The 54,005-nt window shown below is 74.0% G+C and carries 59 protein-coding genes and 1 pseudogene (1 of these 60 running past the window's edge); 20 read left to right on the top strand and 40 right to left on the bottom strand.

Annotated features, from left to right (window positions below; genetic code table 11):
• From cysS to ACIF8T_RS12470, 4 genes are all read right to left on the bottom strand, one after another.
• Positions 1-229 carry the 5' portion of a cysteine--tRNA ligase gene (gene cysS / locus ACIF8T_RS12485; RefSeq protein ID WP_400034047.1) on the bottom strand. The gene continues 1,169 nt to the left of window position 1, outside the view, so 229 of the gene's 1,398 nt are visible here — the first part of the coding sequence; the start codon lies at positions 227-229; the stop codon falls past the left edge of the window.
• A gap of 213 nt (positions 230-442) precedes the next feature.
• Positions 443-946, bottom strand: coding sequence for a 2-C-methyl-D-erythritol 2,4-cyclodiphosphate synthase (gene ispF, locus ACIF8T_RS12480; RefSeq protein WP_400034045.1), 504 nt, complete (start codon positions 944-946; stop codon positions 443-445).
• Positions 936-1,700 (bottom strand): 2-C-methyl-D-erythritol 4-phosphate cytidylyltransferase, encoded by a 765-nt coding sequence (ispD, locus tag ACIF8T_RS12475; RefSeq protein WP_400034043.1) that lies wholly within the window; start codon positions 1,698-1,700, stop codon positions 936-938. Before ispD ends, ispF begins: the two co-directional genes overlap by 11 nt.
• 307 nt (positions 1,701-2,007) lie before the next feature.
• Positions 2,008-2,490, bottom strand: coding sequence for a CarD family transcriptional regulator (locus ACIF8T_RS12470; RefSeq protein ID WP_003953493.1), 483 nt, complete (start codon positions 2,488-2,490; stop codon positions 2,008-2,010).
• A gap of 588 nt (positions 2,491-3,078) precedes the next feature.
• Here ACIF8T_RS12470 and ACIF8T_RS12465 point away from each other — a divergent pair.
• The gene (locus ACIF8T_RS12465) at positions 3,079-3,777 is read left to right on the top strand and encodes a DUF461 domain-containing protein (RefSeq protein ID WP_400034041.1); all 699 of its coding nucleotides are present in this window, start codon (positions 3,079-3,081) and stop codon (positions 3,775-3,777) included.
• Between the two features lie 146 nt (positions 3,778-3,923).
• On the opposite strand, the gene ACIF8T_RS12460 is transcribed toward ACIF8T_RS12465, so the two are convergent.
• Together ACIF8T_RS12460 and ACIF8T_RS12455 are read right to left on the bottom strand one after the other, a co-directional pair.
• Positions 3,924-4,604, bottom strand: coding sequence for a response regulator transcription factor (locus ACIF8T_RS12460; RefSeq protein WP_019326704.1), 681 nt, complete (start codon positions 4,602-4,604; stop codon positions 3,924-3,926).
• Positions 4,601-5,893 carry a sensor histidine kinase gene (locus ACIF8T_RS12455; RefSeq protein ID WP_400034038.1) on the bottom strand — a complete coding sequence of 431 codons (1,293 nt, stop codon included), beginning with the start codon at positions 5,891-5,893 and terminating at the stop codon, positions 4,601-4,603. Before ACIF8T_RS12455 ends, ACIF8T_RS12460 begins: the two co-directional genes overlap by 4 nt.
• Positions 5,894-6,083: 190 nt before the next feature.
• Between ACIF8T_RS12455 and phoU the strand changes: the two genes are divergently transcribed.
• From phoU to ACIF8T_RS12440, 3 genes are all read left to right on the top strand, one after another.
• Positions 6,084-6,773 (top strand): phosphate signaling complex protein PhoU, encoded by a 690-nt coding sequence (gene phoU, locus ACIF8T_RS12450; RefSeq protein ID WP_400034036.1) that lies wholly within the window; start codon positions 6,084-6,086, stop codon positions 6,771-6,773.
• A 134-nt stretch (positions 6,774-6,907) separates the two neighbouring features.
• Entirely contained in the window at positions 6,908-7,063 is a 156-nt protein-coding gene (locus ACIF8T_RS12445; protein WP_400034034.1) for a hypothetical protein, read from the top strand.
• A gap of 233 nt (positions 7,064-7,296) precedes the next feature.
• Positions 7,297-7,548 (top strand): SCO4226 family nickel-binding protein, encoded by a 252-nt coding sequence (locus ACIF8T_RS12440; RefSeq protein WP_400034032.1) that lies wholly within the window; start codon positions 7,297-7,299, stop codon positions 7,546-7,548.
• 64 nt (positions 7,549-7,612) lie between these two features.
• Here ACIF8T_RS12440 and ACIF8T_RS12435 read toward each other — a convergent pair whose 3' ends face one another.
• Positions 7,613-8,908 carry an MDR family MFS transporter gene (locus tag ACIF8T_RS12435; protein ID WP_400034030.1) on the bottom strand — a complete coding sequence of 432 codons (1,296 nt, stop codon included), beginning with the start codon at positions 8,906-8,908 and terminating at the stop codon, positions 7,613-7,615.
• 152 nt (positions 8,909-9,060) lie between these two features.
• On the opposite strand from ACIF8T_RS12435, the gene ACIF8T_RS12430 reads away from it, so the two are divergent.
• A complete protein-coding gene (locus ACIF8T_RS12430; protein WP_400034028.1) occupies positions 9,061-9,822 on the top strand; it encodes a phosphoglyceromutase in 762 nt (253 codons plus the stop codon).
• 97 nt (positions 9,823-9,919) lie between these two features.
• On the opposite strand, the gene ACIF8T_RS12425 is transcribed toward ACIF8T_RS12430, so the two are convergent.
• The 3 genes from ACIF8T_RS12425 to ACIF8T_RS12415 all read right to left on the bottom strand — a co-directional run bounded on the left by ACIF8T_RS12425 (position 9,920) and on the right by ACIF8T_RS12415 (position 11,185).
• Positions 9,920-10,081: a hypothetical protein gene (locus ACIF8T_RS12425; RefSeq protein ID WP_400034026.1), complete on the bottom strand. Its 162-nt coding sequence runs from the start codon at positions 10,079-10,081 to the stop codon at positions 9,920-9,922.
• Between the two features lie 72 nt (positions 10,082-10,153).
• A complete protein-coding gene (locus ACIF8T_RS12420) occupies positions 10,154-10,669 on the bottom strand; it encodes a DUF5959 family protein (protein ID WP_400034024.1) in 516 nt (171 codons plus the stop codon).
• 87 nt (positions 10,670-10,756) lie between these two features.
• Positions 10,757-11,185 (bottom strand): DUF2000 family protein, encoded by a 429-nt coding sequence (locus ACIF8T_RS12415; protein ID WP_400034022.1) that lies wholly within the window; start codon positions 11,183-11,185, stop codon positions 10,757-10,759.
• A gap of 49 nt (positions 11,186-11,234) precedes the next feature.
• On the opposite strand from ACIF8T_RS12415, the gene ACIF8T_RS12410 reads away from it, so the two are divergent.
• Positions 11,235-12,047: an AraC family transcriptional regulator gene (locus ACIF8T_RS12410; RefSeq protein ID WP_400034021.1), complete on the top strand. Its 813-nt coding sequence runs from the start codon at positions 11,235-11,237 to the stop codon at positions 12,045-12,047.
• 19 nt (positions 12,048-12,066) lie between these two features.
• Here ACIF8T_RS12410 and ACIF8T_RS12405 read toward each other — a convergent pair whose 3' ends face one another.
• Both ACIF8T_RS12405 and mshA read right to left on the bottom strand, forming a co-directional pair.
• Positions 12,067-12,570, bottom strand: a complete 504-nt coding sequence (locus ACIF8T_RS12405; RefSeq protein ID WP_400034019.1) for a YbjN domain-containing protein — start codon at positions 12,568-12,570, stop codon at positions 12,067-12,069.
• The gene (gene mshA / locus ACIF8T_RS12400) at positions 12,563-13,900 is read right to left on the bottom strand and encodes a D-inositol-3-phosphate glycosyltransferase (protein ID WP_400034017.1); all 1,338 of its coding nucleotides are present in this window, start codon (positions 13,898-13,900) and stop codon (positions 12,563-12,565) included. Before mshA ends, ACIF8T_RS12405 begins: the two co-directional genes overlap by 8 nt.
• Positions 13,901-14,170: 270 nt before the next feature.
• Between mshA and ACIF8T_RS12395 the strand changes: the two genes are divergently transcribed.
• The 3 genes from ACIF8T_RS12395 to ACIF8T_RS12385 all read left to right on the top strand — a co-directional run bounded on the left by ACIF8T_RS12395 (position 14,171) and on the right by ACIF8T_RS12385 (position 17,969).
• A complete protein-coding gene (locus ACIF8T_RS12395) occupies positions 14,171-14,965 on the top strand; it encodes a class I SAM-dependent methyltransferase (protein ID WP_400034015.1) in 795 nt (264 codons plus the stop codon).
• A gap of 236 nt (positions 14,966-15,201) precedes the next feature.
• Positions 15,202-16,281 (top strand): NlpC/P60 family protein, encoded by a 1,080-nt coding sequence (locus ACIF8T_RS12390; RefSeq protein ID WP_400034013.1) that lies wholly within the window; start codon positions 15,202-15,204, stop codon positions 16,279-16,281.
• A 362-nt stretch (positions 16,282-16,643) separates the two neighbouring features.
• Positions 16,644-17,969, top strand: a complete 1,326-nt coding sequence (locus tag ACIF8T_RS12385; protein WP_400034011.1) for a PP2C family protein-serine/threonine phosphatase — start codon at positions 16,644-16,646, stop codon at positions 17,967-17,969.
• A 188-nt stretch (positions 17,970-18,157) separates the two neighbouring features.
• Here ACIF8T_RS12385 and ACIF8T_RS12380 read toward each other — a convergent pair whose 3' ends face one another.
• The 4 genes and pseudogenes from ACIF8T_RS12380 to ACIF8T_RS12365 all read right to left on the bottom strand — a co-directional run.
• Positions 18,158-18,490: a DUF2516 family protein gene (locus ACIF8T_RS12380; RefSeq protein WP_400034707.1), complete on the bottom strand. Its 333-nt coding sequence runs from the start codon at positions 18,488-18,490 to the stop codon at positions 18,158-18,160.
• Between the two features lie 147 nt (positions 18,491-18,637).
• On the bottom strand, positions 18,638-19,279 hold the full coding sequence (locus tag ACIF8T_RS12375; RefSeq protein WP_400034009.1) for a hypothetical protein: 642 nt from the start codon (positions 19,277-19,279) through the stop codon (positions 18,638-18,640).
• Positions 19,280-19,356: 77 nt separating this feature from the next.
• Entirely contained in the window at positions 19,357-19,917 is a 561-nt protein-coding gene (locus tag ACIF8T_RS12370; protein WP_400034007.1) for a helix-turn-helix domain-containing protein, read from the bottom strand.
• Positions 19,918-20,240: 323 nt separating this feature from the next.
• Positions 20,241-20,579 (bottom strand): annotated as a pseudogene (locus tag ACIF8T_RS12365) (winged helix-turn-helix transcriptional regulator); the annotation flags it as partial.
• 37 nt (positions 20,580-20,616) lie between these two features.
• Between ACIF8T_RS12365 and ACIF8T_RS12360 the strand changes: the two are divergent.
• Positions 20,617-21,525: an NAD(P)-dependent oxidoreductase gene (locus tag ACIF8T_RS12360; protein WP_400034005.1), complete on the top strand. Its 909-nt coding sequence runs from the start codon at positions 20,617-20,619 to the stop codon at positions 21,523-21,525.
• A 56-nt stretch (positions 21,526-21,581) separates the two neighbouring features.
• Here ACIF8T_RS12360 and ACIF8T_RS12355 read toward each other — a convergent pair whose 3' ends face one another.
• From ACIF8T_RS12355 to ACIF8T_RS12330, 6 genes are all read right to left on the bottom strand, one after another.
• Complete coding sequence (locus ACIF8T_RS12355) at positions 21,582-23,618, bottom strand: HelD family protein (RefSeq protein WP_400034004.1); 2,037 nt, start codon at positions 23,616-23,618, stop codon at positions 21,582-21,584.
• Between the two features lie 51 nt (positions 23,619-23,669).
• Entirely contained in the window at positions 23,670-24,302 is a 633-nt protein-coding gene (locus ACIF8T_RS12350; RefSeq protein WP_400034002.1) for a TetR family transcriptional regulator, read from the bottom strand.
• Positions 24,303-24,355: 53 nt separating this feature from the next.
• Positions 24,356-25,246, bottom strand: coding sequence for an ATP/GTP-binding protein (locus tag ACIF8T_RS12345; protein WP_400034000.1), 891 nt, complete (start codon positions 25,244-25,246; stop codon positions 24,356-24,358).
• A 67-nt stretch (positions 25,247-25,313) separates the two neighbouring features.
• Entirely contained in the window at positions 25,314-26,351 is a 1,038-nt protein-coding gene (locus tag ACIF8T_RS12340) for an aminoglycoside phosphotransferase family protein (RefSeq protein ID WP_400033998.1), read from the bottom strand.
• Positions 26,352-26,661: 310 nt separating this feature from the next.
• Positions 26,662-27,423 (bottom strand): HAD family hydrolase, encoded by a 762-nt coding sequence (locus ACIF8T_RS12335; protein WP_400033996.1) that lies wholly within the window; start codon positions 27,421-27,423, stop codon positions 26,662-26,664.
• Positions 27,420-28,301: a GntR family transcriptional regulator gene (locus ACIF8T_RS12330; protein WP_400033994.1), complete on the bottom strand. Its 882-nt coding sequence runs from the start codon at positions 28,299-28,301 to the stop codon at positions 27,420-27,422. The genes ACIF8T_RS12335 and ACIF8T_RS12330 overlap by 4 nt, the downstream gene beginning before the upstream one ends.
• A gap of 222 nt (positions 28,302-28,523) precedes the next feature.
• Between ACIF8T_RS12330 and ACIF8T_RS12325 the strand changes: the two genes are divergently transcribed.
• Entirely contained in the window at positions 28,524-28,712 is a 189-nt protein-coding gene (locus ACIF8T_RS12325; protein ID WP_400033992.1) for a hypothetical protein, read from the top strand.
• Between the two features lie 16 nt (positions 28,713-28,728).
• Here the strand turns inward: ACIF8T_RS12325 and ACIF8T_RS12320 are convergent, their stop codons facing one another.
• The 3 genes from ACIF8T_RS12320 to ACIF8T_RS12310 all read right to left on the bottom strand — a co-directional run bounded on the left by ACIF8T_RS12320 (position 28,729) and on the right by ACIF8T_RS12310 (position 31,914).
• Positions 28,729-29,637: a winged helix-turn-helix domain-containing protein gene (locus ACIF8T_RS12320; RefSeq protein ID WP_400033990.1), complete on the bottom strand. Its 909-nt coding sequence runs from the start codon at positions 29,635-29,637 to the stop codon at positions 28,729-28,731.
• Between the two features lie 255 nt (positions 29,638-29,892).
• Positions 29,893-31,149 carry a GNAT family N-acetyltransferase gene (locus tag ACIF8T_RS12315; protein WP_400033988.1) on the bottom strand — a complete coding sequence of 419 codons (1,257 nt, stop codon included), beginning with the start codon at positions 31,147-31,149 and terminating at the stop codon, positions 29,893-29,895.
• Positions 31,150-31,281: 132 nt separating this feature from the next.
• A complete protein-coding gene (locus ACIF8T_RS12310; RefSeq protein ID WP_400033986.1) occupies positions 31,282-31,914 on the bottom strand; it encodes an aerial mycelium formation protein in 633 nt (210 codons plus the stop codon).
• A gap of 182 nt (positions 31,915-32,096) precedes the next feature.
• Between ACIF8T_RS12310 and dtd the strand changes: the two genes are divergently transcribed.
• A complete protein-coding gene (gene dtd, locus ACIF8T_RS12305) occupies positions 32,097-32,522 on the top strand; it encodes a D-aminoacyl-tRNA deacylase (protein ID WP_400033984.1) in 426 nt (141 codons plus the stop codon).
• Between the two features lie 4 nt (positions 32,523-32,526).
• Here dtd and ACIF8T_RS12300 read toward each other — a convergent pair whose 3' ends face one another.
• From ACIF8T_RS12300 to ACIF8T_RS12275, 6 genes are all read right to left on the bottom strand, one after another.
• Positions 32,527-33,492, bottom strand: coding sequence for a YgfZ/GcvT domain-containing protein (locus ACIF8T_RS12300; protein ID WP_400033982.1), 966 nt, complete (start codon positions 33,490-33,492; stop codon positions 32,527-32,529).
• Between the two features lie 10 nt (positions 33,493-33,502).
• The gene (locus tag ACIF8T_RS12295; protein ID WP_400033980.1) at positions 33,503-33,952 is read right to left on the bottom strand and encodes a Fur family transcriptional regulator; all 450 of its coding nucleotides are present in this window, start codon (positions 33,950-33,952) and stop codon (positions 33,503-33,505) included.
• A gap of 30 nt (positions 33,953-33,982) precedes the next feature.
• The gene (locus ACIF8T_RS12290) at positions 33,983-34,558 is read right to left on the bottom strand and encodes an FABP family protein (protein ID WP_400033978.1); all 576 of its coding nucleotides are present in this window, start codon (positions 34,556-34,558) and stop codon (positions 33,983-33,985) included.
• A 211-nt stretch (positions 34,559-34,769) separates the two neighbouring features.
• Positions 34,770-35,651, bottom strand: coding sequence for a hypothetical protein (locus ACIF8T_RS12285; RefSeq protein WP_400033976.1), 882 nt, complete (start codon positions 35,649-35,651; stop codon positions 34,770-34,772).
• Positions 35,648-36,487, bottom strand: a complete 840-nt coding sequence (locus ACIF8T_RS12280) for a hypothetical protein (RefSeq protein ID WP_400033974.1) — start codon at positions 36,485-36,487, stop codon at positions 35,648-35,650. The genes ACIF8T_RS12285 and ACIF8T_RS12280 overlap by 4 nt, the downstream gene beginning before the upstream one ends.
• Positions 36,488-36,771: 284 nt before the next feature.
• Entirely contained in the window at positions 36,772-37,566 is a 795-nt protein-coding gene (locus ACIF8T_RS12275; RefSeq protein WP_400033972.1) for a hypothetical protein, read from the bottom strand.
• A gap of 102 nt (positions 37,567-37,668) precedes the next feature.
• Here ACIF8T_RS12275 and ACIF8T_RS12270 point away from each other — a divergent pair, with 102 nt between their 5' ends.
• Entirely contained in the window at positions 37,669-38,031 is a 363-nt protein-coding gene (locus tag ACIF8T_RS12270) for a DsrE family protein (protein WP_400033970.1), read from the top strand.
• Between the two features lie 45 nt (positions 38,032-38,076).
• Here the strand turns inward: ACIF8T_RS12270 and ACIF8T_RS12265 are convergent, their stop codons facing one another.
• The 8 genes from ACIF8T_RS12265 to ACIF8T_RS12230 form a co-directional block, all read right to left on the bottom strand.
• The gene (locus ACIF8T_RS12265; RefSeq protein WP_400033968.1) at positions 38,077-38,337 is read right to left on the bottom strand and encodes a DUF3099 domain-containing protein; all 261 of its coding nucleotides are present in this window, start codon (positions 38,335-38,337) and stop codon (positions 38,077-38,079) included.
• A gap of 107 nt (positions 38,338-38,444) precedes the next feature.
• Positions 38,445-38,732 carry a DUF1416 domain-containing protein gene (locus ACIF8T_RS12260; protein WP_010351646.1) on the bottom strand — a complete coding sequence of 96 codons (288 nt, stop codon included), beginning with the start codon at positions 38,730-38,732 and terminating at the stop codon, positions 38,445-38,447.
• 42 nt (positions 38,733-38,774) lie between these two features.
• On the bottom strand, positions 38,775-39,620 hold the full coding sequence (locus ACIF8T_RS12255) for a sulfurtransferase (RefSeq protein WP_400033966.1): 846 nt from the start codon (positions 39,618-39,620) through the stop codon (positions 38,775-38,777).
• 135 nt (positions 39,621-39,755) lie between these two features.
• A complete protein-coding gene (locus ACIF8T_RS12250; RefSeq protein ID WP_350310325.1) occupies positions 39,756-39,836 on the bottom strand; it encodes a putative leader peptide in 81 nt (26 codons plus the stop codon).
• A 211-nt stretch (positions 39,837-40,047) separates the two neighbouring features.
• Positions 40,048-40,785: a DUF2993 domain-containing protein gene (locus ACIF8T_RS12245; RefSeq protein ID WP_400033965.1), complete on the bottom strand. Its 738-nt coding sequence runs from the start codon at positions 40,783-40,785 to the stop codon at positions 40,048-40,050.
• Positions 40,786-40,995: 210 nt separating this feature from the next.
• Positions 40,996-42,213 carry a hypothetical protein gene (locus ACIF8T_RS12240; RefSeq protein WP_400033963.1) on the bottom strand — a complete coding sequence of 406 codons (1,218 nt, stop codon included), beginning with the start codon at positions 42,211-42,213 and terminating at the stop codon, positions 40,996-40,998.
• A gap of 3 nt (positions 42,214-42,216) precedes the next feature.
• The gene (locus tag ACIF8T_RS12235; RefSeq protein WP_400033961.1) at positions 42,217-42,471 is read right to left on the bottom strand and encodes a MoaD/ThiS family protein; all 255 of its coding nucleotides are present in this window, start codon (positions 42,469-42,471) and stop codon (positions 42,217-42,219) included.
• Positions 42,472-42,516: 45 nt separating this feature from the next.
• On the bottom strand, positions 42,517-43,359 hold the full coding sequence (locus ACIF8T_RS12230) for an alpha/beta hydrolase (RefSeq protein WP_400033959.1): 843 nt from the start codon (positions 43,357-43,359) through the stop codon (positions 42,517-42,519).
• Positions 43,360-43,578: 219 nt separating this feature from the next.
• Between ACIF8T_RS12230 and ACIF8T_RS12225 the strand changes: the two genes are divergently transcribed.
• The 7 genes from ACIF8T_RS12225 (at position 43,579) to ACIF8T_RS12195 (ending at position 52,002) form a co-directional block, all read left to right on the top strand.
• Positions 43,579-44,358, top strand: coding sequence for a response regulator transcription factor (locus ACIF8T_RS12225; protein ID WP_400033957.1), 780 nt, complete (start codon positions 43,579-43,581; stop codon positions 44,356-44,358).
• 72 nt (positions 44,359-44,430) lie between these two features.
• A complete protein-coding gene (locus ACIF8T_RS12220) occupies positions 44,431-45,453 on the top strand; it encodes a LacI family DNA-binding transcriptional regulator (protein WP_400033955.1) in 1,023 nt (340 codons plus the stop codon).
• 113 nt (positions 45,454-45,566) lie between these two features.
• Positions 45,567-46,595: a S1C family serine protease gene (locus tag ACIF8T_RS12215; RefSeq protein ID WP_400033954.1), complete on the top strand. Its 1,029-nt coding sequence runs from the start codon at positions 45,567-45,569 to the stop codon at positions 46,593-46,595.
• A 111-nt stretch (positions 46,596-46,706) separates the two neighbouring features.
• Positions 46,707-47,444 (top strand): response regulator transcription factor, encoded by a 738-nt coding sequence (locus tag ACIF8T_RS12210; protein WP_400033953.1) that lies wholly within the window; start codon positions 46,707-46,709, stop codon positions 47,442-47,444.
• Positions 47,441-48,877: a sensor histidine kinase gene (locus tag ACIF8T_RS12205; protein WP_400033952.1), complete on the top strand. Its 1,437-nt coding sequence runs from the start codon at positions 47,441-47,443 to the stop codon at positions 48,875-48,877. The genes ACIF8T_RS12210 and ACIF8T_RS12205 overlap by 4 nt, the downstream gene beginning before the upstream one ends.
• A 91-nt stretch (positions 48,878-48,968) precedes the next feature.
• Positions 48,969-51,047, top strand: coding sequence for a pectinesterase family protein (locus ACIF8T_RS12200; RefSeq protein WP_400033950.1), 2,079 nt, complete (start codon positions 48,969-48,971; stop codon positions 51,045-51,047).
• Between the two features lie 172 nt (positions 51,048-51,219).
• Positions 51,220-52,002, top strand: a complete 783-nt coding sequence (locus ACIF8T_RS12195) for a carbonic anhydrase (protein WP_400033948.1) — start codon at positions 51,220-51,222, stop codon at positions 52,000-52,002.
• 119 nt (positions 52,003-52,121) lie between these two features.
• On the opposite strand, the gene ACIF8T_RS12190 is transcribed toward ACIF8T_RS12195, so the two are convergent.
• A complete protein-coding gene (locus tag ACIF8T_RS12190; RefSeq protein ID WP_400033946.1) occupies positions 52,122-53,903 on the bottom strand; it encodes an ABC transporter ATP-binding protein in 1,782 nt (593 codons plus the stop codon).
• Between the last annotated feature and the right edge of the window lie 102 nt (positions 53,904-54,005).

Raw genomic sequence — 54,005 nt, 5'->3', positions numbered from 1 at the left:
TGATGATCTTGTCGTCGATGTCGGTGACGTTGCGGACGAACGTCACCTCGTAGCCGCGGTACTCGAACCAGCGGCGCATGATGTCGAAGTTCAGCCCCGACCGGATGTGCCCGATGTGCGGAGCGGCCTGCACGGTGGCGCCACAGAGGTAGATCGAGACACAACCCGGCTGGAGCGGGGTGAAATCACGGATCTGCCGGGCGCTGGTGTCGTACAGGCGAATAGTCACCACTCCAGGGTAGTGGGCGGAGGGGTGTGCCTCGGGACTTCCCCCACGAAGCGGCATGTATTCGTGACGCCGTGCGCGGCGGGGGGTGGCGGGGTCAGCCGCTCGGCCGGCCGGGCCGGGCGGGCCCGGGGCCGCAAGGGGCGGAGCCCCCGCCGGGTCCGGGGCGGGGGCGGCCTCCCGGCCCACCGCGGCGGGCGGGTGGGCCGGGAGGGCTCAGGTGCGGACGACCAGGGCCGTGGCGATCGCCATCAGCCCCTCGCCCCGTCCGGGGAACCCCAGCCCGTCCGTCGTCGCCCCGGACACCGACACCGGCGCCCCGACCGCCTCGGACAGCACCTTCTCCGCTTCCGCCCGCCGCTTCCCGATCTTCGGCCGCGGCCCGACCACCTGCACGGCGACGTTCCCGATCCGGAACCCGGCCTCCCGCACGATCCGCGCCGCCTCCGTCAGCAGCACCACCCCGGACGCCCCCGACCACTCGGGCCGCCCGGTGCCGAAGTGCTGCCCCAGGTCCCCCGTCCCGGCGGCGGAGAACAGCGCGTTGCAGGCCGCGTGCGCGACGACGTCCGCGTCGGAGTGCCCGGCCAGCCCGGACCCCTCCCCCTCCCACTTCAGCCCCGCGCACCACAGCTCCCGCCCCTCCTCGAAGGCGTGGATGTCGGTCCCGATGCCGACCTGCGGCAGCACGACCCCGCCGGAAGCGGTCTCAGAAGCCATCGTTCAGCCTCCTGCGCGCCAGCACCGCCTCCGCGAGCACCAGGTCCAGGGGACGCGTCACCTTGAACGCCTCCTCGTGCCCCGGCACCGCCACCACCGTCAGCCCGAGCCGCTCGACCATCCCGGCGTCGTCGGTGACGTCCCCGCCGACCTCCGCGTGCGCCCGCACGAGCGTCGCCCGGTCGAACCCCTGCGGCGTCTGCACCGCCCGCAGCCGCGCCCGCTCCGGCGTCGCCACCACCGGCTCGGGGTCGCCGGGCGTCTGCGCCGGCTCGACCTCCTTGACGGTGTCCGCGAGCGGCAGCGCGGGCACCACGGCCGGCGCCCCCTCGCGCACCGCCTCGATCACGGCGTCCACCGTGTCGACCGGCACCAGCGGCCGGGCCGCGTCGTGCACCAGCACGATGTCGTGGCCGGCCGGCAGCGCGTCCAGGCCGAGCCTCACCGACTCCTGCCGGGACCGGCCGCCCGGGACGACGAGGAAGTCCGTCCGCTCGGGCAGGGCGTGCGAGTCGAGCAGCGACCGCACCTCCCCGGCGCCGTCCGGCGGGGCCACGACGACCACGAGGGAGACGTGGCGGGACGCGGCCATCGCGCGCACCGCGTGGATGAGCATGGGCGTGCCGCCCAGCGCGCGCAGCGCCTTGGGGGCACCCGGACCGAGGCGTACACCTCGGCCGGCGGCCGGGATCACGGCTGCCGTACGGAGGGCCGTACGGGCCGCCGACGGCGTAGAACGCGAATCGTCAGACATCGGTTCCTGTCAGGTTTGTGCGCTTGGCCTACGTGGGTATGGCCCTGTGGGTACCCCCTGCTCGGCAACGGCCGGGCGCTCGGGGGAGTGCCGGGCGCGACGCCTTGACCAGCCCCTTCCGTGACACTGGTCGAGCCGCTCGCCCCGGCCCGGCACGTCAGGTGGCGGGGGCCTGCGCCGGCCCGTCCCCTGTCGTACGGCGTCTGGGTACGAACATGCCGCAGCGCCCGGCGACAACGGATACGTCATCGGGCACCGCGGCATTTCGATGTGCTGCGAAGTGCTGAACGAACGAGCCTCACCCCGGTTAGGAGGCGAGCACCTCGTCGAGCAGGGCCTCGGCCTTGTCCTCGTTGGTGTTCTCCGCGAGGGCCAGCTCGCTCACCAGGATCTGGCGCGCCTTGGCGAGCATGCGCTTCTCACCGGCGGAGAGTCCGCGCTCGCGCTCACGACGCCACAGGTCACGCACGACTTCCGCGACCTTGATGACGTCGCCCGAGGCGAGCTTCTCCAGGTTTGCCTTGTAGCGACGGGACCAGTTCGTGGGCTCCTCGGCGTACGGCGCGCGCAGCACCTCGAAGACCCGGTCCAGCCCGTCCTGACCGACCACATCACGCACGCCGACGAACTCCGCATTGTCCGCTGGCACACGTACCGTCAGGTCACCCTGGGCGACCTTCAGCACCAAGTAGGTCTTGTCCACGCCTTTGATCTGGCGAGTTTCGATAGCCTCGATCAGCGCGGCCCCGTGATGGGGATAGACCACGGTGTCGCCAACCTTGAACGTCATGTGACAGGTACCCCTTCCGTGGCTATCCAGGGTAACACGGATACGGCGTCTTCTGAATGACGTTTTCGCAGGTCAGGGCATATCTCGGGGCTTGACAACAGCGACAGGAACGTGCTGCGCCCGGTGAACGGAAGAAGGTATTCGCAGGTCGGAGCCACTCTCCGGGTCAAGTGAAACGCGTACGTTACACGCATCCCGGCCCCCCTCCGAACGGCCGAACATCCCGATATGTCCGGTTCCGCGTGTTCGACTTCCGCTACTCCGTTCGGTGGCCCGAGCCGGGTTCCGGACGATTCCGAAATTGATCACGAGACGGCCGGCCGGGCACCGGGTGATCAATTCCACGGCGCCGCCCGCGCATTCCCGCGGGGAATTTTCGCGGTACTCGCGGGGGTGCTTATGTGAATGGCGGACGCGGGCGGGCCAATGTGACGGGAGGGGCGCTCGTGACCCGGCCGGCCCCGGGGTGTCGGGGGGTCGGGTGCGGCCGCGCGGCCCCGGCTCGGTAACCTAAGGCCGCTGACAGACACTTAGGGCGGCTTCACCCCTCGGCCGCCGCCTCGCTCAAGTCAAGGAGTTGCCGCCGCCGTGAGCAGCAGCCTTCGACGCGGCGCCCTCGCCGCCGCCGCCATCGCAGTCTCGATCGCCTCGCTCGCCGCGTGCGGCGCCGGCCACAACGCCCAGTCCCTGCAGATCAAGCCGGACAACGCGGCGACGACCGTCGGCGAGATCAAGGTGCAGAACGCCGTCGTCATCACGCAGCCCGACCTCGAGTCGACCGGCCCGGCCGTGGTGTCCGCCACCCTGTTCAACGGGGGCGACACCGACCAGAAGCTGGAGTCGATCACCCTTCCGGGCCTCGACCAGACCGCCGAGCTCAAGCCCGCCCAGGGCAGCGGGGACCTCGTCGTCCCGGCCGGCGGCTCGCTGATCCTCGGCGGCAAGGACAACGCCACCGCGACCCTGCCCAGCAGCCGCGAGGCCACCGAGGACGGCAACCTGCAGAAGGTCACCTTCACGCTCAGCGAGACCGGTGACGTGAGCCTGGACGCCTTCGTCGTCCCGGCCGAGGGCTACTTCTCCGAGTGGGGCCCGGCCGAGGTGCCGGCCGCGCCGGGCGCCTCCGCCGAGCCGTCGGGCACCCCGTCCGAGGGCGCGTCGGCCTCGCCGGGCGCGTCGCAGTCCCCCGGCGCGTCGGGCGCCCCGGCCGACCCGGCGTCGGCGAGCGCGTCGGCCACCGAGTCGGCCGCCGGCACCGCCGGGCACGAGTCGGCCGCCGGTCACTGAGCGGACGTACGAGAAGGGCGGGACCTCCCCGGGAGGTCCCGCCCTTTCGTCGTCGTACGGGAATCTCGTCGTCGTACGGGCACAGCGGCGTACGGGCCGGCCCGCCGCGGGTCGTCACGACCCGGCGGGCCGTCGTACGGGCCGGTCTACGGCTCGAACTTGTAGCCGAGGCCGCGGACCGTCACCAGGTAGCGCGGCGCGCCCGGGTCCGGCTCGATCTTGGCGCGCAGGCGCTTGACGTGGACGTCGAGGGTCTTGGTGTCGCCGACGTAGTCGGCGCCCCAGACGCGGTCGATGAGCTGCATGCGGGTCAGCACGCGGCCGGCGTTGCGCAGCAGCATCTCCAGGAGGTCGAACTCCTTGAGCGGCAGGTCGATCTTGGTGCCGCCCACGGTGACGACGTGCCGGTCGACGTCCATGCGGACCGGTCCGGCCTCCAGCGCGGCCGGGGCGACCTCCTCCGGCTCGCCGCGGCGGCGCAGCACCGCGCGGATGCGGGCGACGAGCTCCCGCGAGGAGAACGGCTTGGTGACGTAGTCGTCGGCCCCTATCTCCAGGCCGACGACCTTGTCGATCTCGCTGTCCTTGGCGGTCACCATGATGACGGGGACGTTGGAGCGGCCGCGCAGCTGGCGGCACACCTCGGTGCCCGGCAGCCCGGGCAGCATCAGGTCGAGGAGGACGAGGTCGGCGCCGTTGCGCTCGAACTCGTCGAGTCCGTCGGGCCCGGTGGTCGCGACGGCGACCTCGAAGCCCTCCTTGCGGAGCATGTACGACAGGGCGTCGGAGAAGGACTCCTCGTCCTCGACGACGAGCACACGGGTCACGGAAGGACCTCCGGAGCAGGAAGCGTTGCGTACGCGGTGGAATCGGGGGATGAAGGGGTGGACCGCCCGGCCTCTGCGGTGAGGCCCGCGCCTCCTGCGCGTTCGTCACGGGCGGGCTGCTGATGTGCGCGGTCGCGGGCCGCACCGGCCTCCGGCAGCCGCAGGGTGAAGGTGGAGCCCTGTCCCTCGGCGCTCCACACCGTGACCTCCCCGCCGTGCGAGGCGGCCACGTGCTTCACGATCGCGAGGCCCAGGCCCGTGCCGCCGGTGGCCCGGGAGCGGGCCGGGTCGACGCGGTAGAAGCGCTCGAAGATGCGCTCCTTGTCCTTGTCGGAGATGCCGATGCCCTGGTCGGTGACGGCGATCTCGATCATGTCACCGCCGGGCGCGGCCACGCTGCGGCACGCTATGCCGACGCGGGTGCGGGCGGGCGAGTAGTTGACGGCGTTCTCGACGAGGTTGCCGAGGGCGGCGGCGAGCTGGCCGCGGTTGCCCCAGACGGCGTGGTCGGCGGTGCCGCCGGCGGCCATGGTGATCTGCTTGGTGGAGGCCGCGTGCCGGCAGCGGTCGATGGCCTCGGCGACCAGTTCGTCGACGCGGACCGGCTCGGCGTCCTCCAGCGGGTCGTCGTTCTGCACCCGGGAGAGGTCGATGAGCTCCTGCACCAGGTTGGTCAGGCGGGTCGCCTCGATCTGCATCCGCCCGGCGAAGCGCTGCACGGCCTCGGGGTCGTCGGAGGCGTCCATGACGGCCTCGGACAGGAGGGACAGCGCGCCGACGGGGGTCTTGAGCTCGTGGCTGACGTTGGCGACGAAGTCGCGCCGCACCGCCTCGATCCGGCGGGCCTCGGTGAGGTCCTCGACGAGCAGCAGCACCAGCCGGGAGCCGAGCGGCGCCACGCGCGCGGAGACGGCGAGGGCCTCGCCCCGTCCGGTCCCGCGCCGCGGGAGGTCCAGCTCGACCTGCCGTATCTCCCCGTCCCGCCGGGTGTCCCGAGCCATCTGGAGCATCGGCTCGATGGCGAGCTTGCCGCCGCGGACCAGTCCGAGGGCGTACGCGGCGGAGCTGGCCTTGACCACGCCGTCGGCCTCGTCGAGGACGACGGCCGAGGAACGCAGCACCGACAGCACGGTGTCCACGCCCGGCGGAAGCACGGGATCGGTGTGCAGGGAAGTACGTGTGGGGCGCTTCTGCTCGCGCTCGCTCCAGCGGAACGCGAGCATGGCGATGACACCGGTGAGCACTCCGGCGATCGCTGCCGCTGCGGCGACCGCCGCGTTCACGTCCATGCCTCCAGGTTAGGCATGGCATCCGGCCCGGCCACAGCCGCCGGAGGGCGAGCTCGAACACTCGTCGCCCAGAGTTCACCTTGGAGCCAGGGATGGTTCATTTGGGATGACGGAAACGGACGCGTACGGGGCAGAACGTGGGAGCGTGGGGTGCGAGCACCCCGGAAGTCGACGCACGAGAGGGAACCTGATGCGGGACGCGTACCACGAGGAACTGGACTCGATCGGCGACGGTCTGGTGGACATGGCCCGGCTGGTCGGGTCGGCCATCGGGCGTGCCACCACGGCGATCCTCGACGCCGACCTGAAGCTGGCCGAGAGCGTGATCGAGGCCGACCAGAAGATCGACGAGCTCCAGCACGAGCTGGAGGCCCGGGCGATAGCCCTGCTGGCGCGGCAGCAGCCGGTGGCGACCGACCTGCGGATCGTCGTCACCTCGCTGCGCATGTCCGCCGACCTGGAGCGCTCCGGCGACCTCGCCCAGCACGTGGCGAAGCTCGCCCGGCTGCGCTACCCCGAGCGCGCGGTCCCGCAGGACCTGCACGCCACCATCCTGGAGATGGGCCAGCTCGCCCAGCGCCTGATGGCCAAGGCGGCCGAGGTGATCATCACCAAGGACGTCGACCTGGCGCTCCAGCTGGAGCAGGACGACGACGCGATGGACCTGCTGCACCGCGCGCTGTTCCAGCACCTGATGGACGACCGCTGGAAGCACGGCATCGAGACGGCCGTCGACGTCACGCTGCTCGGCCGCTACTACGAGCGCTTCGCCGACCACGCGGTCTCGGTCGCCAAGCGGGTGGTGTACCTGGTGACGGGCGAGCACGCGGACGAGCTCCAGGCGGAGATGCAGTCGGTGACGGGCGTGGAGGGAGCCTGACCGGCCGCGGCCGACCCGGCGCCTGAACAGGCGCTGGGAGGCCGGCCAGGGCGCGTGCGAGCCTCTGTGCGCCGTTGATGCGCCCAGCCGACCGGGCGTCCAATGGGCACAGGCACCAGCCTTGAGGAGGGACCATGAGCGAATCCCCCGGCACGACGCCCGACCCGACGCAGGAACGGCGGACCGAGCAACCCGCCGAGATCAGGAACCTGACGCTGATAGGCGCGTGCGGCTGCGGCTCGGGCTGCGGCTGCGGGTGTCAGTCGGGCAATCCCTGCCAGTGCGGCTGACCGCGCGCACGGCGGACCGCGGACGACGTCGAAGGGCCCCGGCACGGGTTGCCGGGGCCCTTCGGGTTGCTGGAGCCCTTCGGGTTGCCGGGGCCCTTCGGGTTGCCGGGGCCCGGGTGGTCCCCGGTGGCTTTCGGAGGCCGGGGCCCACGGGGTCGCCGCCCCGGCGGTGCGGGCGCAGCATGGAAGAGAAGGCCCAGCCGAGCGCACGGGGGAGAAGGAGGTGCGTGGCCATGCCCAAGTTCATGGACGTCCACCACGGCATGAAGGGCATCACCGAGGAGGAGCTGCGCCGGGCCCACGACGCCGACCTCGCCATAGAGGAGGACGAGCGCGTCCACTTCGAACAGGCCTGGGCGGACCCGGAGTCGGGCACGGTCTACTGCCTGTCCGAGGCGCCGTCGGCCGACGCGGTCCAGCGCATCCACGAGCGGGCCGGCCACAAGGCGGACGAGGTGCACGCGGTGCCGCTGGTGGTGCGGTGAGCCCGCGGGCGGCCCGCCGCTCCTCGCCGGGGGCGCGGTCCGCAGTCCCGGCGCCCCGCCGGGCTCAGGCCGCGCCGGCCTGAGCCTTCGTGCCGTCGGCCGGGGCCCGCACCGCGCCCGGCTCCCGCTCCGGGTCCGGCTCCCGCTCCGTCTCCGGCTCCTCCTCCGGCAGCCGCCGCATCAGCAGCCCGTACCCGGCGCCGGCCACCGTGCCCACCACCGCGCACATCCCCCACAGCCACTCCGCGCCGAGCCGGTCGATGACGAAGCCGGACATCAGCGGGGCGACGAGCGAGGCGACGGACCAGGACATGGTGTACATGCCCTGGTAGCGCCCGCGGCCCCGCGCCGGGGAGAGGCGCACGACCAGGCCGGTCTGGGTCGGGGCGTTGACGATCTCGGCGAGGGTCCACACGCACACGGTGAGCGCGAACACGCCGACCGACCCGGCGAAGGCGGTGAGGCCGAAGCCGTACCCGGCGAGCAGGGAGGAGACCACCAGCAGCCGTCGCGCGTCCCGGTGCTGGATGAACCGGGTGACCGGGATCTGGAGCGCGACGATGAGGACGCCGTTGACGGCGATCACCAGGCCGTAGTCGGCGGGGCTGAAGCCGGCCTCGCCCATGGCCACGGGCAGACCGACCGAACCCTGCTGGAAGACCAGCGCGACGAGGAAGGACAGCCCGACCACGGCCATGAAGCGCCCGTCGCGCAGCACGGTGCCCAGGTGGACGCCGTCCTCCCGGCTCTCCCGGCCGGTGCCGGCCGGCCGGGACTCCGGCACCTTCAGGAAGACGACGATCGCGCAGGCCAGCGTCATGCCCGCTTCCAGCAGGAACCCGGCGCGGTAGCTGACCTCCGCGATGAAGCCCGCGGCCATGGAGGAGACGGCGAAGCCGAGGTTGATCGCCCAGTAGTTGAGGGAGAAGGCGCGGATGCGGTCCTCGGGCCGGACGATGTCGGCCATCATCGCCTGCACGGCGGGCCGGGAGGCGTTGCTCGCCATGCCGACGAGGAGGGCGACGGCGGCGATGGCGAGCGGGTGGTGCACGAACCCGAGCAGCGCGACGGACAGGGCCGTGGAGACCTGCGCGACGAGCAGGGTCGGCCGCCGTCCCAGCCGGTCGGTCATCACCCCGGCGCCCAGCGAGGAGACGACCCCGCCGAGGCCGTGCAGGGCGGCGACGAGACCGGCGTACGAAGCGGAGTAGCCGCGGTCGAGGGTGAGGTACAGCGCCATGAAGGTGGCGACGAAACCGCCGAGCCGGTTGACGAGGGTGCTGGTCCACAGCCACCAGAACGCGGGGGGCAGCCCCGCGACGGTCTCCCGGACGACGCGTCCGGCTCGGGCGTACGGCATGAGGGTCCCCCACGGATGTAAGCGGCTCTGGCGGTGACCACACCTTACGAAGGGTCCCTTCCGGGGGGCCACCGGATTAACAGATCCCGTCAAACGTCCGGCCTGCGGGCGGGGCGCGCGAGCGATCGGGGGGTTCGATTACGCTCGGGGCCATGGCCGACGCACCGTACAAGCTGATCCTCCTCCGCCACGGCGAGAGCGAGTGGAACGAGAAGAACCTGTTCACCGGCTGGGTGGACGTCAACCTCACCGCGAAGGGCGAGAAGGAGGCGACGCGCGGCGGCGAGCTGCTCAAGGACGCCGGCCTGCTTCCCGACGTGGTCCACACGTCCCTCCAGAAGCGAGCGATCCGCACCGCGCAGCTCGCCCTCGAGTCCGCCGACCGCCTCTGGATCCCGGTCCAGCGCTCCTGGCGCCTGAACGAGCGGCACTACGGCGCCCTGCAGGGCAAGGACAAGGCGCAGACCCTGGCCGAGTTCGGCGAGGAGCAGTTCATGCTCTGGCGCCGCTCGTACGACACCCCGCCGCCGCCGCTGGACCGCGACGCCGAGTACTCCCAGTTCTCCGACCCGCGCTACGCGACCCTGCCGCCGGAGCTGCGCCCGCAGACGGAGTGCCTGAAGGACGTCGTCGTCCGCATGCTCCCGTACTGGTTCGACGCCATCGTCCCCGACCTGCTGACCGGCCGCACGGTCCTGGTCGCCGCCCACGGCAACAGCCTGCGCGCCCTGGTCAAGCACCTGGACGGCATCTCCGACGCCGACATCGCGGGCCTGAACATCCCCACGGGCATCCCGCTGGCCTACGAACTCGACGCCGACTTCAAGCCGCTGACCCCGGGCGGCCGCTACCTCGACCCGGACGCCGCCGCGGCGGCGATCGAGGCGGTCAAGAACCAGGGCAAGAAGAAGTAAGCCCCATCGATCAAGCCCCCTGCCCGCGGTCCCCCGCGGGCAGGGGGCTTGTTTCCGTGCCGGTGGCCGTCGTCGGGTCGTCCGCCGTTCGTCTTTCCTACTCCCGGCGGCTCAGTGCCCGGCGGATCAGTAGGAACGCGGCGACGGCGATCAGGGTCATGCCCATGAGGATCACGATCACCCCGATGACGACCAGGACCGTCCCCAGCAGGATCAGGATCGTCCCGATGACGAGAAGGAGCAGCGCGAGGACGGTCACGGTCGCCTCCTCTCCCCCTTCCCGACTCTGACTCGGTCTCGCCCTCCTGTAAACATTCCGGGCGAATCCGACTCAATCGGTCACCGGGGTACGCGCCCCGTGCGGCCGGGTGCGGCCGGGCCGCCAGGCGTACGTGCCGGGGGACGTCTCCACGACCTCCTGGGGGAAGACCTCGCGCACCCGGGCGAGGAGAGCCCGCTGCTCCGCCGCCCAGTCCCCGGGGAGCGACGGCAGCAGGACGGTGATCCTGGTTCCCGTCGCCGGGCCGTCGTGCACGGCCACCCCGAGGCCGCCCCGCCCGGCCGGCCCGACGGACACCGACGGTGTGCGTCCCGAGTCGAGCCACTCGGCGCAGCGGCCGGACTCCAGGGCCGACAGGGCGTCCTCCCAGTCCTCCAGGTCCTCGGGGAGGAGGGCCACCGGGAAGACCGCGCGGCCGGACTCCGACTCGACGGCGATCTCGCCGTCGAGGACGTCGTGGTCGGGCAGCACGCCGGGCCGGGCGCGTCCCCGCACCCGTACGGTGAGGCCGCGGCCCGGGCGGTCGGTCAGGCGGATCAGGTCGACGGCGTCCCGCGGTGCGTCCATGCTCGTCTCCGAGTGCGTGTCGTCCGAATGCGTTCCAGGGGGAGCAGACATCATGGCCCACCGCTCCCGGCCGGCCGCCCGCGCCGTTCACGGATGCATCCGCGCCCCCTTCACCGCCTTGTCCACGGCGTTCCGCGGTCCGTACACCGCCATGCCCACCAGGTCCAGCTCCCCCGTCCGCACGGCCCGCACCGCCGCGCGGTTGTCGCGGTCGTTGCCGGTGGTGAAGAGGTCGGAGGTGAAGACCGCCCGGGGCAGGGCGCGGGACAGCACGCGCGCGTGGGCCGTGGTGAGCACCTCCTTGGTGGCCTCGAAGACCAGCACCGGCTGGCGGAACATCCGCAGGTAGGGCACCCCGTCCGCGTCCTCGTACGGTTCCCCGACCACCTCGGGGACCTCGGTGCCGAGACCGCTGACCAGGAAGGCGGTGACGTTCAGGCGCTGCCAGGGCTCCAGGTCCTCGCGCAGCAGGACGGCGATCTTCGTGTCGAAACGCAGGGGCTGCTCAGTGCTCATGCACCGAGGGTGCCGACCGGCCGGCCGCGGCGTCTTGTACGTTCTTTGCATGGGCCTTCGCACGGGCGCGCCGGAGAACGACGTCTCCGCCTGGCGGCCCCGCATCCCGGGTGTCGTCGAGGTCTTCCACGCCCGGTTCACCGAGTACGCGTACCCGATGCACGTCCACGAGGCGTGGACGCTGCTGATCGTCGACGACGGGGCGGTGCGGTACGACCTCGACCGGCACGAGCACGGCACCCCGCTCGACACCGTGTCGCTGCTGCCGCCGCACGTGCCGCACAACGGCGCGCCCGCCACCCCCGACGGCTTCCGCAAGCGGGTGCTCTACCTCGACGGCACCCACCTGCCGCACGACCTGATCGGGGCGGCCGTGGACGGGCCCGACCTGCGCGACCCCCTGCTGCGGCGGCGCGTGGGGCAGCTGCACGCCGCGCTCGTGCGGCCCGGCGACGAGCTGGAGGCCGAGAGCCGGCTGGCCTTCGTCGGGGAGCGGCTGCGGGCCCGTCTGCGGCCCAGGGACCCGGCGGACCCCGCGCGCCGCGACCCGGTGCTCGCCCGCCGGATGCGCGAACTGCTCGACGCGCGGGTCGTCGAGGGGCTCCGCCTGGACGAGGCCGCCGCGCTGCTGCACGCCCATCCCGCCCATCTCGTACGGGCGTTCAGCGGTGCGTACGGCATCGCGCCGCACCAGTACCTGATGTCGCGGCGGGTGGGGCGCGCCCGGCGGCTGCTCCTGGAGGGCCGGCCGCCCGGTCAGGTCGCGGCCGCCACCGGCTTCCACGACCAGGCCCATCTGACCCGGCACTTCCGCAGACTGGTGGGGGTGACGCCCGGGCGGTACCGGGCGAGCGGGCCCTGAGGAGCCGGGCCCGGGGCGGTCAGTCGGTCGGCCGTTCCAGCAGGCGGGTGAACGCCTCCAGGTTGCGCGTCGACTCGCCGCGCTCCACGCGCCACGCGTACTCCTTGCGGATCGCGGACGCGAAACCCAGCTCCAGCAGGGTGTTGAAGCTGCCGTCGGCGGCCTCCAGGACCTGCCCGAGCAGGCGGTCGACCTCGTCGGCGGTGACGGCGGACAGCGGCAGCCGTCCGGTGACGTAGACGTCGCCGTGCCGGTCCACGGCGTAACTCACCCCGTACAGCTTGAGGTTGCGTTCCAGGAGCCAGCGGTGGACGGCCGGCTCGTTCTCGTCGGGGTGGCGGATGACGAAGGCGTTCAGCGACAGGGAGTGGCGGCCGACGATGAGGGAGACCGTCGTCGACAGCTTGTGGGTGCCGGGGAGTTTGACGACGTAGGTGCCGTCCGCGGGGCTCTCCCACTCCAGTTCGGCGTCCTTCAGGGCTTCTTCGACGACCTGGGCGGCCCGCTGCTCTGTCTCAGCCATGGTGGGAGCGTACGTGACGGCGGTGGGCCTGCGTCGCGGCCGTGTAGACGTCCGCGGTGGCGGCGGCCGCGGTGTCCCAGCCGAAGGACTGGGCGTGCCGGGCCGCGGCCTCGCCCATCCGGGGCGTCAGGTGCGGGTCGTCGGCGAAGGAGCGCAGCACGCGCGCGTAGGCGGCCGGGTCGTGCCCGTCGACGAGGAAGCCGGTGTGCCCGTCGCGCACGGCGACCGGGAGGCCGCCGACCGCGGCGGCGAGCACCGGGGTGCCCGCGGCCTGGGCCTCTATGGCGACCAGGCCGAAGGACTCGCTGTAGGAGGGCATCACCAGCACGGAGGCGGCGCGGAACCAGTCCGCGAGCTGGTCCTGGCCGACCGGCGGGCGGAACCGTACGACGTCCGCGATGCCGAGGCGGGCGGCGAGCTTCTGCAGGCCCTCGGGTTTGGTGAGGCCGCTGCCGCTGGGGCCGCCGACGACCGGGACGACGATGCGGGAGCGCAGGTCGGGGCGCTCGTCCAGGAGGACGGCGACCGCGCGCAGCAGCACGTCGGGGGCCTTCAGGGGCTGGATGCGGCCGGCGAAGAGCGGGACCAGGGCGTCCTGCGGCAGGCCGAGGCGGGCGCGGGCGGCGGCCCGGCCGTCGCCGGGCGAGAAGCGGGAGAGGTTCACGCCCGGGTGGACCACGGCGACCTTCGCCGGGTCGGCGGAGTAGTGCCGGACGAGTTCGCCGGCCTCCTCGGCGGTGTTGGCGATGAGCCGGTCCGCGGCGGTCACGATCTGGGTCTCGCCGATGACGCGGGCGGCGGGCTCGGGGGTGTCGCCGTCGGCGAGGTTGGCGTTCTTGACCTTGGCCATGGTGTGCATGGCGTGCACCAGGGGGACGCCCCAGCGCTGGGCGGCGAGCCAGCCGACGTGGCCGGAGAGCCAGTAGTGGGAGTGGACCAGGTCGTAATGGCCGGGTCGGTGGCCGGCCCAGGCCTGCATCACGCCGTGGGTGAAGGCGCACAGCTGGGCCGGGAGGTCCTCCTTGGCCAGGCCCTCGTAGGGGCCGGCGTCGACGTGCCGGACCAGCACGCCGGGCGCGAGCTGGACGGCCGGCGGGAGGGCGGCGGCGGTCGCGCGCGTGAAGATCTCGACCTCGATGCCGAGGGCGGCCAGGCGCTGCGCGAGCTCCACGATGTAGACGTTCATGCCGCCCGCGTCGCCGGTGCCCGGCTGGTGCAGCGGGGAGGTGTGCACGGAGAGCATGGCCACGCGGCGGGGCCTGCGGTGCAGCCTGAGGCGCGGCGGCGTGGCCGGGGAACGCCGGCCGAGCCTCGCGGCGTACTGGCTCACGTGGCGTTCCTCCTCGCTGTGGGCATGCCGGGCGGAGGGTGTGGGGCCCTCGGCAAGCTGCAACGCCGGAGCGTGTCGTTCCATTTCCGGGTCCGCGATTTTTGCCCAATCATTACCGGTCCTCGCTCAACCGTTCGACAGCTAGGTGCGCGGCGCCGGGGCTCCGCGCGTCCGCCGCGGCCCGGGTGCCCGCATACCCTCGTAGGCATGACACCCCGCGCCGCTTCCCTCCCCCGCTCCCGGCGTCGCCCGGGCGGGGGGACCCCGGTCGTGGGGACGGTGACGCGCGGGACGACCAACCCCAACCGGCTGCGCCGCATGGACCGCTGGATCGCGGCCGCGCACGGCGCGGCCCTGCGCCGCGCCGCCGACCCCGTCGCGGTCGACCTCGGGTACGGCGCCGCCCCCTGGACCGCGGTGGAACTGCTGCACCGGCTGCGCACCGCCGCCCCGCGCGTGCGCGTGGTCGGCATCGAGATCGAACCGGCCCGGGTGGCGGCGGCCCTGCCCTACGCGCGCGAGGGCCTCACCTTCCGGCACGGCGGGTTCGAGCTCCCGATCGCCGAGCGGCCCCACCTCGTGCGCGCCGCCAACGTGCTGCGCCAGTACGACGAGGAGCAGGTCGCCGCCGTCTGGGAGGGGCTGTGCGCCCGGCTGGCGCCCGCCGCGCCGGACGCGCCCGGCGGGCTGCTGGTGGAGGGCACCTGCGACGAGATCGGACGCCGGCACGTGTGGGTCGCCCTCGGCCCCGAGGGCCCGCGCACGGTCACCTTCGCGGCCCGGCTCGGCTCCCTGGAACGCCCCTCCGACCTGGCGGAACGCCTCCCGAAGGCGCTGATCCACCGCAACGTGCCCGGCGAGCCGGTGCACGCCTTCCTGCGCGACTTCGACCGCGCCTGGGCGGCCGCCGCGCCCTACGCCTCCTACGGCGCCCGGCAGCGCTGGATCCGGGCCGTGCGGGACCTGACGGCCGACTGGCCGGTGGCGGACGGGCCGGTGCGGTGGCGGCAGGGCGAAGTGACCGTCCGCTGGGAGGCGTTGGCGCCGCGGCGGCCGGCCGTCTGAGCCGCGGGGAACGATCCCCGTGAGCCGTTCGTCACACGAGCGGGGACGCGGCACGCGAACGGGGGGATCACGGCGCACGGGCGGAGGGACCGGGGCGGCGGGAGTCAGCGGGGCCCGCGGCGGGAAGGGACGGAGGAGAGCGGGAAGCGCGGCCTCTGTCGCTTTGCCCGCCGACATGGCAGCATCCCCCGGGCGGCCGTAAGTTACTGACGGTTAACCAGGTGGGGGGCTGAGGTATGCGTACGGGCAGGCGTGGTCTGATCACGGCGGCGGTGACCGTGGTCTGCGCGGTCACCGTGCTGGCGGCACCGGGCACGGCGTTCGCCAGCCCGAGTCCCCCGCCCTCGCCGAGCACCGGTTCGGCCCCCGCGCCCGGCAGGGACCTCGAAGCCGTCCGCGAGAAGCTCGACACGCTCTACCGCGCGGCGGCCGTGGCCACCGACGCGTACAACGCCGCCGAGGAGAAGGCCGAGAAGCAGTCCGCCGAGGTCGTCCGGCTGGCCAAGAAGATCGCCGAGGGCCGGGAGCGGCTGGCCGGGCTGAAGGACCGCGCGGGCGCCGCGGCCCGCGCCCAGTACCGCACGGGCGGACTGCCGCCCGAGGCGCACCTGGTGCTCAGCGACGACCCGCAGGACTTCCTCGACGGCACGCGCCGGGTGCGCCAGGGCCAGCACGCCACCAAGGGCCTGCTGGGCGAACTGGCCCGCACCCAGGAGGACCTGGAGCAGTACGCCCGGGACGCCTCCGCCCAGTGGCGGAAGCTGGAGGCGGGCCGCAAGGCCAAGGCCTCCGCGCAGGAGAAGGTCGAGAAGCAGATCGCGGCGGCCAAGAAGCTGGAGTCCGAGCTGGAGAAGGAGGAACGGGAGCGCCTCGCCGCGCTGGAGCGCCGGGCCGCCCAGCGGGCGCAGACCGCCTGGCTCGGCTCCGGCATCCTCGACGAGCTCACCGGCAAGGCCACCGAACAGGGCAGGAAGGCGGTCGAGTACGCCGTCGCCCAGACCGGCAAGCCCTACCGGTGGGGCGCGGAGGGCCCGGAGGCGTACGACTGCTCGGGCCTGACCTCGCAGGCCTGGGCGTCGGCCGGGCGGGGCATCCCGCGCACCTCGCAGGAGCAGTGGAAGCGGCTCCGGCACGTCCCCGTCGAGGACATGCGCCCCGGCGACCTCGTCATCTACTTCGACGACGCCAGCCACGTCGGCCTGTACATCGGCGACGGCTCGATCGTGCACGCCCCGCGCCCCGGGCGCACGGTGACGGTCGCGGGCGCCGGCTCCATGCCGATCCTCGGGGTGGTGCGGCCGGACACGGCGGAGTAGAGGAGGGCCTCGGCAGCCGGACACGGCGGGGCAGAGGGGGTCGTGGCGGCCGCCACGGGGGTCTGGAGAAGGGCTCCGGTGCGGGCACATCGCCCGGCCCCGGCCCGGTGACCCGCACCACGTGACACAGCCCACGCCCAACACCCCACGAAACGCCCCCGGGACGTGACCTTCGTCATCCCCTCGGCGTTCCCGCGCTGTCCAACTGCGGCGGATACCTGGGCATATGACAGCGGACGCCGGCCGAGCGGCGTGCCTCACACCATTCCGCTGCGGCGCCGACACCCGCTATGGTCCCCGTCGGTGGGTCGAGACCCCTCGTCCCCGCCGTGCCCTCGGGGGGAGGGAAGGAACCCAAGACGATGCCCGTACCCGTACCGCGGCAGAGAGCGATCCCGGCCGTGGAGAGTGGTCAGGCGCAGGCCGCGACCCTGAGCGGCGGCACCTCCAAGGACTCCTTGGCGGCCGCTGCGCCCCAGGGAGACAAGGCCGAGAACACCGCGGACGCCGCCCACACCAACCTGACGCTGCTGCTGATCGAGGACGACCCGGCCGGTTCGCCGATCGTGCCGGACCTGCTCGACCAGGCCGGCAAGCCGATCCGCGTCCGCACCGCCCGCAACCTCACCGAGGCCGGGCGGCTGCTCACCGACGACGTCCACTGCATCCTGCTGGACCTGGCGCTGCCGGCGCCCGGCCGGGCGGGCGGCACGGACGACGAGCTCGCCGTGCTCAAGCACGTCCTGGAGCTCGCGCCCCGGCACGCCGTGCTGGCGCTCACCGCGTCCGGCGACGCCGAGCGCGGCGCGGAGGCCGTGCGCGTCGGCGCCCAGGACTACCTGTTCCGCGACGAGCTGGACGGCCGGCTGCTGAGCCGGGCGATCCGCTACGCGGTGGAGCGCAAGCGTTCCGAGTCGGCCGAGCGCCGGCTCGCCGAGGGGCGCATGCGCGCCCAGGAGAACCGCCGCCTGGAACGCGGCCTGCTGCCGACGCCCCTCCTGGAGGGCTCCTCGCTGCGGTTCGCCGCCCGCTACCGCCCCGGCCGCTCGCGCGCGCTGCTCGGCGGTGACTTCTACGACGTGGTCCGCACCCCGGACGGCACCGTGCACGCCATGATCGGCGACGTCTGCGGGCACGGCCCGGACGAGGCCGCGCTCGGCGTGGAGCTGCGCATCGCCTGGCGCGCGCTGACCCTGGCGGGCCTGTGCGGCGACCAGCTGCTCGGCACGCTCCAGCAGGTGCTGGAGCACGAGCGCGCGGACGACGAGATCTTCGCGACCCTGTGCACGGTGGACATAGCGCCGGACGGGCGCCGCGCGGGCCTGTGCCTGGCCGGCCACCCGTCGCCGCTGCTCGCCCGCCCCGGCCTGCCCGCGCGGCTGCTGCCGTACGACAACAACGGCCCGGCCCTCGGTCTGCTGCCGGGTGCCCGCTGGCCGCGGATGCAGGTGGAGCTGGGCGCCGAGTGGAGTCTGATGCTCTACACCGACGGCCTGATCGAGGGCCGTGTCGGCGACAGCCGGGAGCGGCTCGGCCAGGACGGCATGGTGGACATGGTTCGCCGCCAGCTCGCCGAGGGACGGCGCGGCGAGGAACTGCTGCAGGCGGCGGTGAACGAGGTCCGCGCCCTCAACGGCGGCGAACTGACGGACGACGTGGCGGTCCTGCTGCTGGACCGGGTGCCGTAGCGGTCACCGGCGGACGGCACCGGCGCCCGGGTCCGGCGGGCGGCCCGTCGGGCGGGACCGCCCGCGGTCACCCCGTCGGGCGGCGGCGCGTTCCGGTCCCCCGGATGGCCCTGCCTTCCGCCTCCCGCCGGGCGGCACGCCCCGGACCGGGACGCCCGCGGGGCGGTGCCCCGCGGACCGGCCGCGGCTCAGCGCCCGCCGTTGTACGGGCCGTACGGGCCGTCGCTGCTGGAGCCCTTGCGGCTGCGGCCGCCACCGGGCAGGCCCCGCAGGGCGGGCCGGACGTCGACCATGTAGACGATCGTCGCGATGAGGCCGATGATCGGCAGGAACGACAGGATCGGGAAGATCAGGTTCACCACGAAGACGAGCCCCAGGATGAGCAGCCAGAAGGGCTTGGTCTTCTTGTCGGCCGCCCGGTAGGCGTCCTCGCGGCGCGTGGCGGCGTCGATCAGCGCGAAGCCGCTGAACACGATCAGAGCCATGTGCAGCAGCCACATGAGACTCGCGAAGCCCTCCATCAGCACAACGTCCACCACCCGACTCGGATCGTCCCTTACGCGGTCACCGTACCCGCAACCGCCGCACCGCTACCCGTACCAACGGGCCGGGCACCCTCCGAGTGCCCGGCCCGTCCGCGTACCGCCCGTCGCCGGGCGGGGTCGCCGCTACTTGGCGGGCGGGGTCGCCGTCTTCTTGGCGGGCGCCTTGCGCGCCGCCGGAGCCTTCCTGGCCTCGTCCTTCTTCCCGTCGGCGGACGCGGCGTCGGCGGCCGGGTCCTCCTTGACCTCGACCGGCTCGGCCTTGGGCTCCACCGCCACGGCGAGCTCCTCCACGCTCTCGGCGATGTCCTCGATGCCCTCGGCGGCCTCGCCGCGCCAGGTCCGCACGGCCTGCTGACCGTGCTCGGCGACCTTCTCGTAGGTCTCGCGGGCCCTGACGGCGTACTCGGCGGCGACGCCGACCCCGCGCAGCGCGAGGTCCTGGGCGCTCTCGCCGATCTTCTTCAGGTCCGCGTCGAAGTTGCTGCCGAACTTCTTCAGGTCGGCGTCGAGCGAGCCGAGGATCTCGCCGACCTTGGTCTGGAGGGTCTCCTGCGTCTCCTTGACCCGGGCGGTCGCCTTCTCCTGCACGGCCTTGGGGTCGGTGTTGCGCACGGCCTCGATGCGGGCCGGGGCCTCGGTGCGCAGCTGCTCCACCAGGGCCGGCACCTTCTTGGCCTGCTGCAGGGCGAGATCGGCGGTTCCGGCGGCGAAGTACAACGGAGTCGGGTTGCTCAGGGTCTTGCGCAGGTCGTCGGTGATGGCCATGGTGATGGTCCTCCCGGATTCGTGTTCGGCTGAGGGTGGTCTGGTCCGCGGCGGGACGGCCGGTGCCCTGGTCCGGCTCAACCGGCCGTCTGCTGCGGATCGGTGTCGCTGCCGCCGACCGTGCGGGAGCGGCGCCCGGCGGTGTCGCCGCCGGGGGTGCCGGCCGGGCTGTCGCCCTGCCCGGCGGGCTCGGAGGTCCCGGCCGCGTCAGTGACGACCGACACGTCCGCGACCGTCCGTATGCCGGTGACGTCGGCGGCCCCGGTCGCGTCGGCCGCCTCGGTGACCCCGACCCCGTTCTCCTTGCGGAACGACTCGTAGATCTGGAGCAGCACCTGCTTCTGCCGCTCGGTCAGCGTGGGGTCGGCCAGGAGCGCGGCCCGCGTCTCCACCTCGCCCCGGTCCTGCTCGGCGTCGAGGATGCCGGCCCGGACGTACAGCGTCTCGGCGGAGATCCGCAGCGCCTTGGCGACCTGCTGGAGCACCTCCGCGCTCGGCTTGCGCAGGCCGCGCTCGATCTGGCTCAGGTACGGGTTCGACACCCCGGCGGCGTCGGCGAGCTGCCGCAGCGACAGCTGCGCGTTGCGCCGCTGCTCGCGCAGGTACTCACCGAGATTGCCGACGTTGAGCGATGCCATGCCTCCACCTTGCCGCACCCCGCTAACTATTGCAAGCACCCTGCTTGCAAAAGTGTGCCGTGGTGTCGCGCCCCGGCGGACACCCACTTTTTTGTGGGTACTTGGCACCGCCCGGCCGTCGGGCGAGCCTGGTGGCGGGCGGTCGGCGAGGGACCGGGGCCGGAGCGCGCGGAGCCCGGGGACGCGCGGAGGACGGAACGGAGGACGGAGGTGACCGCTCGTCAGGAGGCCGCCCCCACGGCCGCACCCGCGCCGGCGGTCCCGGCACCGGCCTCTGCTTCTGCCTCGGGTTCGGGCTCGGGTCCGGGTCCGGGTTCGGGTTCGGGTTCGGGTTCGGCCAGTCTCTCCAGCCGCCGGTGCCCCCACTCGGACAGGGGCGCCAGGGCCTCGGAGAGGTCCCGGCCGAAGGGGGTCAGGGAGTAGACCGTCTTCGGCGGCAGGACGTCGTACACCTCCCGGTGCACCAGTCCGTCCGCCTCCATCTCCCGCAGGGCCCCGGTCAGCACCTTCTCCGTGAGGCCGGGCAGTTGCCGGCGCAGGTGGCCCGGCCGGTGCGGGCCGGACTCCAGCAGCCAGAGCAGGGCCGTCTTCCACTTGCCGTCGATCACCGCGATCGCGGCCGTCACTCCGCAGACGTTCGGATCCTGCCGCCGGCGCGTCATCATCGCCCCTTTTCTTACCGACTCGAGGAGTTGCAGCGTGTCCACGTACAGCACAGCCAGGTCCGCCGGGCATTCCGGTCCCGCCGTCGCCGTCCTCGGGCTCGGCCCCATGGGCCGCGCGCTGGCCGGGGCCCTCCTCGACGCGGGACTGCGGACCACGGTGTGGAACCGCACCCCGGGACGGGACCGCGAGCTCGTGGCGCGGGGCGCGGCCGGAGCCCGGTCGGCGGCCGAGGCGGCCGCCGCCGCGGACGTGACCGTCGTCTGCGTGGTGAACTACGACGCCGTCGACGCGGTCCTGCGCCCCGACGGGGTCACCGCCGCCCTGGAGGGCCGGACCGTCCTGAACCTGACCGCCGACACCCCGGCCCGGGCACGGGACACGGCCGCGTGGGCCGCCGCGCACGGCATCCGCTACCTGGACGGCGCGATCATGACCCCGGCGGCCACCATCGGCACGCCCGACGCGGTGTTCCTGCACAGCGGACCGGAGGGCACGTACCGCGACCTGCTGCCGGTACGGGACGCGCTGGGCGGCACCCACACCCACCTCGGCGAGGAGCCGGGCCGGGCCGCCGCCTTCGACATCGCCCTGCTCGACGTCTTCTGGACGGCGATGGCGGGCTGGGCGCACGCCCTCGCGGTCGCCCGGGCCGAGGGCGTCACCGCGCGCGAACTGGCGCCCTTCGCCCGGGGCATCGGCGCCGTCCTGCCGCCCGTCTTCGAGGAGACCGCCCGGGACGTCGCCGACGGCACCTACTCCGGCGAGGGCAACCCGCTCACCTCGGCGGTGTCGTCCATGGCGCACATCGTCCACGTCTCCGAGTCCCACGGCATCGACGCCGGGGTGATGCGCGCGGCCGAGGGCATGGCGCGCCGCGCGATCGGGCTGGGGCACGGCACGGACGGGTTCGTCCGCGTCGCGGAGGTGATCGGGCGGCACTGAGGCGCCCCCGGTCGGGGCCCTGTGCGGCGCACCCGCCGGGGCCCCGTGCGCCGCGCCTAGAAGGGCGGTTCCCGTCCGCACACCACGTCCAGCCGCGACACCGCCCGGGTCAGCACCACGTACAGCCGGTGCAGCCCGCGCTCCTCGGCCTCCGCGATCGCCGCCGGCTCGACGGCCACCACGTGGTCGTACTCCAGTCCCTTGACGGCGCTCGCGGGGACCACGGCCAGCCGTGCGCCGAGGTCGTCCGGGTCCGCCGCGGGCAGCCCGGCCGCGACGAGGGCCGCCCGCACCCGGGCGGTGTCCGCGTCCGCCGCGACGACCCCGACGGACCCCTCCCGCGCCAGCGCGCCGCGCACGGCGTCCACCACCTCGGCGAGCAGCCCGTCCGGCGCCGCCCGGCGGACGCGCAGTTCGCCGTCCCGGCGCAGGGACCGGGCCGCGGGCACGTCGACGTCCAGCCGGTCCAGCAGCCGGTTGGCGAGCGCGACGACCGCCTCCGGCACCCGGTAGCCCGTGGTCAGCGGCACCACGGCCGCGTCCGGCCGGCCGAGGTGCGCCAGGAGTGCCGGCCAGGAGCGCGCCGCCCACGGCGCGGTCCCCTGCGCCAGGTCGCCGAGCACGGTCAGCGAGCCGAAGGAGGAGCGGCGGGCGATGGCCCGGCACTCCATCGGGGACAGGTCCTGGGCCTCGTCGACGACGACGTGGCCGTAGCCCTCCGGGTGCTCGAGGAGGCCGGCCACCTCGTCGAGGAGGACCAGGTCGGCGGCCGACCAGCGCGCCGACTTCCAGCTCCGCGGCGGCCGCGCCCACAGCACCGCCTTCTGCTCGTCGGCGTCCAGCAGTCCCCCGGCGGCCGCCGCCAGCGCGGCCGGGTCGCCGAGCAGCCCGGCCACGACCTCCTCGGGCCGCACCCGCGGCCAGACGGCGTCGAGGTACGCGGTCAGCGGCCGGGCCCGTTCGATCCGCCGCACCCAGGCGGTGCTCCGCGGCCCGGCCCGCCGCTCGGCCCGCTCCCGCAGGCACCGCACGACCCGGCTGCGCACCCGCTCCCGCCCGACGCCGTAGGGCGGCTCCTCGGCCCGCACGTCCGCCACGATCCGCGCCAGCTCGTCCGCCGCCACCCGCCAGCGGTACGACCCGTCCGGCACGGCGAGGGAGTCGGTGACGTCGGCCCGCACCCGCGCGTACAGCGCCCGGCGCAGCACCTCGGCCATGCGGGCGTCGTGCTTGACGACGGCGGCCCGCTCGTCGTCGGTCCCGGTGACCGGGTGCCGGGCGATCTCGTCGGCGAGGGTGGACTGCCGCACCCCGGTCTCGCCGAGGGCGGGCAGCACCTCGGAGATGTACGACAGGAAGGTGCGGTTCGGGCCGAGGACCAGCAGGCCGCCGCGCCGGATGCGCTGGGGGTGGGTGTAGAGCAGGTACGCCGCCCGGTGCAGGCCGACGGCCGTCTTGCCGGTGCCGGGCGCGCCCTGCACGCAGACGGACACCGCCAGGTCCGCCCGGACGAGGTCGTCCTGTTCGGGCTGGAGGGTCGCGGCGATGTCCCGCATGGGTCCGACGCGGGGCCGTTCGATCTCCCGGGCCACCAGGGTGCCGGCCCGCGACTCGCCCCGGCCGAGGTGCTCGTCCTCCAGGCCGGTCAGATCGGCGGAGTCGCCCCGGCTGCCGGGCGCCCACCCGAACCGGCGCCGCACGGCCACGCCCCGCGGGTCGCGGGCGGAGGCCTGGTAGAAGGCCCGGGAGACGGGCGCCCGCCAGTCCACGACCAGGGGCGGCGCGGCCGGGTGCTCGGTGATCCGCAGCCGCCCGACGTGGTAGCGCTGCCCGGCGTGGCCGGGGGCGTCCGGCCCGAAGTCCAGGCGTCCGAAGAACAGCGGTCCTGCGGGCAGTTCCCGCAGCTCCTTGGCCCGGCTGCGCAGCCGGTGCCCGAGGACTTCGGCGTCCGCCCCGGAGGCGGAGACGTCCTCGCCGGTGACGACCTGGTCGTGGGCCCCGTCGGCCATGGCGGCGAGGGCGGCGCGGCAGCGGTCGTGGTGGGCGCGTTCGAGGGCGAGGGCGTGCCGGAGGGCGGGGTCGGGTGACGTCATTCCACCGAGCGTACCGCCATTGCGTTACCGAGTTAAATTTTTAACCCTGTTTCACCTCGGGTGCCGGTCCCGCGGCTCCCGGACGGACTCCGGCAGCCCCGCCGCCAGCAGCCCGAACGCCCGCTCGGCGGCGGCCACCGCGTCCGGCCGGACGTCCGCCACCCGCTCCCCCGCCGCGATCCGCCGCCAGTTCTCCTGCGCGAGGATCCGCTGGACGGCGACGATCTGCCCGGCGGCCAGCCGGGCGTCCAGGCCGCCGCCCAGCGCCTCGGCGAGCGCGGCCTCGGACCGCTCCTGGTGGGCGTACAGCCGCGCGACCAGCGACGGCGTCCCGTAGAGCAGGCCGTGGAAGGCGAGCACCTCCGGGTCGTCGTTCAGCCCGGTGACCGGGTCCGCCCGCTCCAGCCCGGCCAGGAAGTGCCGCCGCAGCGCCTCGACGGGCGCGGGCCCCTGCCGCACCACCCGCGCGGCCTCGCCCTCGTGGTCGGCGATCCGGTGCAGGACCAGGTCCTCCTTGGCCGGGAAGTACCGGAAGAGCGTCGGCTTGGAGATCTCGGCCGCGGCCGCCACCTCGGCGACGGACACGGCGTCGAAGCCCCGCGCCGTGAACAGCCGGATGGCGACGTCCGACACGGCCTGGTACATCCGCTGCCTCTTGCGCTCGCGCAGCCCGCTCTCGCTCATGCCGCGAGCCTACGCAGACGGCGCCGCCGCGCGCGGCCCGCGGCCCGGCCTCCCTAGGGGGCGCCGGGCCGCCCGGCCGCCGCCCTGGCCTCGGCCAGCGGGCGCGCCGCACGCCACAGCGTGTCGAAGTACGTCCGCCGGCGGACGATGACGTTCCGGGCCTCCTCGCCGTCGCCCCAGTGCCAGCGCACGAGCCGGGACTCGTAGCCCAGCAGGTCCAGCAGCGTGTCGCGGCGCAGTTCGAGCTTGTCGTAGAGGCCCTCGTACACCACGTCGTTGTTGAGGAAGTACAGCTTCAGCGACGGCGACATGTGGAGCACGCGGAACTCCACGGACAGCGTTCCCCGGTGGTTCGCGGGCAGCCGCTCCGCCTGGTCGGCCAGCCTGTCCTCGTGGTCGCCGATCTGGCGCAGCAGGCTCCGCCGGAAGCCGGGGGCGTCGCCGGCCCTGCCGTCCGCGCCCACCTGGCCGGGCAGTTCGATGGGCCGGCTGAAGTCCGGGACCAGGACGCGTACGTGCACGGACCGCTGTTCGTTCCTGCCCAGTTCGGGCAGGGACGGCAGGATGTTCTTGAGGTGCTCGACGAAGGTCTCGCCCGTGAACCCCAGCGCCGCCAGGTGCACCTCCCCCCGCGCCTCCAGCGCCTCCCGCAGGGGCGCCTCCAGGTCCCCGGGCTTGACCAGGGCGCCCGCCGGGGGGCGCGCCCGCTGCTCCATCCGCTGGTTGAGGCGCTGCACCTCGGCGTAGAGCACGTACGCCACCAGGCAGAGCAGCGATCCGCCCAGGTAGACCTTGCCCTCCAGCGCGTCCCCGACCGGCTTCACGAACTGCGCGACCAGTCCGACCAGGAAGACGGCGAGGAAGAGCGCCTTCGTCACCGCCGACTCCGCGCGCTCCCAGCGCGCGGCCGCTCTGCCGCCCAGCGGCGGCCTCCTGCCCGACACCCCTGTCTCCCCCCGCCGGCCCCCGGTCGTGATCCGGACCTGCCCATGGTGCCCGGCCCACGGGCCGTCAGGAAGGGGCCCGCCGGCGTGCGGTGTCGGTCGCGTGCCAGGCGCGCAGTGCCTCGGCGGTCCGCTGGAGGCCGGGGACGTCGATCAGCCGCAAGGGCTGGCGGGCCAGGCCGGTGGCGACCTGGACACGGCGGGCCGCGGCCAGGAAGTCGGCTTCCCGCGGCGCGTCCGGCAGGCCGAGCGCCGCGCGCATGACGTCGGGGAAGACCGACTGCGCGTACTCGAACGCCAGGTAGACGGGCAGGTCGTCGTCGATCCCGGCGGTCCGGTCGCCGTGGCCTGCGGCGTGCATGGCCTGCGTCCAGATCCGGGTCATCCGGGCCTGCTCCTCCTTGCCGTACCCCATGCGCACCAGGTGGGTGGCCAGGTCGTGCAGCGGGTCGCCGTACATCGCCAGCTCCCAGTCGATCACGGTGAGCCGGCCGCCGTGGAGCACCACGTTGGCCCGGTGGACGTCCGTGTGCAGCAGGGCGAAGGGGCGGGGGGTCAGGCCGGTGTGGCGCCGGACGAAGGAGAGCATGACGCCCTCCGGGATGCCGAGGGCGTCGAAGAGCGGCCCGAACCGCTCCCGGTTGGCCCGGTCCACGCGCCGGTCGGTGAAGCCGGCCAGCCGGCGCAGGAAGCCGTCGCCGTCCCGGTCGGCGGGCCAGTCCGGCGGCAGCGGCGGCAGCTCCGCCACGGGGACGGCCGCCGTGCGGACGAAGAAGTCGGCGAACGAGCGCATCAGCTCCTCGCCGACGGCCCCCTCGGGGTTCTCCTCGCTCAGCGCCCGGCCCGGCCGGTAGACGTGCAGGGAGCGCTCGCCCAGGTCGCACAGGAAGCGGGGGACCTCGGGCAGGTGCCGTGCGACCACCCGCAGCACGTCCCCCTCCCGGGGCCAGGCACGGGGGGCCACCTCGACGGCGGCCACCGGGACCCGGTACTTGCAGCGGGTGAACGGCAGGGCGCCGACCAGGCACGCCAGCAGCACGCCGGTGGGCAGGACGTGGTTGACGTTGTGGTGGCCCCGGCACACCTCACCGGCGCCTCGCCGCACACGGGACTCCACGAGGCGGTGCACGAGGGCCCGGCGCGCGCCACGGGGCTGACGGGGCGGCATGACGGCAGAATCTAGCGCCCGGGAACGGCGGACCCGGCATCGCCGCCGCGCCGCGCCGACCGGGTCTCACGTGCTGGACACCGGCGGGTCGGCGGGGCCCTCCCCGGGGGTGCGGGCGGGACCGGCGGCGGCCGGGATCAACCGGGCCCGGTCACGGCCCGGCGCGCCCGGGCCGGGCACGGCCGTCCGGCCGGCACCCGGGCGTGCCCCCGGCGCGCGGGACCCGTGCGCCGGAGCGGCGGGAACGTCACCTGAGCGGCTGGAGGATCTGCTCCAGGGACGTGACCACCGTCCGCGCCCCGGCCTCCCGCAGGGCCCTCTCCTTGCGTTCGTTGCGGGCGTAGCCGAGGAACGGCACCCCCGCCCGCCGCGCCGCCTCGAGGTCCGAGGGCGTGTCACCGATCATCAGCGCGTCCCCGGACTCGGCGTCCATCGCGCTCAGGGCGCGGTGGAGGAAGCGCGGGTCCGGCTTGAGATGGCCGAGGTCGCGCGTGCGGCCGTAGATGTGGGGGGCGAAGCAGCCGAGCAGGCCGCGGGTCTCCAGGTACGTGCGGACCACGCGGGGCGAGTTGTTCGTGGTGACCGCCAGGCGGGAGCCCCGGGCCGTCCAGGTCCGTATCAGCGGGTCGGCGTAGGCGGTGGGCATCGCCTTGGGGACGGCGCGCAGTTCCTCCTGGGTGAGCCGTTCCTCCAGCGCGGCGACGAAGCCGTCGTCGGCGGGCCGGTCGCCGTCGCGCGGCGAGCGGCGGTCCACGGCCCGCAGCACGGCGTGCGGGTCCGCCGACTTCCGCTCGGCGTCCGTGAGCAGGTCCTGCCGGCCCTGCTCGGCCAGCCAGGCCACCAGGCCGGCGGCCACCCGCTCCGCCGAGTGCCCGGCGAACAGCCGGCAGATCGGTCCGTCGAAATCCCACAGGACGACGCGGGCACGTGAGATCAGGTCCCGCAGTGCGTCCGGAGCGCTCTCGGCCACCGGAGCCACCCGTTCGGTCTGCGTCGCATCAGGAGTCACGAGAAGAGTGTCAGGTCCGTCGTGATGGTTTCCCAGAGGGCGTCGAACCACTTCTGCGATTCCTCCACGAACGCCGCGTCCCGCCGGCCCGCCCGGCGCACGAAGGAGAACAGCAGGGACTGCGAGCCCAGCGCGTCGTACATGTCCAGCCGCCGGCTCTCCCACTCCTCCTCGCGCCGGGTGAGCAGGTAGTACCCGATCAGGGCCTCCTCGCCGTTGAGCAGGTACAGCTTGACCGGCGGGGTGAAGGGCAGCGCGCGGAAGGTGACGCGCACGTCCACGCCGTGCGTGGCGCGCACCGCGTGGAGGTTGTGCCGGAGGACCTGCAACTGGGCGTTGCGCATCTGCAGCCACCGCTGGTGGACCGGGTCGTCGTCGCCGCCGCCCGCCACCAGCACCGGGAAGGCGAGGTTGATGTCGCGGGAGGGCAGCAGGACGCGCACGTCGATCGACCGGGGCCGGATGCGGCCCTCGTGGATGAGGCGGACCGGTTCGCCGAGGGCCAGCATCAGGGTCTCCGACGTGTGGCAGACGACGTCGACCCGCACCTGCTCGGCCGAGAACGCCTCCGACAGGCGTGGCGCCAGCGCCACCATCGTCGGCTGCGGCTCTCCCCGCTCGGGGGCCGGCTCGGCGACCCGGGGCGGACTGCCCTTGCTGACGTGGGTCAGCAGCCCGTCCTCCTGGAGCACCCGCAGGGCCTGGCGCACGGTGCCGCGCTCCACACCGAACTCCTCCGCGAGCTCGGCCTGGGTGGGCAGGCGCTCGCCCGCCCTGAGCTCGCCGGCGCGGATGCGTTCGCGCAGCGTGTCGGCGATGTCCTGGGACGAGAGCTTCCTGCTGCCGTTCACTGCCACGTTCTCCTGGGTCACGACCAAACGCTACAACTCTGCCCCATCTAAGGGCAGTTGCCGGAGAGTTGTTTATGAAGGACGACCAAATGGGGACAACCTAAACAGAGTTGGTAACCAACTTGGTCGAGTTGGCGGAAGTTTTACTTCCGGAGTACGACCCTCACCACCGAAAGTCGCCCCACCCGGGTGCCGCTCCCGCCGCCCCGCCCCCACGCACGTCCCGCCGGAAGAACCGAAGGGGGAACCATGCCCGTCCTCGCCCTGCTCTCCGCCGCCTTCGTGCTCGGCTTCGAGCAGCTCGTCCAGTGGAAGTACGGCACCGCCGGCCTCGTCGGCCTGCTCCTGCTCACCGTGGGCATCAAGGCCAAGAGCCCCGCGGTCAGCTCCGCCGGCGCGGTGGTCCTCGCCCTCCTGGTCGCCGCGCCCGTCCGGTGACCGGCCGCGGGGGACGTCAGGGGGTGAGCACCAGCTCCGAGCTGATCGTCTCCCAGAGCGCGTCGAACCACCGGCGGGACTGCTCGACGAAGGCCGTGTCCCGCGCGCCGGTGCCCCGCGCGAAGGCGAACAGCGTCTGCCGGACGCCCTGCGCGTCGTACATCTCCAGGTTCTCGTGGTCGATCCGCTCCGCGCGGCGGGTCAGCGTGTAGTACGCGAACAGCGCCTCCGCGCCGTTGAGCAGGTACAGCTTGACGGGCGGGGTGAAGGGCAGGGCGCGGAAGGCGACGCGCACGTCGATGCCGTGGGTGGCGCGCAGCGCCAGCAGGCTGTGCCGCAGCACCTGCCCCTGGGCGTTGCGCTGGGTCAGCCACCGCCGGTGCACCGCCTCCTCGTCGTCGCCCCGGGCGTCGACCGGCACCGGGAAGGCGAGGTCGATGTCGCGGGAGGGCAGCAGGACCCGGACGTCGACCTGGGCCGGTCTCAGCTCCCCGGCGTGGATCCGGCGCAGCGGTTCGCCCATGGCGAGCGTGAGGGAGATCGAGGTCAGGCACACCGCGTCGATCTCGACGTGGTCCGCGGCGAAGGCGGCGGCGATCCGGGGGGCCAGGGCCGCCGTGGTGGGCAGCGGCGGGGCGGCGGGGCCGGTCGGCGCCCCGCCGGGGCCGGGGGCGACGGTCGCCGGGCTGCCCCGGGAGACGTCGGTGAGCAACTGCTCCGCCTGCAGGATGCGCAGCGCACGGCGCACCACCCCGCGCTCCACACCGAACTCGTGGGCCAGCCGGGCCTGCGTGGGCATCCGCTGCCCCGGTCGCAGCACCCCGGACCTGATCCGGGCACGCAGTTCGTCGGCCACCTCGCTCGGGGTCGTCCGTGGCGGCTGCGGCCTCTTCCGCCCGGTGGTCGAGGCGTGTTCCGGGTCCACGGGCCCACCGTACAACTCCCCGTCATCCCGCGGCAGTTCACGGAAAGGTGGTTATGAGCCGCTTCCGGAAGGAGATGACCACAAGCGAGTTGGTCGCCAACTTCAGGAACGTGGCCACGCTTCCTGGAGGTTGGCGAGCACAGGACGGACCGGGCTTCCCTCCGGAGGGGAGCCGGGAGCCCGGCCGGCCGGCACCACCGCGCCCGCACGCTCGCCACGGACGAGCGCCCCGTCGCCGGCAGCAGGGAGCACGGCTCAGAACAGGTCCGGGCACCACGGCCGCCTGGACGTGCGCAGCAGGGCGTCGGCCTGACGGGCGGCGCCCGCTCGTTCCTCCCGCACCCGGCCGAGCGCCGCGAGCCGCACCGCCGACTCGTCGCCCAGCCACAGCGTCGCCAGCTCCCCGACGGGCAGCGCGAGGTGCGCGCTCCCGGCGGTCGGCGTGCACGACGCCCCGTCCGGCGCCGCCTCCAGCCGGAACCGCCCGCCGGCGACGCCGTCCTCGTCGACGACCTCCAGCACCAGCACGCCCGCCCCGCCGTACGTCCGCGCCTCCAGCGCCCTCACGACGTCCAGGATCCGCACCCACAGCCAGTCCGCCTGCGTGGTGATCCTGGCCGCCCTCGGGTCCGGCAGGAAGAACGGCAGCAGGTCGTCGGGGGCGCGCGCGCCGCTCTTCACCCTCACGATCCAGTCGATCGAGCACAGGTAGTGCCACAGGGCGCGCTCGGCGGCCGGCGTCACCCCGATCAGCCAGTTGACGGTCGCCGTGTTCAGCGGCTGCTTGGCATCGCCCCACGCGTCGTCCGCCTCGTAGGACACCAGACCCTCGACCTCGCCGGACGCGGACCGGTACACGGCGTAGAAGGGCTCGGTCCACGAGGAGTCGAACCGTACGGCCCCGGTGTTCAGCTGCCACCACAGCCCGTCCCGGCTGACGGCGCCCGGCTGGGCCCTGCGCAGCCGTCCGTGCAGCTCGGGACCGAGCTCGCGCACGTCCTCGGCGTCCACGAGGTCGATGCGGCCGCCGTCCCGCGGGCCCGCCCAGCGGGGGTCCAGGCCGGTGCGCGGCACGTCGATCGTCCACTCGGACATCCAGGCGGCCGGGCCGAAGCCGTACCGGCCGTAGATCGGGTACTCGGCGGCGATCAGGGTCGCGACCACGTCCCCGCGCTCCTTGGCGGCCGCCAGGTCCGCGGTCATCATCCGGGTGAGCAGTCCGCGGCGGCGGTGGGTGGGGCTGACCGTGACGTTCGAGATCGCGTCGGCCGGGACGGGCGCGCCGCCGACGGCGGTCACCTCCTGCGCGAAGGAGCGGAACGTCGCCACGCAGCGCCCCGCGTCGAAGGCGCCGAGCAGCCTCCCGGGGACGAACTGCCGGCGGCGGCCTTCGAGGGCCTCCGGTCCGGTGGTGGGCTCGCGCAGGAAACCGGTGTTCAGGGCGCGGTTCCAGTCGGCGAGCTCGGCTTCGGTGATCGGGCGGACGTCGATGCGGTCGGCGCGGCGGGTCATGGGGGCACGGTAGGGCGGCGGGAGCGCCCCGGTCGCGGGATTTTCCCGGCGCCGGCGGGCCCGCCCGGCGACCGCGGCACGCACGGCCGGCCACCGCGGCACGCACGGCCCGGGGTCACCGGGCCGTGGGCGTCACGCGAGCAGGTCGTCGACCTGCGCCTCCCCCTCGCGGTACCGGCGGGCGATCTCCGCGCTGCAGTCGTCCGCCGTGCGCTGGAGCTTCTGCCGCCGCCGGGAGACCTGCTGCTCGTAGCGCACCAGCCGCCCCATCCCGGCGGTCAGCTCGGCGTCCGTGCGGGCGCCCAGGTCGGACAGCTCCACCTCGCCGAGCATCTCGGCGGCCAGCCGCCGGTACTCCTCGCCGTGCGGGGTGCCCAGCGTCACGTGCCGGGCGGAGGAACGCTGCCGGGCGGGCGCGTCCCGCAGGATCTCCGGCAGGCGCTCGACCACGGACGCCTCCGCCGGCGCGGCCACGGAGGCGGCACCGGCCGGCGCGCGCCGCGCCAGCTCGGCGCGCAGGATGTCGATGCGCCCCTGGAGCAGCCGCCGTACGTAACTGAGGTCCGCCTCGTCGCGCTGGGCCTCGCGGCGCAGGACGCGCAGCTCGGCCAGGCTCAGCCCGGTCAGGCCGGGCCCGGGCGTCGCCTCGGGCATGGGCGGGCTGTCCGTGCGCTGCGTGGGCGGCCGGTGGTACTCCAGGTCCCCGGCCCCCGCGTGGGCCCACGAGAGAGCCACAGGCTGCTGCCCGGTACTCGATGTGCTCATGTGTCTCAACCGTCCCCTCGACCGGCGTGTGGAAAGGCATCGTGCCACCCCGAGTAGCCCCCATGTGACCGAGTGACCCCGATAGGCCCCGGATGGGGGGTTAAGGCGCAATAAATCTGTCGGCCGGGGAACCCTTACCGGCTGCCCGCGGACCCCGCCGCGCCGCCCGGCATGATGGTCGTATGCGTGCGGTGGTGCAGAGGGTGGACGGCGCGAGCGTCGTCGTGGACGGCGAGACGGTGGGGGCGATCGAGGGCGAGGGGCTGTGCGTCCTCGTGGGGGTGACCCACGAGGACACCAAGGAGACGGCGGACCGGCTCGCCCGCAAGCTGTGGTCGCTGCGCGTGCTGCACGACGAGAGGTCGTGCAGCGACGTCGACGCCCCGCTGCTGGTGATCAGCCAGTTCACTCTTTACGGCGACGCCCGCAAGGGACGCCGCCCCACCTGGAACGCCGCCGCGCCGGGCGACGTCGCCGAGCCGCTCGTCGACGAGGTGGTCGCCCGGCTGCGCGCCCTGGGCGCGACGGTGGCGACGGGCCGGTTCGGCGCGCAGATGCGGGTGTCGCTGACCAACGACGGCCCGTTCACCGTCCTGCTGGAGGTCTGAGCCCCTACGGCTCGACGACGACCTCCTGGGCGGCGGCCGTGTCCCCGGCCACCAGCGGCGCGTCCACCGGCACGTTCCGCTTCACCAGGGCCAGGGCGACGGGCCCGAGCTCGTGGTGCCGCACGGACGTGGTGATGAAGCCGACCTTGCGGCCGTCGGGGCCGTCGTCGGCCAGCCGCAGCTCCGTGCCGGGCGGCGGCAGGTGGACCTCGCTGCCGTCCAGGTGCAGGAAGACCAGCCGGCGCGGCGGCTTGCCGAGGTTCTGGACGCGGGCGACGGTCTCCTGGCCGCGGTAGCAGCCCTTCTGCAGGTGCACCGCGCTGCCGATCCAGCCCAGCTCGTGCGGGATGGTGCGGTGGTCGGTCTCGAAGCCGAGCCGCGGGCGGTGCTGCTCGACGCGCAGCGCCTCGTAGGCGAGCAGCCCGGCGGGCGGGCCGGCCTGCCCGGCGTACGACTCCAGCCCGGCGCGCGGCAGGAACAGGTCGCGGCCGTACGGCGTCTCGCGGACCACGGCGCCCTCGGGGACCTCGGCGATGGAGCCGGCCGGCAGGTACACGACCGCGGTGTCGGCGGTGCGGTCGGCGACCTCGACCCGGTAGAAGAACTTCATCGACTCCAGGTACGCGAGCAGCGCCTCCTGGGTGCCGGGCTCGACGTGCGCCCAGACCGTCTCGCCGTCGTCGACGAGGTAGAGGGCGTGCTCGATGTGGCCGTTGGCGGACAGCACGAGCGCCTCGGTGGCCTGGTGCGGCGGCAGCTCGCTGACGTGCTGGGTGAGCAGCAGGTGCAGCCAGCCGAGCCGGTCCGCGCCGGAGACGGTGATCACGCCGCGGTGCGAGAGGTCGACGAAACCGGTGCCGTCGGCCAGGGCGCGCTGTTCGCGGAACAGGTCGCCGTAGTGGGCGGCGACGCCTTCGTCCACGCCCTCGGCGGGGACGGCGCCGGGCAGGGACAGCAGAGGGCTCTTCATGGTCCCAAGCCTACGACTCGGTAGTTGAACTCTTGCCGGTCGAGTCGGCCGCGCAGTCCCGGCACCGGCCGAAGATCGCGAAGTGCTTCATGTCGGTGTCGAAGCCGAACTGTTCGCGCAGCTTCGCGGTGAACTCGGCGGCCACCGACAGGTCGGCCTCGATGACGTTGGTGCAGTCGCGGCAGACCAGGTGGATGTGGTGGTGCCGGTCGGCGAGGTGGTAGGTGGGGGCGCCGTGCCCGAGGTGGGCGTGGCTGACCAGACCGAGCTCCTCCAGGAGCTCCAGGGTCCGGTACACCGTGGAGATGTTGACCCCCGACGCCGTCTTGCGCACTTCGCCCAGGATGTCGTCGGGGGTCGCGTGCTCCAGGGTGTCCACGGCTTCGAGCACGAGTTGCCGCTGCGGCGTCAGCCGGTAGCCGCGCTGCCTGAGGTCGCTCTTCCAGTCGGTGCTCACCACACCCACGAGTCTAGGACCACCGGGCCGGGACTACTTGAAGAAGGCGATCCCGTCGTCCGGGAGGTCGTCGGGCAGGGCCTTGGCCCAGCGCTCGACCTCCTCCGGGGTGACGACCTTCTTCAGGTGCGCCGACATGTAGGGGCGCAGCTCCACCTCGGGGGTCTGCTTCTCGCCGACCCACATCAGGTCGCTCTTGACGTAGCCGTACAGCCGCTTGCCGCCGGTGTAGGGCGGCGAGACCGCGGTGCGGGCCACGGCGTCGGTGACCAGGTCGATCTGGGGCTTCTTGTCGGCCATCTCGCCGTACCAGATCTCGACCACGCCGTCGTCGCGGGTCATCGTGACCTCGACCTTGCGCTCGGCGTCGATCCGCCAGAAGCCGTGCTCGGACTCCAGCGGCCGCACCTTGTTGCCGTCGTGGTCCAGCACCCAGGTGTGGGAGTGGTACTCCAGGAAGTCCCGGCCGTCGTGCGTGAAGGTGACCTCCTGCCCGAAGTTGCACTTCTCCGCACCGGGGAAGTCGTGCACGCCCGCGCCCGCCCAGTTGCCGAGCAGGAAGGCGAGGGGGACCAGGTCCTTGTGGAGGTCGGACGGGATCTCGATCATGAGCAGCAGTTCCTAGGAAGGGGTCAGCGCTGGCCCTGGTACAGCTTCTTCACGGTCAGTCCGGCGAAGGCGAGGACGCCGACGCAGACCAGGACCAGCAGGATTTCGAAGAAGAGTTCCACGGGATGCTCCTCGGTGGGCGCGGGGTGTGCGGTGACAGGGCCGGGCCCCAGCTTACGCGGCCGGGGCCCGGCGTTCCCGGTGAGGTGGGTCAGCGCAGCAGCTGGCTCTGCAGGGTCACCGTCTGCTGGAAGGGCACGGGCTCCGCGGCGCCCTCGCGGGACTGGATCACCATCGCCAGGACGTCGCCGGCGGCGACGTAGGCCTGGCGGACCTGCTCGGCCCCGTACGGCTTCGGCTCGGCGTACGGGACGCGCAGCACGTCGTCGACCTGGGCCTCCTGCGGGAAGCGCTCGTCGGCCTCCAGCGTCCCGGCCCCGCGCGCCGGGAACCGGGGCATGTCGTAGGGGGCCAGGTAGCCCCCGCCCACGGCGTCCACGACGGCCGCCGTGTCGAACTGGAGCAGGTAGATCCGCGTGTGCGTGCCGTCCCGCGTGGTCCAGCCGCGGGCGGCGATGTGCCGCAGGCCGTGGTCGGTCAGCCGCTGCCCGACCTCCGTACGGTCCTCCTGGCGCGCGAACTCCGCCAGGAAGCCCTTCACCGGCAGCCAGCCGTCCGCCCCGCGCAGCGCCGGGTCCTCCTTCGCCCCCTCGGGCGCGGGCAGCAGGAGGGCGCGCAGGTCGGCGTGGTGCGTGCCGGCCCGGTTCTCCTCGGCGAACGGGCCCGGGCTGCCGGACGGCAGCGGCGGCCCGACCAGCGCCGGATACGCCCAGCGGCCGTCCGGCTCGGTCGCGAGACCGGGCAGGTCGGTCCGCTCCGCGCGCGTGATGCCGTACGCGGTGGACGCGCCGACCGCCGCGAACACGGCGACGGCGGCCGTCCACCGCAGGACCGCCCGCAGGACCCGGCGGTCCCCGGCCGGGCGGGGCGGGGCGGCGGCCGGTGCGGCGGGGGGTGCGTCCGCGGCGGGAGTCACTGCGGCGGGAGGCGCGTCCTCGGCGGGAGCCGCCGGGTCGTGCGGCTGCTCGGTCATACGGCCTTCCCCGGCTCGGATATACGGTCGAGCTGCTCGCCGAAGAGCGTCGCGGCCCTCTTGGTGTCCAGCGGCTTCGCCCCGTCCGTCACGGCGGTGACCAGGACGTTCCCGACGGAGGCGGAGCAGAGCATGCTGTCCAGGTCCTCGTCGGCGTCCTTCGGCGGCAGGAAGCAGCGGGCGTTCTCGTGGCCCTCGATCCTCGGGCCGTCGCGCAGGACGTCCAGGGCGTCGAGGAACTCGGCGTGGAACCGGGTGGCCTCGCGCACGGCCGTCCGGTTCTCCATCCGGGCGAGCTCGACGCGCAGGGTGAAGGCGTTGTGGGTGGCGGACCAGCCCAGGTCGGTGGTGCTGGTGTAGCTGCGCATCGCCAGGCCCGTGATGCGCTGCCGGTCGATCGCCTTCTCCAGCCGCTTGCGCTGGGTGCGCGGCAGCCCGCTCAGGGCCTCCTTGCGCAGGGCCGTGGCCTGCGTGCCGCTGAGCACGGCGTCGGCGCCGTGGGCACCGAGGTCCGGACCGCGGCCCCAGTCCGTGCCGTAGGGCACGAGCATGCCGGCGAGCCCGGAGGCGGGCGTCGTGCGCGCGTCCCCGCCCCTGCCCTCGGCGTCGTCCCCGGTCCTGTCCTTCGGGTACTCCCAGACGGGCGCTCCCGCGTCCCGGTCGGCGCCCCGCACGGTCACCACGGTGTACCCGGTCCCGCCGACGACGGCGAGGCCGAGCAGCGCGGACGCGGCGACGGCGGCGACCCGCCCCCGCCGCCCGGCCGTCCGCCCACCGCCCCCGGGCTCGCCCGGGATGCCCGGGGTCCGCCCGGCCGGGGCCTGTCCCGGGGTCACCCCGGCCGCCTCCGCGGCCACCGGCCCACCCGGGACCACCGGGGCCCGCTCGGCCGCAGGCCCACCCGAAGCCGCCGACGCCCGCTCGGCCACGGATTCACCTGAAGCCACCGACGCTTGCTCGGCCACGGACTCACCCGAAACCGTCGGCTCCGCCCCGGCCACCGCCCCGCCCAGCGCCACCGGCCGGTCCGTAGCCACCGGCCGGTCCGTAGCCACCGGCTCGGGTGCGGTCGGCGGTCCGTCCGGAGTCGCCGACCGCACCGCCCCCTCCCGCTTCTCGCTCACAGCCGCTCCATCTGTCGCTCGGCCAGGTCCGTGATCTTCGCCTGCGGGATCGGCTTGGTGTCCGAGATCCAGATCTCCATGGCGATGTCGCCGCGCCAGGCGTGTGCCTCGGCGATGTACACCGGCAGGTAGCCGGGCTCGGTGTCGGGCCGGGAGTGCACGTACGCCATGCCGTCGCCGGTGCCGGGCACGGCCCTGCCCTCGCCGTCGGTCTTCTGCTCGGCCCAGTAGCGGCTGTTCTCCGCGGAGCCGGACGCGGCGAGGCTCTCCTCCTGCCGGAACTGGATCAGGCGGATCTCGACCTGGTGGGTGCCGCCGACCCGCCAGCCGGTGACGGCCGCGCGCCGGAACTCGTCGCCGATGAGGTCGCCGAACTTGTTGTCCGGCCGGTCGTACACGGCGGCGTAGCCGGCCAGGTCCAGCCAGCCGTCGTCGCCCGTGAAGTAGTCGGCGTCCCTGGCTCCGGCCGGCTTCTTCAGCAGCAGCTCGCGCAGGTCGCCGTCGGTCTTCACGCGCCGGTCCCGCGCGGCGGCGAGCGGCTCGGCCGGCTCGCCCTCCACCCGCACCGGCACCGGCTGCGACAGCGAGGGCAGCTTCGTCGGCGCGCGGCCGGCCTGGACGAGGTAGCCGGCGCAGGTGCCGGCCACCAGCCCCAGCGCGGCGGCCGCGCCGATCAGCGCCGCGGTGCGCCCGCGCCGCCGGCTCCGGGCCGGCGGCCCGTCACCGGTCCGCGCCGAACCGGGCGATCCCGGCGCATCCGGGGCGTCGGCCCCTTCTCCGGGTCGTTCCAAGACGTCCCCCCACAGAAGATGAAGCGCGCATTCCGTATGCGCGCGCACAGGAGACCCCCGGCGAAGACCCACGGTTGCAGGACGGTTGATTACGATTCGGCCATGGCGAAGAAGCTCGTGATCAAGGTGACCGCCGGGGCCGACGCCCCCGAGCGCTGCTCGCAGGCGTTCACGGTGGCGGCGGTGGCCGTGGCCAGCGGTGTGGACGTCTCCCTGTGGCTGACCGGGGAGTCCTCCTGGTTCGCGCTGCCCGGCCGGGCCGCCGAGTTCGAGCTGCCGCACGCCGCGCCGCTGCCGGACCTGATCGAGTCGATCCTGGCGGGCGGGCGCATCACGCTGTGCACCCAGTGCGCGGCCCGCCGCGAGATCACCGAGCAGGACGTCCTGGAGGGCGTACGGATCGCGGGGGCGCAGGTCTTCGTGCAGGAGGCGCTGGGGGACGGGACGCAGGCGCTCGTCTACTGAGACGTCGGCGGGCACGGGCCCGCGCGGAACGCGGGACGCGCCGGCTCAGCGCGGGCGCTTCCTGCCGTCGAGCTCGTCCCACCACTCGTCGGACGTCGGATCCCCGGAGGGGTCGTCCCACCACCGGTCGTCGGGCCCCCGGCGGTTCGCGACCATCGCGGCGACGGGCGGGATGACCATGGCGACCACGCACATCCCGACGGCGACCGGCACCGACCACAGGCGTACGACGCCCCAGGCCAGGACGAACAGGCCCAGGCACGTGCCCATCAGGGCGAAGTACACGTGACGCCGCCGTGCGTACATGTCTCCAGCGTAGGCCGACCGGGCGCCGGAGCACGCCGGGGAGCACGCCGAAGGGCCGCACCCCGGGCGTCCGGCCCGAGAGGTGCGGCCCTGTGGCCACGCTGCCGTCAGACGGCGATCGCGACCTCCGCGAGGCCGCCCTGCTGGGCGACGACCGTGCGGTCGGCGGTGGCGCCGGGCACGAGGGCGCGGACGGTCCAGGTGCCCTCGGCCGCGTAGAAGCGGAACTGTCCGGTCGCCGAGGTCGGCACCTCGGCGGTGAACTCGCCGGTCGAGTCCAGCAGACGGACGTAGCCCGTCACCGGCTCGCCGTCGCGGGTCACCTGGCCCTGGATGGTGGTCTCACCGGGCTTGATCGTCGAGGCGTCGGGGCCGCCGGCCTTCGCACCGCACATGTCGTACTCCTGTAGAGGTCTGGGGAGGTCGGTCGGGTGGGGTTACTTGCCGGTGCCGAGCTCGATCGGCACGCCGACGAGGGAGCCGTACTCGGTCCAGGAGCCGTCGTAGTTCTTGACGTTCTCCACGCCGAGCAGCTCGTGCAGGACGAACCAGGTCAGCGCGGAGCGCTCACCGATGCGGCAGTACGCGATGGTGTCCTTGGCCAGGTCGACGTTCTCCTCCTCGTAGAGCTTCTTCAGCTCCTCGTCGGACTTGAACGTGCCGTCGTCGTTGGCGTTCTTCGACCACGGGATGTTGCGGGCGCTCGGCACGTGGCCCGGGCGCTGCGACTGCTCCTGCGGCAGGTGGGCCGGGGCGAGCAGCTTGCCGGAGAACTCGTCGGGGGACCGGACGTCGACCAGGTTCTGCGCGCCGATCGCGGCGACGACGTCGTCGCGGAAGGCACGGATGGAGGTGTCCTGCGGCTTGGCCTTGTACTCGGTCCTCGGGCGCTCGGGCACCTCGTCGCCGGCGACGAGCTCGCGGGCGTCCAGCTCCCACTTCTTGCGGCCGCCGTCGAGGAGGCGGACGTTCTCGTGGCCGTAGAGCTTGAAGTACCAGTAGGCGTAGGACGCGAACCAGTTGTTGTTGCCGCCGTAGAGGACCACCGTGTGGTCGTTGGCGATGCCCTTCTCCGACAGGAGCTTCTCGAAGCCCTCCTGGTCGACGAAGTCACGGCGCACCGGGTCCTGGAGGTCCTTGGTCCAGTCGATGCGGACGGCGTTCTTGATGTGGTTCTTGTCGTACGCCGAGGTGTCCTCGTCGACCTCGACGATGACGATGTTCGGGTCGTCCAGGTGCTCCTGGAGCCAGTCGGCGTCGACCAGGACGTCGCTGCGGCTCATGTCTTTCTCCTCCGGGGCAGTTGCGGCGGGGCGTGCGAACGAGAGGCGTGCGCGCTCGTGCGGAGACGGCGCACGGATGCCCTGGGAACAGGGCTGCGGTGGACGCGGGCGCCGGCGACCGGCCGGTGCTTCCGCTCAGAAGGTGCGACAGAGCATGGCGGCAACGCGGCACAGGTCCACTGCCCGCCGCTTCGTGAGATCCGCCTGTCGCTTCATGCCGTCGATCGTAGGGACGGACAGGCGGGCGTGTCACCGGCATGTCGCATGCTGAGACGCGATCGTCCGGACTGCGAGACCACCGAGGCGCCGAGGGCTCCGGGGACCTGCACCCGGAGGGACGCGCCGCGCCCGCATCTGCGCTACGGACACCGTCGTCTCACGCTACGGACACGGCCGGCCCGGCCCGGACGCGGGCCCGCCGCCCTCCCTACCCGGCCAGCCGGACGTCGGAACCCTTCACGGTGATCTCGACGCCGTTCTCGGCGGCCCGGACCCTGTCCAGCCGGATGCCGCCGGGCAGTCCCTCGATCGCCTGCTCGAAGTCGGTGATCGCCCGCACCCGGCCCTCGGCGAGGTCGGTCCCCCCGAAGCTGGGCAGGGAGTCGGCGTCCACCCGGACGGTGTCGCCCTCGACCTTGACGGAGCTGAGCACCGAGACCGGCTCCGGCAGCTCGGTGCCGAGCACGGTCGCCTCGACCGTGACCTTGATCTTGCCGTTGCCGCCGTCGGAGAGACCGACGACCTTGGCGGTGACGCCCGGGGCGACCTGGGTGGGCTCGGCCTTGGCGGTCCGCAGCAGTTCGTCGTAGGAGATCGTCGCGGTGCCGGTGGCGGTGGCGGCGGTGGCCGAGCTGTAGTCGCCGGAGAACGCGACGCCCTTCATGTCGGCGCGCAGGTCGTCGACGCGGATCCTCTGTCCGCCGTCGCCCGTGGTGGCCTCGTAGGTGTCGATCCCGATCCGGACGTCGTCGAGCGTCCCGGAGGCGACCTGGGTGAGGAACGGGAAGCCCTCGATGGTCACGTCGGGGGTGGCGGAGAGGTTCTCGGTCGCCTTCAGCCGGTCCGCGGCCTCGCCCTCGGCGAAATTGACGGCGACGCGGTCGGCGATCACGAAGAGACCGCCCAGGACCACGGCGATGATCAGCAGTATTCGCAGTGCGCGCATGCGGCATTCCCCTACCCGGGCGGTCGACGACGGTTCCCGAGCGTAACCCTGCGGGGGGCTCGGGCCAGGGATTTGTCGATCAGCTGTGACAGGAGGGGCGGGGGTGGCCGCGGGCCGGGGACGACCGCCCCGGGCGCCGTCCCGGCCCCGCGGCCGGGACGCCCCGGCACCCGTCCCCGCCGCGCGGGCGCCGTGCCGCGGGCCCGTGCGCTAGGCGACCACGCGCCCCAGGACGTACACCGCCGGGGCGGCCGCGGCCAGGGGGAGGGCGACGCCCGCCGTGAAGTGGACGAAGCGGGACGGGTAGTCGTAGCTCGCGACCCGGTGGCCGATCAGGGCGCAGACCGCCGCGCCCGCGCCGAGCAGCGCGCCCGGCGTGCCCAGACCCGTGGCCGCGCCGGCCGCCGCCCCCGCCCCGGCCCCCGCGAGCAGCGCCACGGCCACCGACAGCGGCGTCGGAAGCGGCAGCGCGCGCGCCACGACGGCCGCCGCGACCGCCGCGGCCCCCACGGTCACCGCGTCCGTCCCGGCCGCGAGGTACCCGCCCGCGACGATGGCCAGCGCCGCCGCGGCGACGGTCGCCATCAGGCCGTACATCCGCTCGTCGGGGTCGGCGTGCGAGCGCAGTTGCAGGACGAGGGACAGCAGCACCCACACCCCGAGCGTGCCGAGGATCGCCGCCGGGGCCCGCCCGGACACCAGCAGGGCCGCGTCCGCGACCAGCGCGCCGGCGAAGCCCAGGGCGATGCCCTGCCGCGCCGGCCACATGCCGTTCAGCCGGAACCAGCCCGCGGCGGTCAGCCCCTGGAGGGCGATCAGCGGCACGAGGAGCGCGTACGTGCCGAGCGTCGCCGTGCCCGCGAGCAGCAGCCCCAGCAGCGCCGTCAGCACGGCCGGCTGCATCCCGGGCTCGATGATCGGCGAGCGCCCCTCCGCGCGGGCCCGCTGCGCGTCGGTGACGCGCGCGTTGCCGGCGAGCGTGGCGGGACCGTAGCCGGTGCCGACGGCACCGCCCGCGGCAGCAGGGGGCGCGGACGCCGCGGCGCCCGCGCCGGCCGGCGCCGCCCCGGGCCCCACCGGCGGCAGGTACGCCGTCTCGGCGGCGGAGGCCGTCACCGGCGGCAGGTAGGCCGTCTCGGCCGCGGAGGCCGCCGGCGGCATCGGCCCGGGAACCGGCGGCTGCGTCTGCGTCTCCCAGGTCTGGCCCTGCCACTGCTGGGTGTACTGCTGCGCGGCGTGCGGGTCCTCGTGTCCCTGCTGCCCGGGCCACGCGGCCTGCTGCGCCTGCCACTGCGCGTACGCCGGGGCCTGGGCGTGCTGGGCGTGCGCCTCGCCCTGGTCCGGCTCCTGCCACGCCTGGGGCGGGTAGCCGCCGTAGGGGTCGTACCCCTCGTGGGAACCGCCGTTGCCGTACGACTGGTCGGTCATCGCTCATCCTCCTGCGAACGGCGGGAGCACCTCGACCGTGCCGCCGTCGGCCAGCCGTACCGTTTCATGCGCGCGGGTGCCCACGGGGTCACCGTCGACGAGGAACGAGCATCGCCGCAGCACGCGCGCGAGTTCGCCGGGGTGTCGCCCGCGCACCGCGTCGAGCGCCTCGGCGAGCGTGACCGCCTCGTACGGCTCCTCGGCCACTCCGGCCGCGGCCTTGGCGGCGGCCCAGTAGCGCACCGTGACCTTTGGCATCTGCTTCCTTAGTCGTGGGATCACTGGACGGTGGACACCGCCAGGCTAGCCCGCCCGCGCCACCGCCCAGTCCCCGATCCGGCGCAGCAGGTCCTCGCCCGCCGCGTGCTCGGCGTGGCCCATGCCGTGCTCCAGCCAGAACTCGCCGTGGTCGCCGGCGGCCGCGGCGAGCGTACGGGGGTGGTCGAGGGGGAAGTAGCCGTCCCGGTCGCCGTGCACGATCAGCAGCGGGGCCGGCGCGATGCGCGGGACCGCCTCGACCGGGGAGAGCGGGACCGGGTCCCACGTGCGGTGGTGGATCCGGGTGCGGAACCCGTAGCGGCCGACCAGGCGGCCCTCGGGCCGGGTCACCATCCAGTGCAGCCGCCGCATGGGCGCCGTCCCCCGGTAGAACCAGCGGGCCGGGGCGCTGACGGACACCACCGCGTCCGGGGCGGGCCGCCGGTGCAGCGCCGCGTGCCGCAGCACCACCGAGCCGCCCATGGAGAAGCCGACGGTGACCACCCGCGGGTGCCCGAGTCCGCGCGCCCAGGCGACGGCGGCGGCCAGGTCGAGCACCTCGCGGTCGCCCACCGTGGAGTGCCCGCCGGACAGGCCGTGGCCCCGGAAGGAGAACGTCACCACGGCCCCGTACCGGGCGAGGGTCCCCGCGATCCGCCGCACGTGCGGCCGGTGCGCGTCGCCGGTGAACCCGTGCGCGACGACGAACACCAGGTCACGTGAGGGTGAACCGGGGGCGTCGTATACGACCGCGGGCGGGTCGTATACGGAATCGATCCGCACGCCGTCCGACGTGCGCAGAAACGTCCGCAAAGGTGCCCTTCCGCTCGTCTCGCGATCCGGACGAACGGTGGATCGTGCCCCATGACCTGCCGAACCCGCGCTCATGTCGGCTATTCTCCTGGGCAGAGGACTCGGGCAGCGTAGCCCCCGGGTCCTTTTGTGCTTTCGGGAGCGTTGTATACGACGCGGGAGACCGCAGGTGTACGGGCCGTCGATGGCATGCAGCAGTGCCGTAAACGTCCTCGCAGGGACCGAGGAGGAACCAGACGTTATGGGCGAGCGAACCGTGCACGAACGCAGGACGACCCGGGCAGGTGGGGCGCGATGAGTTCCTTGCTGCTCCTGACCAACGCCCTCCAGCCGTCGACGGAGGTGCTCCCCGCCCTCGGCCTGCTGCTGCACAACGTGCGCGTGGCGCCCGCGGAGGGACCGGCCCTGGTGGACACCCCGGGGGCCGACGTCATCCTCGTCGACGGGCGGCGCGACCTCCCGCAGGTGCGCAGCCTGTGCCAGCTGCTGCGCTCCACGGGACCGGGCTGCCCCCTGGTCCTCGTGGTGACGGAGGGCGGTCTCGCCGCCGTCACCGCGGACTGGGGCATCGACGACGTCCTGCTCGACACGGCCGGCCCGGCGGAGGTGGAGGCGCGGCTGCGCCTGGCCATGGGCCGCCAGCAGATCGTCAACGACGACTCCCCGATGGAGATCCGCAACGGCGACCTGTCGGTGGACGAGGCGACGTACAGCGCCAAGCTCAAGGGCCGGGTCCTGGACCTGACCTTCAAGGAGTTCGAGCTCCTGAAGTACCTCGCCCAGCACCCCGGCCGGGTCTTCACCCGCGCCCAGCTCCTCCAGGAGGTCTGGGGCTACGACTACTTCGGCGGCACCCGGACGGTCGACGTCCACGTGCGGCGGCTGCGCGCCAAGCTCGGCCCCGAGCACGAGTCGCTGATCGGAACCGTCCGCAATGTGGGATACCGCTTCGTGACGCCCGAGAAGGTCGACCGCGCGGCGGAGGAGGCCAAGGCCAAGGCGGCCGCGGCGAAACCGGACGATGCGGACGACTCGGCCGCCCTGGACGCCGCCGAGGTCCGGGCCCGGGCGTAGCCGGGGCCCGCGGGGGCAGGGAAGGTTCCGTACGCCCTGCCCAGAGCGGGTATATCCGCGTAGACTCCGCGCGTGGCCAAGGTGACTCGGGATGACGTGGCACGGCTGGCGGGTACGTCCACCGCCGTCGTCAGCTACGTCATCAACAACGGACCCCGGCCGGTCGCCCCGGCCACGCGCGAGCGTGTCCTCGCCGCGATCAAGGAGCTGGGGTACCGGCCCGACCGGGTCGCCCAGGCGATGGCCTCGCGGCGCACGGACCTGATAGGCCTGATCATCCCGGACGCCCGCCAGCCCTTCTTCGGCGAGATGGCGCACGCGGTCGAGCAGGCCGCCTCCGAGCGCGGGAAGATGGTCCTGGTCGGCAACACCGACTACATCGGCGAGCGCGAGGTCCACTACCTGCGGGCCTTCCTCGGCATGCGCGTCTCGGGGCTCATCCTCGTCAGCCACGCGCTCAACGACCTCGCCGCCGCCGAGATCGAGGCCTGGGACGCCCGGGTCGTGCTGCTGCACGAGCGGCCCGAGGCGTTCGACGACGTCGCCGTCGTCACCGACGACCTCGGCGGCGCCCAGCTCGCCGTCCGCCACCTGCTGGAGCACGGCTACCCGTACGTCGCCTGCATGGGCGGCACGGCCGAGACCCCGGCCGTCGGCGACCCGGTCTCCGACCACGTCGAGGGCTGGCGCCGCGCGATGCAGGAGGCCGGGCTCCCCACCGAGGGCCGCCTCTTCGAGGCCCCGTACAACCGCTACGACGCCTACCGGGTCGCCCTCGGCCTCCTGTCCGGGCCGGACCGGCCGCCCGCGGTCTTCTGCTCCACCGACGACCAGGCGATCGGCCTGCTGCGCGCGGCGCGCGAACTGCGCATCGACGTGCCCGGCGAGCTCGGCGTCGCCGGCTTCGACGACATCAAGGAGGCGGCGCTCGCCGACCCGCCCCTGACCACGGTCGCCTCCGACCGCTCGGCGATGGCCCGCTCGGCCGTCGACCTCCTCCTCGACGACGGGCTGCGGGTGGCCGGGGCGCGGCGCGAGCGGCTGAAGGTGTTCCCCTCGCGGCTGGTGGTCCGGCAGTCCTGCGGCTGCGCGTAGCCCCCGCTCCGGGGACGGCCCCGGGGCGGCCTTATATCGGGCATACACGGTTCTGCCGGGCTTCTCAGGAGGGACTCAGAGGGCTCTCATGATCGGGCGCGACGCTCGGAGCCATGACCGACAGCTTCCGCACCAGTGGCGCGTACCCGTACCCCGAGGGTGACGGCCGGCAGGCTCCCCCCTCCTCCCCCGTGCACCCCGAGTGGCCGCCCCCGCCGGCCCAGCCGCCGACCGCGCTGCTCGCCGAGCCGGTGGCGCGGACGCCGGAGAAGCGGCGCAGGGGGCCCGCGGCCCTGCTCGCCGCCGTGGCGATCGTCGCCGCGGCCGTGGGCGGCGGCACCGCGTACGGCTTCCAGGAGCTGGCCGGCGACGGCACCACGGCCGCGGCCGTCTCCACCGGCACCAGCGTGGTCCCCTCCAGCCAGAAGGGCACGGTCGCCGGGGTCGCCCAGGCGGTCAGCCCGAGCATCGTCGAGATCGGTGCCACCTCCAACGCCGGGTCCTCCACCGGCTCCGGCGTGATCATCACCGGTGACGGCGAGATCGTCACCAACAACCACGTCGTCTCCGGCGCCTCGCGGATCGAGGTGACGACCAGCGACGGCACCGCCTACACCGCCGAGGTCGTCGGCACCGACAGCGCGAAGGACCTCGCGCTGATCAAGCTGAAGGACGCCTCCGGGCTGAAGGCGGCGACCCTCGGCGACTCCGACGGCGTGCGGGTCGGCGACGAGGTCGTGGCGATCGGCTCCCCCGAGGGGCTGACCGGCACCGTCACCAGCGGCATCGTCTCCGCGCTCGACCGCGACGTGACCGTGTCGACGGACGAGGGACAGCAGCAGCAACAGCAGCAGCAGGGCGGCGGCTGGCCGTTCGAGTTCGGCGGGCAGCAGTTCAACGGCGACACCGGCTCGGAGACGACCACGTACAAGGCGATCCAGACGGACGCCTCCCTCAACCCGGGCAACTCCGGCGGCGCGCTGATCGACATGAACGGCCGGATCATCGGCATCAACTCCGCGATGTACTCCGCCGCCGGCGCCTCCTCCTCCGACGCCGGCAGCGTCGGCCTCGGCTTCGCCATCCCGATCGACACCGTCAAGGCCGACCTCGCCAAGCTGCGGGCCGGCTCCACCGGCTGATCCGCGCCCCGCCCCCCGCCGGACGTGCGACGCTGAGAGCCGGACGACACGCCGGGAAGCGGGCCGGGAAGGCCGGCCCGTGTCCCCCCGCACACGAGGAAACCCACGCCCATGAGCCCCGCAGACGGCGACCGTGAACCCCAGCGCATCCTGATCGTCGACGACGAGCCGGCGGTGCGCGAAGCCCTCCAGCGCAGCCTCGCCTTCGAGGGGTACGCCACCGAGGTCGCCGTCGACGGCGCGGACGCCCTGGAGAAGGCGGCGGCCTACCGGCCCGACCTGATCGTCCTCGACATCCAGATGCCCCGCATGGACGGCCTGACCGCCGCCCGCCGGATCCGCGGCGCGGGCGACACCCTGCCGATCCTGATGCTGACCGCCCGGGACACGGTCGGCGACCGGGTGACCGGCCTGGACGCGGGCGCCGACGACTACCTGGTCAAGCCGTTCGAGCTGGACGAGCTGTTCGCCCGGATCCGCGCCCTGCTGCGCCGCAGCTCGTACGCGGCGGCCGTGGGCGCGGGCACGGCCGAGGACAGCGACGTCCTCGCCTTCGCCGACCTGCGCATGGACCTGGCGACCCGCGAGGTCTCGCGGGGCGGGCGGCCCGTGGAGCTGACCCGTACGGAGTTCACCCTGCTGGAGATGTTCATGGCGCACCCGCGCCAGGTGCTGACCCGCGAGCAGATCCTCAAGGCGGTGTGGGGCTTCGACTTCGAGCCGTCCTCGAACTCCCTGGACGTGTACGTGATGTACCTGCGCCGCAAGACCGAGGCGGGCGGCGAGCCGCGGCTGGTGCACACGGTGCGCGGGGTCGGCTACGTGCTGCGGCAGGGCGGCGCGGAGTGAACAAGGTGCTGCGCAGGGTCCGGTCGCTGCCGATCCGGTCGCGGCTGGCGCTGCTGGTGGCGGCGGCGGTGGCGTTCGCGGTGGCGGCGGTGTCGGTGACGTGCTGGTTCATCGTGCAGGGGAAGCTGTACGACCAGGTGGAGGAGGACCTGCGGCAGGCGCTGCGCATGCCGGGGCTGGAGGCCCAGGCCGAGGCCGCGGTCAACGAGTGCACCCGGCAGGGCAGCGGCAACGCTCCCCGCAACGCCTACTACGAAGTGGTCACCGCGGACGGCGAGGTGTGCGTCCTGCCCTACTCCAAGGGCGTGGTCAAGGTCGCCAAGGGCGACAGGAACCTGATCGGCCGTGACGAGAGCTTCTTCCGCGACGGCACCGACGCGGACGGCCGCGACGTACGCGTCCTGGTCCTCACCGGTCTGACCATCGCCGACCGGGTCCAGGGGACCACGTCCGACGCCGCCCTGCTCGTCGCCCTCCCCCTGGACAACACCAAGGCCACCCTCAACGACCTGGCCCTCGTCCTCCTGCTGGTCTCCGGTGTCGGCGTGCTCGGGGCCGGGGCCGCCGGGCTCGCCGTCGCCCGGGCCGGGCTGCGGCCCGTCGACAGGCTCACCGAGGCCGTGGAGCACGTGGCGCACACCGAGGACCTGGGCATCCGCATCCCCGTGGACGACGACAGCGAGGACGAGGTCGCCCGCCTCTCCCGCTCGTTCAACTCCATGACCGCCGCGCTGGCCAGCTCCCGCGACCTCCAGCAGCAGCTCATCGCGGACGCCGGACACGAACTCCGCACGCCCCTGACCTCGCTGCGGACCAACATCGAACTGCTCACCCGCAGCGAGGAGACCGGCCGCCCCCTGCCGGAGGCGGACCGCAAGGCGCTGCTGGCCTCGGTCAAGGCGCAGATGACCGAACTGGCCGCCCTCATCGGCGACCTGCAGGAGCTGTCGCGCCCGGAGACGGACCAGCACGCGGGCCGGACCCGGATCGTGGCCTGGCAGGACGTCGTGGAGTCGGCCCTGCGCCGCGCCCGGCTGCGCGGCCCGGAGCTGACCATCACCGCCGACGTGCGGCCCTGGTACGTCCGGGCGGAGCCGTCCGCGCTGGAGCGGGCGGTGGTCAACGTCCTGGACAACGCGGTGAAGTTCAGCCCGGACGGCGGCGGGATCGAGGTGGCGCTCGCCGACGGCGTCCTGACCGTCCGCGACCACGGCCCCGGCATCCCCGCCGACGAACTCCCGCACGTCTTCGACCGTTTCTGGCGCTCGCCGGGTGCCCGCGCCCTGCCCGGCTCGGGCCTGGGCCTGTCGATCGTGGCGCGGACCGTCCAGCAGGCCGGCGGCACGGTGTCCCTCGGCGCGGCCGAGGGCGGCGGCACCATCGCCACGATCCGCCTGCCGGGCGCGCCGACGCCGCCGCCGGACGTGCCGTAGCGGCGCACCGGATCGGCGGACGGCAGCAACCTTTCCGCGCGGGGCGGCGACCCACCGTCGACCACTCCCCCGCACGGAACGGATGTGCCCCATGAGTGAGCCCCGCAGCAAGGCCCGGCACCGCAGGAGCAGCAAAGTCCTGGCGTACGGCATCCCGCTGGCCCTGACGGCCGCCGGCGCCGTGGCGTACGGCACGGACCTGGGTGTCCTGGGCTCCGGCGCGCAGCGGGCGTCCGCCGCGACCGCCGCCGCCCCGGCCTGGGCGACCGCCGCCGCCGACGGCTTCGCCTCGGTGCACGCCCTCGGCCAGAACGGCACGTACGGCGGCCGGGACGGCCAGGTCGTGACCGTGCGGACGCAGGCGGAACTGGAGAAGTACGCCACCGCCGCCGAGCCGTACGTCATCGTCGTGGCCGGGACGATCACCATGAGCCCGGCCGGCAAGGAGATCAAGGTCGCCTCCGACAAGACGATCGTCGGGTCCGGGACCGCCGGGCACATCGTCGGCGGCGGCTTCTTCCTCGGCCAGGGCGTCCACAACGTGATCATCCGGAACCTGACCATCCGGGACGCGTACCAGGGCGTGTGGAACGACAAGGAGCACGACTTCGACGCGGTCCAGATGGACGGCGCCCACCACGTGTGGATCGACCACAACGACCTCAGGCACATGGCCGACGGGCTGATCGACGTCCGCAAGGACAGCACGTACGTGACCGTGTCCTGGAACAAGCTGAGCCAGAACAACAAGACGTTCGGCATCGGCTGGACCGAGAACGTCACGACCGACATCACGATCCACCACAACTGGTTCCGCGAGACCGAGCAGCGCAACCCGTCCACGGACAACGCCGCCCACGCGCACCTGTACAACAACTTCCTGGAGGACGTCCCGAACACGGACATCGGCTCCTCGTACGGCAACTACGCGCGCGGGAAGACCGCGATGGTGCTGGAGAACAGCTACTTCCAGGGTGTGAAGAACCCGGTCGTCAAGGACGCCGCCGCGCAGCTGGTGCAGCGCGGCAACGTCTTCTCGGGCACGTCCGGGCGCAACGAGAGCGGCGGGACCGCCTTCGACCCGAAGACGTACTACGCCTACAGCCTGGACAAGGCCGCCGACGTGCCGGCGCTGCTCAGGTCGGGGGCGGGCCCGCGCTCCTCGATCGGCACGACGGCGACCGCGGCCGCGACCCCGCGGGCCGCCGCGGCGACGACCCTCACCGTCGCCAAGGACGGCAGCGGGCAGTACACGACCGTGCAGGCGGCGGTGAACGCGGTGCCCGCGAACAACGCCTCCCGGGTCGTCATCGCCGTGAAGCCGGGCACGTACCGCGAGACCGTGAAGGTGCCCTCCAACAAGCCGCACGTCACCCTCCAGGGCACGGGCGGCAGCCGCAAGGACACGGTGATCGTCCACGGCAACGCGGCCGGGACGCCGAAGCCGGACGGGTCGGGCACGTACGGCACCTCGGGCAGCGCGACGGTCGCCGTCGAGGCGGACGACTTCCAGGCCCGCAACCTGACGATCTCCAACGACTTCGACGAGAAGGCCAACCAGTCCCTCTCCGGCCACCAGGCCGTCGCCCTGCGCACCGCCGCCGACAAGGTGTTCCTGGACGGCGTCATCGTCACCGGCGACCAGGACACGCTGCTGCTGGACACCGCCGCCAAGGACCGGCTGGGCCGGGTGTACGTCGCCAACTCCTACGTCACCGGCAACGTGGACTTCGTCTTCGGCCGTGCGACGGCCGTGCTCGACAAGTCCGTCCTCACCCTCAAGAAGCGCTGGGACGGCACCTCCGGCGGTTACGTCACCGCCCCCAGCACGCCCGCCGGCCGCAAGGGCATCCTCATCGCCAACTCGGCGGTCACCGGCGACGTCGCCGACCGCAGCTTCCACCTGGGCCGCCCCTGGCACGCCGGCGGCGACGCGAGCCTGGACCCGCAGACGACGGTCCGCAACACCACCCTGAGCGCCGCGATCCGCACCGCGCCCTGGACCGACATGAGCGGCTTCTCCTGGAAGGACGACCGCTTCGCCGAGTACCGCAACACGGGCCCCGGCGCGGGCGCCGCGAGCGCCGACCGCCCCCACCTGACCGACGCGCAGGCGGCGGACCAGGAGATCGCGGACTGGCTGGGGGGCTGGACGCCCACCGCGTCCTGAGCCGTCCGCTCCCGGGCGGACGCGGCGGGGGACGACGCGCGGCGGACCGAGGTCAAGGGAGGCGTACGGGAGCGTCAAGGGCGGATCAACGCCCGCTCATGAGTTCGCCGCGCACGGCCATGATTGGGTAACGCGAACACCTGACGCAGTCCTCGGACATACGTTCCTGTCCGTGAACTCCGACAGATCCGTCGGCCACGGGCCGACCACACCCGCGGGCCGCCGCTCCACCGGCCCCGCTCCGGCCCGCCGCGCCCTGCTGCGCGCCGGGCTGACCGGGGCCGCCGCCGTGGGGGCGGGCGTCTCCCTCGGGGCCGTCCCGGCCTCGGCGGCCCCCGCACCGGCCGGCGCCGGCCGCACCCGTCCCCGGCCCGCCACGCCCGGGGAGGCCCTGCGGGAGCTGGCCGCGGGCAACCGGCGCTGGCGCACCTACCGGGAGCAGCACCCGGACGAATCACCCGCGGTGCGGCAGAGCCTGACGACGGGTCAGCACCCCTTCGCCGTCGTCCTCGGCTGCGTCGACTCCCGGGTGCCTCCGGAGCTCGTCTTCGACCAGGGCCTCGGCGACCTGCTGACCGTGCGGTCCGCCGGCGAGGTGCTGGACGAGGCCGTGCTCGGCAGCATCGCGTACGGGGTGCTGGAACTCGGCATCCCGCTGGTGATGGTGCTCGGGCACCAGTCGTGCGGTGCCGTGCGCGCCGCCGTGGCGGCCGACGAGTCGGGCGAGCACCTGCCCGCGCACATCCAGTACCTGGCCGACCAGATAGCCCCGGCCATCGACCGGAGCGTGACGGGCGACGCCCGCGTCGACGCCACCATCGACGCCAACGTACGGGCCGTCCGCGCCCGGCTGGCCGCCGAGCCCGATCTCGCCGCGCAGGTGGCGGCCGGGCGGCTGGCCGTCGTCGGCGCCCGCTACGAACTGACCAGCCAGCGCGTCCACCGCGTCACCTGACAGCCGCGGGCACGGGGCGGCGGCTCACCCGCACCCGACCGGCGCCTCCCCGCCCGGTCCGCCGCCCCGCTGCCCGCGGTCCGGCCCCTGCCCTCGGTCCGGCCCCTGCCCGCGCGGGGTCAGCGCGCCGTCACGCCCCCGGCCGGCACGGCCGGCGGAGCCCCGGGCGCCGGTCCCGCCAGCGCCGCGTACAGCCCGCCCCGGCCGAGCAGTTCCGCGTGGGTGCCCCGCTCCACCACACGGCCGTCGGCCACCACCAGGACGCGGTCCGCCTCCGCCGCCAGGCCCAGGTCGTGGGTGACGAGCAGGGTCGTCCGGCCGGCCGCCAGGCGCCGCAGGGGCTGGAGCACCTGGCGGGCCGCGACCGAGTCGAGGCCGGCCGTGGGCTCGTCCAGGACCAGCACGGGGGTGTCGCGGAGCATCGCGCGGGCCAGCGCGATCCGCTTGAGCTGGCCGCCGGAGAGGGCGGCCGTGCCGGGGGCGATCACCGTGTCGTACCCCTCCGGCAGCGCGGTGACGAAGGCGTGGACGGCCGCCGCCCGGGCCGCCCGTTCGATCTCCTCCCCGGTCGCGTCCGGCCGGCCCGCGGCGATGTTCTCGCGGATCGTGCCGCTCAGGATCAGCGTCTCCTGCGGCAGCAGGGTCACGTGCTCGCGCAGGAACTCCAGGGGGACGTCCGGCAGCGGGACGCCGTCCAGGCTGACGGTGCCCGCGCAGGGGTCGTAGAAGCGGGTGAGGAGGCCGGCCAGCGTGGACTTGCCGGCGCCGCTCGGGCCGGTGACGAGGACGAGTTCGCCGGGGGCGGCGGTGAACGTCACGTCCCGGACCGACGGCCGGTGCGCGTCGGGGTGCCGGAAGGTCACGCCGTGGAAGCCGACGTGTCCCCGCACCGGCCAGGCGGGAACCGGGTCGGCCGGGTCGGTGACGGCGGGGCGGGCGTCCAGGATCTCGCCGAGGCGGCGGGCCCCGGCGGTGGTCGCGGTGAGGGTGAGGCCCAACTGGCCGAGGCTGCGGACGGGCGGGTAGAGGTAACCGGCGAAGGCGGCGAAGGCCAGCAGCTGACCGAGCGTCATCCGGCCCGCGGAGATCTCCCAGACGCCCAGGCCGATCACCGCGAGCACGCACACCGTCTCGACGACCTCGACCAGTTGCTCGTACATCTCGCTCAGCCGCGCCCCGCGCACCGACGCCCGCATCCAGGCGCGGGCCTCGCGCTCCAGGCGCGCCTCCTCGGCGCGGCGGCGGTTGTAGGCCTGGGTCAGGACGACGGCGCCGAGGGACTCCTCGACGACCGAGGTGATCGCGCCGTCGGCGACGCGTTCGTCCTGGGACGCGGTCCGGATGCGGCCCGCGAAGCGGCGGGCGGCGAGCAGGAAGAGGGGTGCGAGGACGAAGGTGACCAGGGCCAGGTCCCAGCGCAGGTACAGGGCCGCCCCCGCGTAGAAGACGGCCGAGAAGGCGGCGGAGACGGTGCCCACCACCCCGGACACCACCATCTGCTCGATGGCCTCCACGTCACCGGTCAGCCGCTCGACGAGGTCGCCCCGCCGGTGCCGGCGGAAGAAGTGCGGCGGCAGGTCCTGGACGTGCCGGAAGACGCCCGCGCGCAGCCGCAGGACGAATCTCTCCGCGGTCCAGGTGGCGAGCGAGTTGCCGAGGCAGCCGACGAGCGCGCCGAGGACGGCGACGCCCAGCCAGGCCCCGGCCGGGCCCCAGAAGGCGGCGAGCGAACCGGCCCGCAGGGCGTGGTCGGTGAGTTCCGCGAACAGCAGGACGGCGGCGGTCTCGGCGAGCGCGGCCACCACCACGCAGGCCACGATCACCCCCAGCCAGGCGCGGTCGCCGCGCGTCAGCGGCCAGAACCGCCGGTACGCCTCGCGGACCGCCCGGACCTCCGTCATGGTGGGCTCCCTAAGAATGTGAGGCGGTCCGGGAGGACCGGGTGTGGCTGATGGTGGTCTGCCGTTTGTGGCTCGGAAGGAATGGCCGCCCGGTCCTCCGGG

Source organism: Streptomyces sp. NPDC085946, assembly GCF_044540485.1.
Classification (GTDB): domain Bacteria; phylum Actinomycetota; class Actinomycetes; order Streptomycetales; family Streptomycetaceae; genus Streptomyces.
The sequence above is the reverse complement of the archived record's forward strand: the minus strand, read 5'-3'. Positions and strand labels throughout refer to the sequence as shown.

What these genes read in the sequence shown, in the direction of transcription:
- ACIF8T_RS12210 (WP_400033953.1), top strand. Translation starts at nt 46,707, where the DNA reads ATGAGCCCCGCAGACGGCGACCGTGAACCCCAGCGCATCCTGATCGTC.
- ispD (WP_400034043.1), bottom strand. Translation starts at nt 1,700, where the DNA reads ATGTCTGACGATTCGCGTTCTACGCCGTCGGCGGCCCGTACGGCCCTC.
- ACIF8T_RS12455 (WP_400034038.1), bottom strand. Translation starts at nt 5,893, where the DNA reads ATGGACGTGAACGCGGCGGTCGCCGCAGCGGCAGCGATCGCCGGAGTG.
- ACIF8T_RS12230 (WP_400033959.1), bottom strand. Translation starts at nt 43,359, where the DNA reads ATGAGCGCGGGTTCGGCAGGTCATGGGGCACGATCCACCGTTCGTCCG.
- ACIF8T_RS12190 (WP_400033946.1), bottom strand. Translation starts at nt 53,903, where the DNA reads ATGACGGAGGTCCGGGCGGTCCGCGAGGCGTACCGGCGGTTCTGGCCG.
- ACIF8T_RS12430 (WP_400034028.1), top strand. Translation starts at nt 9,061, where the DNA reads ATGGCCGACGCACCGTACAAGCTGATCCTCCTCCGCCACGGCGAGAGC.
- ACIF8T_RS12470 (WP_003953493.1), bottom strand. Translation starts at nt 2,490, where the DNA reads ATGACGTTCAAGGTTGGCGACACCGTGGTCTATCCCCATCACGGGGCC.
- ACIF8T_RS12290 (WP_400033978.1), bottom strand. Translation starts at nt 34,558, where the DNA reads ATGATCGAGATCCCGTCCGACCTCCACAAGGACCTGGTCCCCCTCGCC.
- ACIF8T_RS12435 (WP_400034030.1), bottom strand. Translation starts at nt 8,908, where the DNA reads ATGCCGTACGCCCGAGCCGGACGCGTCGTCCGGGAGACCGTCGCGGGG.
- ACIF8T_RS12355 (WP_400034004.1), bottom strand. Translation starts at nt 23,618, where the DNA reads ATGACGTCACCCGACCCCGCCCTCCGGCACGCCCTCGCCCTCGAACGC.
- ACIF8T_RS12390 (WP_400034013.1), top strand. Translation starts at nt 15,202, where the DNA reads ATGCGTACGGGCAGGCGTGGTCTGATCACGGCGGCGGTGACCGTGGTC.
- ACIF8T_RS12240 (WP_400033963.1), bottom strand. Translation starts at nt 42,213, where the DNA reads ATGACCGACCAGTCGTACGGCAACGGCGGTTCCCACGAGGGGTACGAC.
- ACIF8T_RS12250 (WP_350310325.1), bottom strand. Translation starts at nt 39,836, where the DNA reads ATGAAGCGACAGGCGGATCTCACGAAGCGGCGGGCAGTGGACCTGTGC.
- ACIF8T_RS12370 (WP_400034007.1), bottom strand. Translation starts at nt 19,917, where the DNA reads ATGGCATCGCTCAACGTCGGCAATCTCGGTGAGTACCTGCGCGAGCAG.
- ACIF8T_RS12270 (WP_400033970.1), top strand. Translation starts at nt 37,669, where the DNA reads ATGGCGAAGAAGCTCGTGATCAAGGTGACCGCCGGGGCCGACGCCCCC.
- ACIF8T_RS12235 (WP_400033961.1), bottom strand. Translation starts at nt 42,471, where the DNA reads ATGCCAAAGGTCACGGTGCGCTACTGGGCCGCCGCCAAGGCCGCGGCC.
- ACIF8T_RS12410 (WP_400034021.1), top strand. Translation starts at nt 11,235, where the DNA reads ATGGGCCTTCGCACGGGCGCGCCGGAGAACGACGTCTCCGCCTGGCGG.
- ispF (WP_400034045.1), bottom strand. Translation starts at nt 946, where the DNA reads ATGGCTTCTGAGACCGCTTCCGGCGGGGTCGTGCTGCCGCAGGTCGGC.
- ACIF8T_RS12445 (WP_400034034.1), top strand. Translation starts at nt 6,908, where the DNA reads ATGAGCGAATCCCCCGGCACGACGCCCGACCCGACGCAGGAACGGCGG.
- phoU (WP_400034036.1), top strand. Translation starts at nt 6,084, where the DNA reads ATGCGGGACGCGTACCACGAGGAACTGGACTCGATCGGCGACGGTCTG.
- ACIF8T_RS12420 (WP_400034024.1), bottom strand. Translation starts at nt 10,669, where the DNA reads ATGGACGCACCGCGGGACGCCGTCGACCTGATCCGCCTGACCGACCGC.
- ACIF8T_RS12375 (WP_400034009.1), bottom strand. Translation starts at nt 19,279, where the DNA reads ATGGCCATCACCGACGACCTGCGCAAGACCCTGAGCAACCCGACTCCG.
- ACIF8T_RS12310 (WP_400033986.1), bottom strand. Translation starts at nt 31,914, where the DNA reads ATGAGCACATCGAGTACCGGGCAGCAGCCTGTGGCTCTCTCGTGGGCC.
- ACIF8T_RS12255 (WP_400033966.1), bottom strand. Translation starts at nt 39,620, where the DNA reads ATGAGCCGCAGCGACGTCCTGGTCGACGCCGACTGGCTCCAGGAGCAC.
- ACIF8T_RS12245 (WP_400033965.1), bottom strand. Translation starts at nt 40,785, where the DNA reads ATGCGCGCACTGCGAATACTGCTGATCATCGCCGTGGTCCTGGGCGGT.
- ACIF8T_RS12200 (WP_400033950.1), top strand. Translation starts at nt 48,969, where the DNA reads ATGAGTGAGCCCCGCAGCAAGGCCCGGCACCGCAGGAGCAGCAAAGTC.
- ACIF8T_RS12405 (WP_400034019.1), bottom strand. Translation starts at nt 12,570, where the DNA reads ATGGCTGAGACAGAGCAGCGGGCCGCCCAGGTCGTCGAAGAAGCCCTG.
- ACIF8T_RS12380 (WP_400034707.1), bottom strand. Translation starts at nt 18,490, where the DNA reads ATGGAGGGCTTCGCGAGTCTCATGTGGCTGCTGCACATGGCTCTGATC.
- ACIF8T_RS12325 (WP_400033992.1), top strand. Translation starts at nt 28,524, where the DNA reads ATGCCCGTCCTCGCCCTGCTCTCCGCCGCCTTCGTGCTCGGCTTCGAG.
- ACIF8T_RS12350 (WP_400034002.1), bottom strand. Translation starts at nt 24,302, where the DNA reads ATGAGCGAGAGCGGGCTGCGCGAGCGCAAGAGGCAGCGGATGTACCAG.
- ACIF8T_RS12265 (WP_400033968.1), bottom strand. Translation starts at nt 38,337, where the DNA reads ATGTACGCACGGCGGCGTCACGTGTACTTCGCCCTGATGGGCACGTGC.
- ACIF8T_RS12300 (WP_400033982.1), bottom strand. Translation starts at nt 33,492, where the DNA reads ATGAAGAGCCCTCTGCTGTCCCTGCCCGGCGCCGTCCCCGCCGAGGGC.
- ACIF8T_RS12260 (WP_010351646.1), bottom strand. Translation starts at nt 38,732, where the DNA reads ATGTGCGGTGCGAAGGCCGGCGGCCCCGACGCCTCGACGATCAAGCCC.
- dtd (WP_400033984.1), top strand. Translation starts at nt 32,097, where the DNA reads ATGCGTGCGGTGGTGCAGAGGGTGGACGGCGCGAGCGTCGTCGTGGAC.
- ACIF8T_RS12285 (WP_400033976.1), bottom strand. Translation starts at nt 35,651, where the DNA reads ATGACCGAGCAGCCGCACGACCCGGCGGCTCCCGCCGAGGACGCGCCT.
- ACIF8T_RS12225 (WP_400033957.1), top strand. Translation starts at nt 43,579, where the DNA reads ATGAGTTCCTTGCTGCTCCTGACCAACGCCCTCCAGCCGTCGACGGAG.
- ACIF8T_RS12440 (WP_400034032.1), top strand. Translation starts at nt 7,297, where the DNA reads ATGCCCAAGTTCATGGACGTCCACCACGGCATGAAGGGCATCACCGAG.
- ACIF8T_RS12215 (WP_400033954.1), top strand. Translation starts at nt 45,567, where the DNA reads ATGACCGACAGCTTCCGCACCAGTGGCGCGTACCCGTACCCCGAGGGT.
- ACIF8T_RS12385 (WP_400034011.1), top strand. Translation starts at nt 16,644, where the DNA reads ATGCCCGTACCCGTACCGCGGCAGAGAGCGATCCCGGCCGTGGAGAGT.
- ACIF8T_RS12315 (WP_400033988.1), bottom strand. Translation starts at nt 31,149, where the DNA reads ATGACCCGCCGCGCCGACCGCATCGACGTCCGCCCGATCACCGAAGCC.
- ACIF8T_RS12415 (WP_400034022.1), bottom strand. Translation starts at nt 11,185, where the DNA reads ATGAGCACTGAGCAGCCCCTGCGTTTCGACACGAAGATCGCCGTCCTG.